The sequence below is a fragment of the Pseudonocardia ammonioxydans genome (assembly GCF_900115005.1).
In the GTDB taxonomy this organism is placed as follows: Bacteria; Actinomycetota; Actinomycetes; order Mycobacteriales; family Pseudonocardiaceae; genus Pseudonocardia; species Pseudonocardia ammonioxydans.
The window spans coordinates 1-55,928 of the sequence record NZ_FOUY01000036.1 but is presented as its reverse complement, the minus strand read 5'-3'; the positions used below and the strand labels follow the sequence as shown (position 1 = coordinate 55,928).

Below are 55,928 nucleotides of genomic sequence, written 5' to 3'. Positions count from 1 at the left end.
GTGAGTGGGTGCAGTCGTGGCCGGTCCGCCGCCAGCTGAGCGGGCGCGACCCGCTCGGGAGGGGGGCGGCGGCACGGTCCGCGGGCACCGACCGGAAGACCGCACGCACCAGCACCGCGGACGGCGTCACGAAGTCGATCTGCCCGTTCTGCGCGGTCGGCTGCGGGCAGAACATCTACACCGAGAACGGCCGGGTCACCCACGTCGAGGGCGATCCGGACTCGCCCATCAGCCGCGGACGACTCTGCCCCAAGGGCTCGTCCACGCTGTCGCTCGTCACCTCCCCGCTGCGCCCGACCACGGTGCGCTACCGGCGCCCGCACGGCACCGAGTGGGAGGACCTCGACCTCGACACCGCCCTGGACATGATCACCGACCGGGTACTGGAGACGCGCCGGCGCACCTGGGAGGACGTCGACGACCAGGGCCGGCACCTGCACCGCACTCTCGGCATCGCGAGCCTCGGAGGAGCGACCCTCGACAACGAGGAGAACTACCTCATGAAGAAGCTCTACACCGCGATGGGCGCGGTACAGGTGGAGAACCAGGCCCGCATTTGACACTCCTCCACGGTTCCCGGTCTGGGAGCCTCCTTCGGTCGCGGCGGCGCGACGAACTACCAGCAGGACCTGGTGAACTCCGACTGCATCGTCATCCAGGGCTCGAACATGGCCGAGGCCCATCCGGTGGGCTTCCAGTGGGTGATGGAGGCGAAGCGGCGTGGCGCGACGGTGATCCACGTCGACCCGCGGTTCACCCGCACCTCGGCGGTGGCGGACCTGCACGTACCGATCCGTGCGGGTACCGACATCGCGCTGCTCGGCGGGCTGATCCGGCACGTCATCGAGACGGGGACGTACTTCGAGGACTACATGCGGTCCTACACCAACGCCCCGATGCTCGTCGGTGAGGACTTCCGCGACACCGAGGACCTCGACGGCGTGTTCTCCGGCTACGACCCGGAGACCGGCAGCTACGACGTGCTCAGCTGGCAGTACGAGGGCGCCGAGGTCGAGGCGTCGGCCGGGTTCCGCGACGAGCGCACCATGGTCCAGGAGCACGAGCACGCCGAGATCGCCGGCTCCGGCGGCGCCCCGTTCTCCGGTACCCCGAGCCGCGACGACACGCTGCAGCACCCGCGCTGCGTGTTCCAGGTGTTGCGCCGCCACTACGCGCGCTACACCCCGGAGACGGTCGAGCAGGTCTGCGGGATCGACCAGGACACGTTCCACCGGCTGGCCGAGGCCCTGACGTCGAACTCGGGCCGGGAGCGGACCGCGGCGTTCTGCTACGCCGTCGGCTGGACCCACCACACCGTCGGTGTGCAGTACATCCGGGCGGCGTCGATCCTGCAGAGCCTGCTGGGCAACATCGGCCGGCCCGGCGGCGGCATCCTCGCGTTGCGCGGGCACGCGTCGATCCAGGGCTCCACCGACATCCCGACGCTGTTCGACCTGCTGCCCGGCTACATCCCGATGCCGCACGCCCACCAGGACCAGGACCTCGACACGTTCATCGAGTTCAACGCGGGCAACAAGGGCTTCTGGGGACACATGGACACCTACCTGGTGAGCCTGCTCAAGGCCTGGTTCGGGGACGCGGCCACCGCGGACAACGACTTCTGCTTCGACCACCTGCCGAGGCTGACCGGCAACCACTCGTCGTTCCCGACGGTGATGGCCCAGGCCCGCGGCGAGGTCCCCGGCTACTTCGTGATCGGGGAGAACCCGGCCGTCGGGACCGCGAACTCCAAGCAGCAGCGGCTGGGGCTGGCCAACCTGGAGTGGCTGGTCGTCCGCGACCTCAACATGATCGAGACGGCGACGTTCTGGAAGGACGGGCCGGAGATCGAGACCGGTGAGCTGCGCACCGAGGACATCGGTACCGAGGTGTTCTTCCTGCCGGCGGCCAACCACACGGAGAAGGACGGCACGTTCACCAACACCCAGCGGCTGCTGCAGTGGCACCACAAGGCCGTCGAGCCGCCGGGGGACTGCCGCAGCGACCTCTGGTTCTACTACGAGCTGGGCAAGCGGCTGAAGGCCCGGCTCGCGGACTCCACCGATCCGAGCGACCGGCCGTTGCAGGACCTGACCTGGGACTATCCGGTCGAGATCGGTCCGACCGGGATCGCCGAACCGAGCGCGGAGGCGGTGCTGCGGGAGATCAACGGGACCGACGCCGACGGTGACGCGCTGTCGTCCTACCTGGAGATGAAGGCCGACGGGACGACCTCCGGCGGCTGCTGGATCTACACCGGGGTCTACGCCGACGAGGTCAACCAGTCGGCGCGGCGCAGGCCCGGCGGCGAGCAGGATCTGCTCGCGCTGGAGTGGGGCTGGGCGTGGCCGATGAACCGCCGGGTGCTCTACAACCGCGCCTCCGCGGATCCCGAGGGCCGGCCGTGGAGCGAGCGCAAGAAGCTGATCTGGTGGGACGGCGAGCGATGGACCGGTCCGGACGTCCCCGACTTCCCGGTGAACCTCTCGCCCGACCACCGACCGGAACGCGAGGACGCCGGTGCCGAGTCGATCGCCGGGGACGAGCCGTTCGTGATGCAGAGCGACGGCCGGGCCTGGCTCTACGCACCGGCCGGGCTGCTCGACGGGCCCATGCCGGCGCACTACGAGCCGCAGGAGTCGCCGGTGCCCAACGTGCTCTACCCGAAGCACCGGGCGAACCCGGCGCGCGAGGAGTTCGCCCGTCCGGAGAACCCCTACAACCCGCCCGGCGACCACTTCCCGTACGTGTTCACCACGTTCCGGGTGACCGAGCACCACACCGCGGGCGGGATGAGCCGCTGGACCCCGCACCTGAACGAGCTGTTCCCGGAGATGTTCCTGGAGGTCTCGCCCGAGCTCGCCGCCGAGCGGGGCCTGGTGAACAACGACTGGGCGCACGTCGTCACCACCCGGTCCGCGGTCGAGGGACGGGTCGTGGTCACCGAGCGGGCGAAGCCGCTGCGGGTGGCCGACGGCAGCGGGGGCACCCGCGTCATCCACCAGATCGGGGTGCCCTGGCACTGGGGGCCGAACGGGCTGGCCACCGGGGACGCGGCCAACGAGCTGCTCTCGGTGGCGCTCGACCCGAACGTGCACATCATGGAGACCAAGGCCGCGACCTGCGACATCCGCCCCGGGCGGCGTCCGCGCGGGCCGGACCTGGTCGCGTTCCTCGCCGATCGCCGGCGCGCCGCCGGCCTGGAGGAGTGAATGGGAGCGAACTCGTGGTACGGGCCGCTGGCGGACCCGAGCGCCGACGCCGGTTACGGCGCCGACCATCCGGAACGGGTCGGGTTCTTCACCGACACCAGCGTGTGCATCGGGTGCAAGGCCTGCGAGGTGGCCTGCAAGGAGTGGAACGCGCTGCCCGCCGACGGCGTCGCCGAGCAGGGCGCCGGCGGTGACGTCCTGGGTATGGCCGGGATGGGCTACGACAACACCGGCGGGCTCGGTGCCTCCACCTACCGCCACGTGGCGTTCGTCGAGCAGCGCGTGCCGGCCACCCGCTCGGCGCAGACCGACCTGGACATGCCGTCGATGGACCTGCCGGGGGCGGTGACCTCCGGCGAGGACCGGGGCGACGCCACCGAGGTGCGCTGGCTGATGTCGTCGGACGTGTGCAAGCACTGCACCCACGCCGCCTGCCTCGACGTCTGCCCGACCGGGTCGCTGATCCGCACCGAGCACGGCACCGTGCTGGTGCAGGAGGACATCTGCAACGGCTGCGGCTACTGCATCCCCGCCTGCCCGTACGGCGTGATCGACCAGCGCAAGGGCGACGGCCGCGCGTTCAAGTGCACGATGTGCCAGGACCGCCTGGGCGCGGGGCTGCAGCCCGCGTGCGCGACCGCCTGCCCGACCGAGTCGATCCAGTTCGGACCGCTCGACGAGCTGCGGGCCCGCGCCGACGAGCGCCTCGCATCGCTGCAGGAGCAGGGGGTGACCGAGGCCCGGCTCTACGGCCACGACCAGGACGACGGTGTCGGCGGCGACGGTGCGTTCTTCCTGCTGCTCGACGAACCCGAGGTGTACGGGCTGCCGCCGGACCCGGTGGTGACGACCCGGGACCTGCCGTCGATGTGGCGCCACGCGGCGGCGGCCGCGCTGACCGTGGCCGCGACCGTGGGTGCGGCGTTCCTGGGAGGCCGGCGATGACCGCGCAGGTACCTGCCGAGCGCCGCCGCCGCAGCCGGGGCGGTCGCGGCGAGCAGCTGATGGTGCCCGACGCCGACTTCCGCAGCTATCACGACCGCCCGATCATCAAACCGCCGGTGTGGAAGGTGCCCGACGTCCCCGCCTACCTCTACCTCGGCGGGACGGCCGGGGTCGCGGCGTCGCTGGCGGCACTGGCCGACCTCACCGGGCGGGCCGGGCTGCGCCGCAGCGGGCGGCTCGTCGCCGCCGGCGGCGCGGTCACGTCGGTGGCGTTCCTGATCCACGACCTGGGGCGCCCGGAACGCTTCCTCAACATGATGCGGGTGATCAAGCCGACCTCGCCGCTGTCGGTCGGCTCGTGGATCCTCGCCCCGTTCGGCACCGCCACCGGCGCGGCCGCGGCCTCCGAGGTGACCGGGCTGCTGCCCGGGGCCGGGCGGGTCGCCGGGCTCGCCGGTGGCGTCCTCGGCCCGGCGATGACCACCTACACCGCGGTCCTGCTGGCCGACACCGCGGTGCCCGGCTGGCACGAGGCGTACCGGGAGCTGCCGTTCGTGTTCGCGGGCTCGGCGCTCGCCGCGGGCGGCGGGTCGGCGCTGGTCGCCGGGCACGGTGACGGCCCGCCCCGCCGGGTCGCGGTCGCGGGGGCGGCGCTGGAGCTGGCCGCGACCCACCGGCTGGAGACGGCGATCGGGATGAGTGCGCACGCCTACCGCACCGGGCGGGCCGGGCGGGTGCTGCGGGCCGCGCGGGCGGCGACCGTGGCCGGGGTGGCGGCGGCGCTGGCCGGGCCGGTCGTCGACCGGGTCGGCCGCCGCTCGCCGCGCCGGCGGCGCCTGCTCGACGCCGCCGCGGGGCTGCTGCTCAACGCGGGATCGGCCGCGACCCGCTGGGGGGTGTTCGACGCCGGGATGGCCACCGCCTGGGACCCGGCCTACACCGTCGTCCCGCAGCGGGAGCGGCTCGCCGCCCGCGAGGCCGGTGACGGGAGCGCGCCGGGCGCTACCGTGGACCGATGACCGGCGGTGATTCCAGGAACGCTGCTTCCGATGCCGCCATCGGGCCGCTCGATCTCGGTGCGCTCGCCACCGCGATGCGCTCGTACCGGATGGCCTACCTGCTCACCCACGGGCCGTCGCCGTATCCGCACGCGGTCGCGGTGACGGTGACCGCGGCCGGCGACACGCTGGAGATCGCCGACGCCGGCCGCCGCAGTCGCTCCCACATCGAGGCCGGGAGCACCGAGGCCGGGAGCACCGGGGCCGGGACACCGGTCACCCTGCTGTGGCCGCCCACCGACCCGGACGGGCACAGCCTCATCGTCGATGCCGACGCCGAGCTCGACGGCGAGCGGGTGCGGGCCCGGCCGCGCCGGGCCGTCCTGCACCGCGCCCTTCTCGGCCCGGCGCCGGAGCACGGCTGCACGGCCGACTGCGTCGAGCTCCTGCCGACCGACGCGCAGCCGGCCCCAGCACAGTCCACCGCAGCGCAGCCGGCCGCAGCACAGTCCACCGGCGAGCCGGCCCACCGGTCCTGAGCGCCGGAGCTAGTCGGCCTGCTCGGTGAACGCCCCGGCCAGCGGCCCCAGCGGCGGCGCCCACTCGTGCACCTGCGACTTCGTGACCACCCCGGCCAGCACGTACGGGTCGTCGGCCACCAGGCCGTGGACGGCGTCCTTGTCGGCGGCCCGGAAGATCAGCAGGCCGCCGGCGGGCTCGCCGGGCACCCAGGCACCGGCGACGAGCAGGTGGCCGGAGTCGGCCAGACCCCGCAGGTACTCGCGGTGCGCGGGCCGGGTCTCGTTGAGCAGATCGGCGTTGTCGCCGTAGGTGTAGACGACCGCGACGGTGACGGACATGGGCGGGTCCTTCCTCGAGAAGATCACGACGGACCGGCCCAGTATCCGCGCCGTCGCTCAGCCCTCGGGTGCGGCCACCACGTAGTCCTCCGGGACCGGGGCCCCGTCCAGGTGGGCGTCGAGGATCTCGGCCACGCCGTCGGCGATCCGGCGCTGAGCCTCCACCGTCATCCCGGAGTAGTGGATGGTCATCGCCTGCCGTGGCATGTCCCGCCACGGGTGGTCGGCCGGGGCGGGCTGCGGGTACCAGGTGTCGCCGGCGTACCCGCCGAGCCGGCCGGACGCGCACGCCTCGCGGACGGCCCCGGCATCGGCGATCGCCCCGCGGGCGGTGTTCACCAGCCAGGAACCGGGCCGCATCGCGGCCAGCCGGTCGGCGTCGAACAGCGCGGTGCTGCCGGACATCAGCGGCAGCGCCGCGCAGATCACGTCCGATCCGGCGATGAGGTCGTCCAGCCGCGCGTACCGCACGCCCAGCGTGGCCTCCTCGGCCGGGCTGCGGCGGTGCCGGGCGTGGTAGAGCGTCGTCACGTCGAACGGCTTGAGCCGCAGCGCGGTGCGGGCGCCGATCGCACCGAGCCCGATCATGCCGACGGTCTTGCCCTCCAGGTCGTGCGCCTCCTGCGCGACCTCGGCGACGTCCCAGCGTCCCTCGCCGACCTGCCGGTGCGCGGGCACGAAGTTGCGCACCAGCGCCAGGATCTGCAGCACGTTGTGCTCGGCGACGCTGACCACGTTGGAGCCGGTGACCTCGGCGACGGTGATCCCGCGCTCGGTGGCGGCGTCGGCGTCGACGTGGTCCGAGCCGACCCCGGCGGTGATCACCAGCTTCAGCTCCCTCGCCGCCTCGATCCGGTCGCGGCCCAGGTAGACCGGCCAGAACGGGGTGGTGATCAGCACCTCGGCGTCGGTGAGCAGCGCGTCGAGCTCATCACCGGTCGCGTCGGTGCTGACGAGCTCGTGTCCGGCCTGGACGAGCCGGTCGCCCAGGTCGAGACCGCGGGCGGCGCTGGCGACGACGTCGGGGTGCCGGTCGGGATGGTCGTCCGGGTACAGCACGGCGACGACCTTCACGCGCGTCCTCCCTGCTCGTCGGCGTCGTCCGGGGTGCGGGCCTCGGCGCCGGTCTCACCGGCGAAGCCCTCGTCGTGACCGGTGACCCGGCCGACGTACTCACCGGTCGCCCCGGTCCCGGTGGTGGCTGCGGCGTCGCCGGCCTCCGAGTCGCCGGTACCGGTGGGCCGCGCGGTGGCCACGTTCGGGTCCGGTTCGACGTCCTCGGCCGGCCCGTGGCCGCGCAGGCGGTCCACCATGCGCTTGAGCTTGGACGGTTCGGAAGCCATGCCCCCGCCTACCAGCGAACGGCGCCCGCCAAACCCCCGTCGTGCCCGGCGACGGCCCCGGGGCCGTCGTGGAACCGGGCGGCGACGAACCCGGCGAACCGCTGCGCCACCGGCGGCAGCGGGCGCTCCCGCAACCGGGCCAGCCCGATCATGCGGTGCGCGGAGTCGTCGGTGAGCGGCAGGTAGCGGACCCCCGGCTCGGCCCGGTGCGGCCGCGGCTGCGGCACGATCGCGACGCCCAGAGCGGCGGCGACGAAGCCCTCCAGCGTCCCGATCTCGGTGCTCTCGAACGCGAACCGCGGGGTGAACCCGGCCCGCGCACACAGCTCGTCGGTGAGCCTGCGCAGCCCGATCGGCGCCCGCAGCGTGACGAACGGTTCGTCGCCCGCCTCGGCCAGCCCGACCCGCTCGCGGTCCGCGAGCCGGTGCTCGTCGGGCACGGCCAGACACAGCTGCTGGCGGTACAGCCCGGTCCAGGCGAGCTCCGGGTCCTCCGGGCGCGGTGCGGTCAGCCCGATGTCGGCGCGTCCGGCGAGGACGTGCCCGACGATCTCGTGCCCGGCCGCCTGGGTGAGCTCGAACCGCACGCCGGGGGCCTGCGCCCGGTAGGCGCGCAGGATCTCCGGCAGCAGGCCCGCGGCGATCGAGTGCAGGAACGCGAGCCGGATCGTGCCGCGGTCCGGGTCGCGCAGCGTCGCGATGCGCTCCTCGGCGGCGGCGAGCTCGGCCAGGCCGCGGCGGGCGTGCTCCAGCATGATCACGCCGAACGGGTTGAGCCGCAGCCGCCGGTTGACCCGGTCGAACAACGGCGCGCCGACCCGGCGTTCGAGCCGGGCCAGCGCGCGCGACAGGGTGGGCTGGGCGAGCGAGAGCCGCTCGGCGGCCCGCGTCATGTGCTCGGTCTCGGCGAGCACGACGAACCACTCCAGCTCGTCCACCGTCGTCACCCGGTCATCATGTCACCACGTCCGATGCGTGCGGGTCATCGGCGCCGGCCTGGCGCAGCACCTCGCGGGCGTGCGCGAGGACCGGTGCGTCGATCATGCGTCCCTGCCAGCGGAACACCCCGCCGCCGTACTCCTCGGCGGCGGTGAGCACCGCGCGGGCGTCGGCGACCTCGTCCTCGGTGGGCAGGAACGCCTCGCGGACCACCTCGACCTGCTTGGGGTGGATGCAGGCCTTCGCGGCGTACCCGGCGGCCACGGCGGCCGTGCTGTCGGCGCGCAGGGTGTCCAGGTCGTCGATGGCGACCAGCACGGTGTCGATCGGGACGGCACCACCGGCGCGGGCGGCGTAGAGGATCCGGGTGCGGGCCTCCTCCACCGCGGGCCGGTACCCGCCGCCGGGGGCGCGGCCGGGCCGCCCGCCCAGGTCGGCGACGAGGTCCTCGCTGCCCCACATCAGCGCGGTGCAGTTCTCCGCCTGCGCGATCTCGGGGGCGGCCAGGACGCCGCGGGCGGTCTCGCACAGCGCGACCACCGGCCGCGGCGCCAGCGCGGTCACGTCGGCGGCGCTCGCGGCCATCGGCAGCATCACCGCGACGTCCGGGTGGGCGGCCAGCGCGGCGACGTCGTCGTCGTGCCACGGGGTGCCGGGCGCGTTGACCCGCACCAGCGTCGCGGCCGGGTCCAGCTCGGCCAGGGCGGCGACGACGGCCTCGCGGGCGGCGTCCTTGCCGTCCGGGCCGACCGCGTCCTCCAGGTCCAGGATGACGGTGTCGGCCGCGGCGGCGGCCTTGGCGAACCGTTCGGGGCGGTTGCCGGGGCAGAACAGCAGGGCCGGGCCCCGGAGCCGGTGCGCGCTCACGTCCGGTCCAGCCCGCCGCGCTTGACCAGCTGCGCGGCGATGACGTTGCGCTGGATCTCGTTGGTGCCCTCGCCGACGATCATCAGCGGGGCGTCGCGGAAGTAGCGTTCGACGTCGAACTCGGTCGAGTAGCCGTAGCCGCCGTGGATCCGCACGGCGTTGAGCGCGACCTCCATCGCGATCTCGGAGGTGAACAGCTTGGCCATGCCCGCCTCCATGTCGCAGCGCTCACCGGCGTCGTACTTCCCCGCGGCGTAGAGGATGAGCTGGCGGGCGGCGGTGATCTTGGTGGCCATGTCGGCGAGGTAGTTGCCCACCGACTGGTGCTGCCAGATCGGCTTGCCGAAGCTCTCGCGTTCCTGGGAGTAGCGCAGGGCGTCGGTCAGTGCGGCGTCGGCGACGCCCAGCGCGCGCGAGGCGACCTGGATCCGCCCGGTCTCGAGGCCCTTCATCATCTGGCCGAAGCCCTTGCCGGGCGTGGTGCCGAGGACGGCGTCGGCGGGCACCCGCATGTCCTCGAAGACCAGCTCGCAGGTCTCGACGCCCTTGTAGCCGAGCTTGTGCAGGTCCTTGGAGACGGTCAGCCCGGGGCCGTGCTCGACGAGCAGGACCGAGATGCCGCGGTGCTTCGGCTCCGCGGCCGGGTCGGTCTTGCACAGCAGGGCGATCAACCCGGAGCGGCGCGCGTTGGAGATCCACGTCTTGGACCCGTTGACCACGTAGTGGTCGCCGTCGGGGGACGACTCGAGGCGGGCGTGGGTGGCCATGTTCTGCAGGTCCGAGCCGCCGCCGGGCTCGGTGAGCGCCATCGTGGCGCGCAGCTCGCCGGTGGCCATCCGGGGCAGGTAGCGGTCCTGCTGCTCCCGGGTCCCGAACTCGACGAGCAGCTTGGCGACCACGGTGTGCCCGCCCATGGCGCCGGCCAGGCTCATCCAGCCGCGCGCGAGCTCGGCGGTGACCAGGGCGTAGCACGGCATCGACACCGGGGCCTCGCCCCAGGGCTCGGGGATCGCGAGCCCGTAGATGCCGAGCTCCTTCATCTGCTCGATCCACTTCTCGGGGTACTCGTCGCGCTGCTCGACCTCGTTGACCGCGGGCTTCACCTCCCGGTCGACGAAGTCGCGCACGGTGTCGACGACGGCCTGCTCCTCGGTGCTCAGCACACCCATCTCGGTTCTCTCTCCTGCTGCTGTGCGGTCGGGGGAAGTCGGGGGTCAGCGGAACTCGGCGGTGGCGGTCAGCGAGGGCAGCACGTGCTCGGCGGCCACGGCGAGCGTGGCCCGGTCCGTCCCGCCGTCGCCGTCACCGCTGCCGTGCTCGCGGTCGCCGGACGCGACGATCGTCGACGGCAGGAACGCCGGCCGGGTGAGCCGGTACTCGAACCGGGACACGGTGTCGCCGGGGGCGTACCGGCGGGGCAGCTCCAGCGCGAGCAGCGCCAGCAGCGGACCGTGGATCACCAGGTCCGGGTAGCCCTCGACGGTCGTCGTGTACGGGTGGTCGTGGTGGATGCGGTGCCCGTTGTAGGTCAGCGCGCTGAACCGCGACAGCAGCACCGAGTCGGTCGGGCGCCGCAGCTGCCAGGCGCCGCCGGGGGCGGGCTGGTCGGCGTCCGGGCGTGGGATCGTCCGGCGCTCGGCGCCCTCCGGCTCGGAGCGGTAGACGATGTCCTGCTCCTCGACGGCGGCGACGTCGCCGCCCGCCCCGGGACCCACGCCCAGCTCGGTGCGGACGGTGACGAACAGCATCTCGCCGGACCGGCCGGACTTCGGGGTGATCGAGGTGACCTCGGAGCGGCTGTGCAGCTCGGAACCGACCGGGATCGGCGCGTGCCACTGCAGCCGGCCGCCGGCGAACATCCGGCGCCGGCCCGGGATCGGCGGCAGGAGCGGACCGTCGGCCGGGTGGCCGTCCTCGCCGATCTCGGCCGTGCGCGGGTGGGGGAGCAGATAGAACCAGTGCCACATCGGGGGGAGCGGGTCGCCGTCGTCGAGCGCCGGGGGGTCGGCGTCGATCAGGTCCGCGAACGCGGCGGCGGGCCAGGGATCCACCCGGCGGCTGCTCGTCACGACCGGGGGGTGCCAGTCCTGCACCAGGTCGGCGAGGCGTGCTGCGGGGCTCTCGGGCATGCCCTGCAGTCTGACCGGTCGCGGGCCGATGAGGGAAATGACGATCGAGTGGCGTACCCATGTGTCCGGCGCATGGCCCGGCTACCGGGGCGCGCGGCCGTAGAGCGCCAGGACCCGTTCCAGCGCCGTGGCCCCGGCCGGGGGCTCGCGCCGCGGCCCGAACGGTGCGCCGGGGGCGTCGCGTCCGGTGTCGGGGATCTGCTCGCCGATCCGGGTCGCGAGCGTGACCAGTTCGGCGGACGGGTCGATGCCGGCACCGAGGGCCGAGGCGACGTCCCAGGCGTGGAGCAGGGAGTCGATCGTGTGCATCGTGGTCGCCTGGGCCGCCGTGAACGTCTGCTCCCGGGAGAGCTCCGGCAGGCACAGTGCCCGGTCGGTGACGCCCGGGGCGGCGAGCGCGCGGACGACGAGGTCCGACGAGGCCTGGTGGTCGGCGACCGGGTCGGCGCGGTACGCCCCGGTGGTCCACACCCGCTCGTCGGCACCGTCGCCGTCCGCGGCGGCGGCGAAGCCCCGGTTCTGGACGGTCATGTGGTCGAGCAGGGTCGCCAGGTCCCAGCCGTCGCACGGGGTGGGCAGCTCCAGGTGCGCACGAGTGACGTGGCGGACGGCGTCGACGGTGAGCCCGACGGCTTCGGCGTGCAGCGCGGGCAGGGCGGCGGCATCTGAATCAGTAAGCATGAGCCTATGATGCGCGATCGCATATCATAGGTGCAACGCGATTACTGTGGCCCCATGAGCGCGGAGCGACGTCCGGACCTGGCCGCGATGCTGTTCCCGCTGGGCCGGGCCCTGGTCGCGCTGGAGGAGCCGATCCTCGCCGAGCACGACCTGGGGATGTGGGCCTACGCGGTGCTGGCCGGGCTGGGTGACGGCCCGGTCCGGACGCAGGCCGCGCTCGCCGAGGCGATCGGTGCCGACAAGTCCCGGGTGATCGCCGTCCTCGACGACCTGCAGGCCCGCGAGCTGATCGAGCGGCGCCCCGACCCGGCGGACCGGCGGGTCCGCCTGGTCTCCCTGACCCCGGCCGGTCGGCGGCTGCGCGACCGCGTGCAGGACGCGATCCAGCACGCCGAGCAGCGCTACCTCGAGGTGCTGCCGGCGGGGGACCGGGAGGCGTTCCTGCGGTCCCTGCGGACCCTCGCGCGGGCGGTGCGCGCGGGCCGACGCACGAGCTGAGCGGTCACAGCGGCAGCCCGCGGTCCTCGACGACGCTCTTCATCACCAGCGTCGAGGACAGCCGCTGCACCCCGGGGAGGGTGGTCAGGCGCTCGTCGTAGAGCTGCTGGAACGCCGGCAGGTCGCGGGTGATGACCCGCAGCAGGTAGTCGGGGTCGCCGAAGAGCCGTTGCGCCTGCACGACGTGCTCGATGTCGGCGACCGCCCGCTCGAACGCCGCGACCGTGTCCCGGACGGCCTCGTGCATCGTGACGAACACCAGCGCGTCGAAGCCGAGGCCGAGCGCCCGGGCGTCGAGCTGGGCGCGGTAGCCGGAGATCGCGCCCGAGCCCTCCAGCGCCCGCAACCGGCGGTGGCACGGGGACACGCTCAGCTGCACCCGCTCGGCGAGGTCGGTGACGGTCAGCCGCCCGTCGGCCTGCAGTTCGGCAAGAATCTTCCGGTCGATGGCGTCCACGGCGCAGAAGTTTGCCCGGACCACGGCCTGTTGCGGTAGGAACGGGAACACCTCGCGGCCGGTTCTTCCTACGCTCGACGGTGTGGCGATCGGCAGCATGTTCGGGTTCTGGGGACTGTCCTTCCTCCTCGTGCTGACCCCCGGGGCGGACTGGGCGTACATGATCCGCGCCGGGCTGCGCGGGCGGGCGGTGCTGCCGTCGCTGGCCGGGCTGCTCGCGGGCCACCTCGCACTCGTTGCCCTCGTCGCGGCCGGTGTCGCCGCGCTCGTGGCCCGCCGTCCGGAGGTGCTCGCCGTGCTGACCGTCCTCGGGGCCGCCTACCTGGTGTGGCTCGGGGTCGGCGCGCTGCTGCGCCCGGCCGGGCCGGTGGCGGTCACGGTGGACGGCAGCGGCTCCCGGATCGGCTCCCGGGTCGGCTCTGGGATCGGCGAGGCGGTGCGCGGGGCCGGGGTCAGCGGGCTCAACCCCAAGGTGCTGCTGCTGTTCCTGGCGGTGCTGCCGCAGTTCACCGACCCGGGCGGCGGGTGGTCGCTCGGGCTCCAGATCCTGCTGCTCGGCCTGGTGCACGTCGTCGGGTGCGCCGCGGTCTACGCCGGTGTCGGAGTCGGTGCCCGGGCCGTGCTGGCGGCCCGGCCCGCCGCGGCCCGGGTGCTCTCCCGCTGCTCCGGCGCCCTGATGGCGCTGCTCGGCGTCGCGCTGCTGGCCGGGCAGCTCGTGGGCTGACCGGGCGTCCCACGCCCCGCCGAGATGCAGCTCAGCGCTCCGCAGAGATCGACAATTCGCGCTGAGCCGCACCTCGGCGCGGGTGGTCCGGGTACGGACGGACCGACGCCCGTCCCGGAGGTCCCGTAGTGCTACGCAGGCCCGTGCGCGGTACGGGTCGTAGCGTCCCGGTATGTCCGCCGACCCGCCTTCGAACCGGCCCACGGTGCGCGGCGCCCGCCGCGCGATGATCGTCGCGGTGGTCGTCTCGCTCGTCCTGGCGGCGGTGCTGGGGATCGCCGCGCTCCTGACCGGGGAGTTCGGCGAGCTCGAGGGCCGGATCCTGCTCAGCACCCTGGTCGTGGCCGCGTTCGGGACGACCGCGCTGTGCCACCTGGCCGTCGTCACCCGCCGGGTGCGGGTGGTCGGCTACGCCGGGCTGGCGGCCAGCGCGGTCGCCGCGGCGGTCGCGCTGGTCCTGGTCTGGGCGGACGAGGCGTTCCGGTCGTCGGACCTGACGACCGACGTGCTCCTGCTGTGCACGATCGCCGCCGTCGCCCTCGCCCACACGAACCTGGTCCTGCTGCTCGCCGGTCGCGCGCACCCGGCGATCCGGGCAGGGCTGGTCGGCACCCTGGCCGCGATCGCGCTGGTGGCCGTGCTGCTCGCGACCCTCGTGCTGACCGACGGCGAGATCGGCGACGGCAGCTGGTTCTGGCGCCTGCTGGGCGTCGCCGGGATCGTCGACGCGCTCGGGACGATCGCCCTGCCGGTGCTCGCACTGCTGGTGCGGCCCCCGGCCCCGGCCCCGGTCTCGGCCCCGTCCCCGGATTCGGTCCGGGTCGTTCTCGACCTGCCGCCCGACCTCGCCGCGCGGCTGGACGCCCACGCGGGCGACCGCTCGCGGGAGGAGGCCGCCCGCGACGTCCTGCACCGGGGCCTGCCGTGATCAGGGCAGGCCGGGTGCCTCGAGGATCATCCGGCCGAGCGCGTGGGCGGCGTCGTCCAGCCGCTCCGTCTCGGTGGCGAGCGCCTGCCGGTAGGCCTCGTCGTCGCCGCGGTGCTCCCACACCCGCTCGGCGGCCTCCCACGCCTGGCCGCGGGTCTGGCGCACCAGCAGGTCGGACATCGCGTTGCCGAGCCGGTCGAGCAGCCCGCCGTCGCGGGTCCCGGCCAGGAACGCCTGGAAGTCCTCCCGCAGGTCGTCCATCTCCTCGGCGAAGATGTCGTTGACCCGGTCGTAGTCCGCGCGCCGGCCGACCGTGGGCGGGAAGTCCTCCCAGGTCGCGAGCAGCGCGAACGTCAGGTCGAAGTTGACGTGGGCGTTGACCCCGCACGCCGCGAAGTTGACGTGCCGGACGCCCTGGTCGCGCCGGCGGTCGAAGAGCACCTTCCAGCACCCGGGGACGGAGTCGTCGTCGCGTTCGTGGGCCACGATCGCGTCCAGGTAGCGGCGCGCGAACTCGACGTCGAGCCGGGCCAGGAACGCGTTGTCGTCGAACGAGCGGGTGGGGTGCGAGCCGTTCAGCGTGCCGAGGATGTTCTCGGTGATGGTGGTGTAGAGCCGGGTGAAGCAGGAGATCCCGTCGATCTCCGGGGCCCGGAGGTCCTCGGCGGCCTGGTCGCGGATCGCACCGAGCGCCGCGACCACATCCTCGACCGTCCGTACGGCTCCACAGTGGACGGAGAGGTTGTTCGGGGACATCGGGCGTCACTCCTGCGGGCGGCCGGGTGCCGGCCGGTCCGGCCGGGAGGGTCGGCGTGACCGTATCGGGCGTACGGCGGCGCAGGACGTCCGGCCCGTGGCCGGGACCGCCCGGCGCAGCCCCGGCGCGGACCGGCCCGGATGTGCCAGGGTCGGGACCTCGACGACCGAGGAGGCTGGATGAGCGACGGCGCCGGGACGACCGAGGGCGGTGGCGGGGCCGAGATCGCGGTGGCGGTGGACGCCTCACCGGGCGCGGCACAGGCCGCCCGGTGGGCCGCCGAGCTCGCCGAGGTGTGGTGCGCGACGGTCCGGCTGCTGCACGTCACCTCCACCGGGGCGGCACCGCCGGAGGTGGAGGAGCTGGCCGGGCACACCGGCGCGGGGCTGCAGCTGTTGCCCGGCGCGGACGGCGCCGCCACCGACGCGATCGCCGACACGGTGCTCGCCGCGACCGGGCCCGCCCGGATGCTCGTGGCCGGCAGCCACGGGACCGACGCCACCGGCGCGATGTTGGCCGGGCGGTTCGCCGACCGGGTGGCCTGCCACACCCGGGTCCCGGTGGCGATCGTGCGCGACTTCGGGCCGGGTGCGGAGGGCGTGGTCGCCGGTGTCGGCGGCGGCCCCGGTGACCGGGACACCGCGATCGTCGGGGAGGCGGCCTCGCTGGCCGCCGCGTGGGCGTCGCCGCTGACGCTGGTGCACGCGTGGTCCGACGTCGCCGCCCGGCCCGGCACCCGCCTGCACCGGCTCGACGAGGACCGCGACGCCCTCGTCGGGCGGGCGAACGCGGCGCTGGAGTCGGCGGCCGCGACCGCCCGCGACCTGGTGCCCGACGTGCACACCCGGGTGGTCGAGGGCACCGCCCTGCGGGCCCTGCTCGACGTCGCGTCCTCCGCCCGCGCCGTCGTGGTCGGGCCGTACGGCGAGCGGCGGCCGGTCGGGATGCAGCTGGGCTCGACGAGCCGGTCGCTGGTCGCGTTCGCGCCGTGCCCGGTGATCGTCCTGCCCGGGGGCTGACCCCGGCTCGGGCTCACGGCTACCGGAGCGACGGGGCTACCGGAGGGACGGTGTTCTCGTGTCGTACCACCCGCGGGTGCGCACCGGACGCGGCCGGCCGCGCAGGACCTCGCGCAGCGTCGCGGTGGAGCCGACGACGGCGACGGCGGCGAGCAGGATCTGACCCCACATGGGAACCTCCGGGATGAGTGCGGTGCTGTGTGAGCTGCGGTGCTGTGCACCTGCCTCACCAGGATCCGCCCGTTCCGGTGCCGCGGACAGGGGCGGATACGACAGTGGACGGGTAATTCCTGCCACGTCCGTGCCGGTGTCGCCCGCGGGCGCCGGAGCCCCGGCGCCGATAGTGTTCCGCCGCAGCACGGTTCGGACGAGAGGGGGACCATGGAGTCGCGGTCGCAACCGGTGGTCCGGCGGAACGAGCACGTCGTGCCCCGCCGTGATCCCGCCGGTGGGTCGGTACTGAGCCCGGCGCCGACGCCGTCGGTCGCCCCGCGGGGCACGGTGATCGGGAACGGGCTGACCTGGCTGGCCGCCTGGTCCCTGCGGGTCGCGCTGATCGCGGTCGGCCTGGTGATCGCCGGATACGTGATCGGCATGTTCTGGGTGGTGCTGTGGCCGGTGGTCCTCGCCATCCTGTTCACCACGGTGCTGCGCCCGCCGGCCGCCTGGCTGATCCGGCGCAAGGTGCCGCCCGCGCTGGCCGCACTGGTCGTGATCCTGGTGGCGCTCGGGGCGATCACCGGACTGTTCGTCGCGATCGCGCCGTCGGTCGTCGGCCAGACCCAGCAGATCGTGAACGGCGTGGTGGCCGGGATCGGCCAGATCCAGCAGTGGGCGTTCGGGCCACCGCTGAACCTCGGTGAGGGCCAGATCGGCACCATCATCGACCAGGCCACGCGGCAGCTGCAGCAGAGCGCCACGGCCATCGCGGGCGGGGTGCTGACCGGGGTCTCCACGGTCGCGTCCGGCCTGCTCGCGGTGGTCCTCGCGCTGGTCCTGACGTTCTTCTTCGTCAAGGACGGCCCGCGTTTCCTGCCGTGGCTCACCGGGATCGCCGGGCGCACCGCGGGCGGGCACCTGGCCGAGGTGCTGTCCCGGATGTGGGCGGTGCTCGGTGGGTTCATCCGGGTCCAGGCCCTGGTCAGCCTGATCGACGCGGTGCTCATCGGGATCGGGCTGGTGCTGCTCAGCGTCCCGCTGGCGCTGCCGCTGGCGATCCTGACGTTCCTCGGCGGGTTCATCCCGATCGTCGGTGCGTTCGTCGCCGGGGCGCTGGCGGTGCTGATCGCGCTGGTCACCCAGGGCTTCGGGACCGCGGTCGCGGTGCTGGTGCTGGTCGTGGGGGTGCAGCAGGTCGAGGGCAACGTGCTGCAGCCGATCCTGCAGGGGCAGAGCCTGAAGCTGCACGGCGCCGTGGTGCTGCTCGCGGTGACCGCGGGCGGGTCGCTGGCCGGGATCGCCGGGGCGTTCCTGGCCGTGCCGGTCGCCGCCGTGTTCGCCGTGCTGCTGCGCTACCTGGGCGAGCAGATCGACACCCGGGACCAGCGGTTCGCCGAGGTGGCCGGGCCGGACGGGAGCGCCCCGCCCGGCGGCAGCACGGCCGACGGCGCGGCCGCCGGCGACACTGTGACCGGTGATGCTGTGACCGGTGATGCCGTGGCAGGCGGCGCTGTGGCCGACGACGATGCGGCCGAGCCGGCCCGGATCGAGGGCGGTGACCCCGCTACGGGCGCCGCGACACCGGCCGACGGTGGGCCGCCCGACGGTGGGCCGGCCGATGGCGGATCGACGGACGGCCGGGTCACCACCGGCGGGTCGTCCGGCAGCGGTTCCACCGGTACCGGGCCCACCGGCGCAAGGCAGTCCGGTGCGGGGCCAACCGGTGCCGGGCCGACCGGCGCGGAGCCGGGCGGGAGCGGGGCCACCGGAAGCGGGCACACGAACGGCGGGCCGTCCGGCAGCGGGCCGTCGGATGCCGATGCCGTCACCCGGCCGTCCCGGCACGACGGCGGCTGAGTCCGCCGGACGGGCCGGCCCGCCCGGACGCCCGGTCGGGGGCGGTGGCCTGGCGGGGACGGGCCGGACCGGGCGTCCGTCCCGCGAGGGTCCGGCCGCCTGCGCCATGCTGCGCCCGCGCCACCGGCACGTCCCAGGGGCGAAGGTCCCGTGCGGATCCGGTTGCGCACCACGGAACATCCGTCCCGTGCCAGCCGTTGCACGGACGGGTACACGACACAGGAGGTTCGTCCGATGACCGAGACCGCCATCCTCGCCGGCGGCTGCTTCTGGGGTGTGCAGGAGCTGCTGCGCAAGCGCCCCGGCGTCGTCTCCACCCGGGTCGGCTACTCCGGCGACCCGAACACCCCGAACGCGACCTACCGCAGCCACGGCGACCACGCCGAGGCCGTCGAGATCGTGTTCGAGCCGGAGCAGATCTCCTACCGCGAGATCCTGGAGTTCCTCTTCCAGATCCACGACCCGACGACGAAGGACCGCCAGGGCAACGACATCGGCCGCAGCTACCGCTCCGCGATCTTCTACACGACCGAGGAGCAGAAGCGGGTCGCCCTGGACACCATCGCCGACGTCGACGCGTCCGGGCTCTGGCCGGGCCGGGTGAGCACCGACGTCGAACCGGCCGGTGACTTCTGGGAGGCCGAGCCGGAGCACCAGGACTACCTGCAGAAGTTCCCCTACGGCTACAACTGCCACTTCCCGCGGCCGGACTGGGTGCTGCCGAAGCGGACCGCGGGCACCGGCTGAGCCGACCCGGCGGGCCCGGGCATCACGCCTGCCGGAGCGCGTCGGCGAGTCGCGGGGTGGCGGCCACCAGCTCCGCGGTGAACGGGTGCCGGGGCCGGTCGTAGACGTCACCGACCGGGCCGCCCTCGACGATCCGGCCGTCGGCGAGCACCAGCACCCGGTCGCACACCTGCGCGACGACGCCGAGGTCGTGCGCGATGAACAGCAGCGTCAGGTCGTGGCTGCCGGCCAGGTCGGTGATCAGGTCGAGCACCTGCCCGCGCACCGACACGTCCAGGGCGCTGACGGGCTCGTCGGCGACCAGGATCCGGGGCCGGGTGACGAGCGCGCGGGCGATCGAGATCCGCTGCCGCTGCCCGCCGGAGAAGCGGTGCGGGTGCCGCTCGAGCGCGTCCGGCGGCAACCCGACGCTCGCGACGACCTCCCGGACCCGGTCGGCGGTCTCGGCACGGGGGAGCCCGTGCAGGGGTTCGGCGACGATCTGCGCGACCGTCATCCGCGGGTCCAGCGACCCGGCCGGGTCCTGGAAGACGACCGAGACGTCGCCGCGCAGCCGGCGCAGGGCGGCCCGGTCCGCGGTCGCGGGGTCGCAGCCGGCGACCTCCACCGACCCCGCGGTGGCGGTGTCCAGGCCGGCGATCAGCCGCAGCAGCGTCGACTTGCCCGACCCCGACTCGCCGACCAGCCCGACCGCGGCGCCCTCGGCGATGTCGAACGAGACCCCGCGCAGCCCGGCGACCGGGGCGGAGCGACCGAGCAGGCCGGTGCGCCGCCCGGGGTAGTCGCGGCGCAGGTCCCGGGCACGGATCAGCGGTGTCGTGCCGTCCTCGGCGAGGAAGACCGGGCGGGCGTCCGGGGCCGCCGGCTCGAGGGCCGAGTGCCCGACGCCGGCGGCCGGACGGGTCCGCGGCCCGCCCGTCCCGGAAGCGGCCAGCAGCGCGCGGGTGTGCTCGTGCCGGGGTGCGCCGAGCACCTCACGCACCGGCCCGGTCTCGACCACCCGCCCGTCGTGCATCACCGCGACCCGGTCGGCCATCGCGCCGACGACGGCGAGGTCGTGGCTGATGAACAGCAGCGCGGTGTCGCGGGCCCGGACCAGCTCGGCGACGAGCTCGAGCACGCGGGCCTGCACGGTGACGTCCAGCGCGGTCGTCGGCTCGTCGCAGATCAGCAGTGCCGGGTCGTTGGCCAGCGCGATCGCGATCACCACGCGCTGCCGCTGCCCGCCGGAGAGCTGGTGCGGGAAGCTGCGGGCGGCACCGGCCGGGTCGGGCAGCCGGACCAGGTCGAGCAGCTCCACGGCACGGCGCCGCGCGGCCGCCCGGGAGCCGCCGCCGTGCCACAGCACCGCCTCCGCGACCTGCGCCCCGACCGTCATCAGCGGGTTCAGGGCCGTCATCGGTTCCTGGAACACCACCGAGGCGACGCGGCCGCGGGTGCGGCTCATCGTGCGCTCGCCGGCACGCAGCACGTCGACCCCGCCGACGGTGACCGACCCGGTGGCGTGCAGCTCGTCGTCGAGCAGGCCCATCAGGGCGTACGCGGTCAGCGACTTGCCGCTGCCGGAGCCGCCGATCAGCCCCACCCGCTCGCCGGGGGCGATCGTCAGGTCCACCCCGCGCACGAGCTCCCGGGCACCCGCGTGCACCCGCAGGTCGCGCACCTCGACGGTGCTCGCCGCAGTGGTGTTCGCCGCGCCGCTGCTCGCCGCGCCGCTGCTCGCCCCGCCGGTGCTCGCCCCGAAAGTTCTCACAGCGCCGCCGTCCCCTCCGGGGCCCGCGACCGGGGGTCGAACCGGTCCCGCAGCCCGTCGCCGAGCAGGTTCAGCCCCAGCACCGTCACCGCGATCGCGCACCCGGGCCAGAGCACGAGCAGCGGGTGGTCGTAGATGTGGCTCTGGCCCTCCTGCAGCATCCGGCCCCACGACGGCGTCGGCGGGCGGGTACCGAAACCCAGGTAGGACAGCGCGGCCTCGGCGAGCACGGCGATCGAGAACGCCACCGAGGACTGCACGACCAGCAGCCCGCCGATGTTGGGCAGCACGTGCCGGCGTGCGATCCAGAGCGGGCCGCGGTTGGCTGCGCGGGCCGCCGTCACGTACTCGCGCGCCATCACCTGCAGCGTCCCCGAGCGGGCCACCCGGGCGAACGACGGTGCGGCCGCGATACCCAGCGCCAGCACCGCCGTCGTCGCACCGGCCCCGAACGCCGCCCCGAACACGATCACCAGCAGCAGTGCCGGGAACGCCAGCGCCACGTCGGTGGCCCGCATGACGACCTGGTCGACCCAGCCGCCCGCCATGCCGGCCCCGATCCCCGCCGGCACCCCGACGACCAGCGCGATCGCCACCGCGGCCAGCCCGACGAGCAGGGTGATCCGGGAGCCGTACATCAGCAGCGAGACGACGTCGCGGCCGTAGGGGTCGGTGCCGAGCAGGTGGCCGTCGGTCAACGGCCCGAGCAGCCGCGCGGCCGCGTCGGTGGGGAGGGGGTCGAACGGCGTCCACAGCAGCGACAGCAGCGCGCAGGCCAGGACCAGCCCGACGATCACCGCTCCGGAGCGGACCATCACGGCGCCTCCCGCAGCCGGGGGTCGATGACGGTGTAGAGCAGGTCGACCACCAGGTTGATCACCAGTACCGCGAGCACCAGCACCGTCACGATGCCCTGCACGGCGACCATGTCCCGGTTCCCGACCTTCTCCAGCAGCATCGACCCCAGCCCGTTGATCACGAACACCTTCTCGACGACGACCGCGCCCACCAGCATCACGCCCAGCTGCACGCCCCCGACGGTCAGCACCGGGATCGCCGCGTTGCGCAGGCCGTGGCGCAGCAGCGCCCGCAGCGGGGGCAGCCCCTTGGCCCGGGCGGTGCGCAGGTAGTCCTCGCGCAGCACGTCGAGCACCGCGGAGCGGACGTAGCGGGCCAGCACCGCACCCTGCACGACCCCGAGCGAGATCGCGGGCAGCACCAGGTAGGACAGCAGGTCGGCGAGCCCGTCGCCGTCCCGGGTCCAACCGCCGGAGGGGAACCACTGCAGCCGCACCGCGAACACGGTGATCAGCAGCAGCCCGGCCAGGAACGCCGGCACCGCGATGCCGACCTGGGACAGCCCCGAGAGCAGCATCCCGTCCGGCCGGCGACGGCGCACCGCGGCCACGACGCCCATCGGCACCGCCACCAGCACCGCCACCGCCATCCCGGCGGCGACGAGCACGGCCGTGACCCACGCCCGCGACGCCAGCTCCGGCCCGACCGGGCGCCCGGTCACCGCGGACGTACCGAGGTCCCCGCCGAGCAGCCCGGTGGCCCAGTCCAGGTACTGCACCGGCAGCGGCCGGTCGAGCCCCATCTCCGCGCGCGCGGCGGCCAGCTTCTCCGGGGTCGCGGTGAGGCCGAGCGCCACCTGCGCCGGGTCGCCCGGGACGACCGCGAGCAGCGCGAACACCACCATCGACGCCAGTACCGCGGTGAGGGCGAAGATCCCGAGCCGGCGCAGCACCGCGGCCGCGGCCCTCACCGGCCCGCCCGCCGGATCGCGGTCAGGTCGATCGACTCCGAGGCGTTGCCGGTCGGCTCGCCGGTCACGTCGGCGTGCACCACGTTGAGCCACGGCGTGAGGTACAGGAAGCCGGCCGCGGCCTCGTCGGTGACGATCCGGGCGTACTCCCGCATCCGGTCGACATACTGCTCGGGCGGGCCGGAGCGGGCCGCGGCGAGCACCGCGGCCGCCCGGGGATCGTCGAACCCGAAGTACGACGTCGGCGAGGAGAACGTGCCGATGTCACGCGGCTCGGCGTGGATCACCATCGACAGCTGGTAGTCGTGCCCGGTGAAGACCTCGCCGAGCCACACCGCGGGGAACTCCAGCAGCTGCAGGTCGACGACGAACCCGGCGGCCTGCAGGTCGGACTGCACGGCCTGGGCCGCGCGGACGTACTGCGGCAGGTTCGGGACCTTGAACGAGATCTCCGGATGCTCCCCGGCCAGCAGCTCCCGGGCCCGCGCCGGGTCGTGCGGGTAGGGGTCCGGCCGGTCGTCGAACCACGGGTCGGTGGGCGGGACCATCGAGGTGATCGGCGTGCCGCGGCCCTCCATCGCGATCTCGCGGACGGCGTCGTCGTCGACCGCGTGCCGCACGGCCCGGCGCAGCCGCACGTCGTCGAACGGCGGCGCGGCGTTGTTCATGGCCAGCACCATCTCGCCGTTGGTGGTGCCCTCGGTGACCCGGAAGGCGGGGTCGTCGGCGAACCGGGGGAGCAGCTGCGGCGAGCCGACCCCGAGCGCGGCGTCGGGGCCGCCGGTGAGCAGCGCGTTGGTCTGCGCGGTCGGGTCGGTGTAGTAGGCCAGGGTGATCGCCCGCATCGGCGGCCGGCCGCCCCACCAGCCGTCGTGGGCCACCAGTCGCATCGTCGCCCCGGTGTCGTAGGAGGCGACGTCGTAGGGGCCGGTGCCGACCGGGTCGGTGGCGAGCGTGCCGGCCCCGCTCGGGGTGAAGATCGTCCCGGCCGGCCCGGCCAGCGACGCGAGCAGCGCGTTGTCCGGCTCGGACAGCCGTAGCTGAACGACGTGCGGGGACGGGGCCCGGGTCTCGGCGATGCGGGACAGCTGCCCGGCGCTCGCGGTCGTCCAGGTGTCGAGGCGGTCGAAGCTGAAGACCACGTCGTCGGCGGTGAACGGGGTGCCGTCGGTGAAGGTGACGCCGCGACGCAGCGTGAACGTGTACTCCAGACGGTCGGGGCTCACGGTCCAGCTCTCGGCGAGCAGCGGCTGCAACCGCCCGTCCGGGGCGATCTTGACCAGCGTCTCGTAGACGTTGTAGAGCAGGGCCTGCGGGATCGCGACGCCGGAGTTGCGGGTGTAGTTCAGACCGGACGGCGGAGTGCTCAGCGCGACCGTGACCTCCCCGGGCGCCGACCGCGAGACCGGCGGCCCGCCGGCACACCCGGCCAGGGCCAGGCCCAGGACGAGCAGCGGCACCAGCGCCCGCGCCGCACGCAGCCGCGCTGCGGGCATCGCTCCTCCTCGTCGTGCTCGTGCTCGATCCCGGCCTCGTGCTCGGCCTCGTGCTCGGTCTCGTGCTCGTGATCAGTGCCGACCGGTCCGCCGGGCCCGGCCAGTAAACGGATCGTGCCGGGGGCGCACAAGCGTCGCCCGCGGCGGGTCGCCGTGACCCTCCCGACGGGCCCGGACCGGTCGCACGACGGGGCGACGTGCACCGTTTCACGGGGTGATCCTCGTCCCGGGAGGATGTATCGAACCGATAACGGGGGTAATGGTCGGTAATGGGGCCCGCACTGTCGGTCGTCGGGCCGCTTCCGTCCGAATTCTTCCGAGGAGGAACGATGCGCACTGCCGATGGTCCCGGCCGCACGGGCCCGCGCCCGGCACCGGGAGCAGCGGACCGGCTCCGCCGCACGGCGGCCAGGTGGGAGGACGCCCTGTCCGTCGGGCTGGGCCTGCTCGTCGCGATCGGGTTGCTGCTGACGTGGCTGGCCGGTTCCGCCGCGCACGGCACCGTGCTCGAGCGCGGCGCCACCGAGGCGACCGAGCGGACCCCGGTCCCGGCGGTGGTGACCGAGCGTGCCACCGCGGTCGGCGACCTCCAGTCCGGGCAGCAGGCCCTCACCGTCGCCTGGACCGCGCCCGACGGGTCGGAGCGCACCGCGGGCACCTCGGTGCCCGGCCTGTACGACGTCGGCGACCGGATCACCGTCTGGACCGGCCCGGACGGGGCGCTGACCACCCCGCCGGCGACCGCGGCCGACGCGCTCACCGTCGGCTTCGCGGCCGGGTTCATGACCGTCGTGCTGTGGGGGCTGCTGGTGCTGGCCGCGGGCTGGCTGGGCTTCCGGTGGACGGCGCGCCGGTTCGCCCACGCCTGGGAGCTGGACTGGGCGGCCGTCGAGCCGCACTGGTCGGGGCGCCGGCGGGCCTGAGGGGCCGGCCCGGCGCTCAGCTCCGGGTGACCGTCCGCGCCCAGCCGGCCAGGGCCGGGACCACCGATCCGGGCTCGCGGGCCCACCCGAAGTGCGGCCGCGCCGCATCGATCCGGAGATGCTCGCGGGTCACCTCGGCGGAACGGAACATCCCCAGCAGGGCCTCCGCCGACCCGGGCGGGGCCAGCCGGTCGTGCTCGAAGCTCATCCCGAGCACCGGCAGGTGCACGGCCGCGATCGACGGCCCGTGGTCGACCCGCGGCCGCCCGAACTCCAGCCGCCCGGTGCGTGCCCAGCGGCCCCAGTCGGCCATCTGGCCGCGGGCCTCCCGCCCGGCGAACCCGAGCCGGTGGCCGGGGAAGTGCCCCAGCACCGCCGCCGCGGCCACCACCGCCTGGGTCTGCAGCAGGTGGCGCAGGCCCCAGGCCCGCCAGTGCACGCTCCCGGACGCGACCAGCGCGAGCCCGTCGATCCGGTCCGGGTGCCGGGCCGCGTAGGCGGCGGCGACGTGCCCGCCGAGGCTGTGCCCGAGCGGGAGCACCGGCGCGCCGGGCAGCCGGTCGCGGACCGCCTCGACCGCGGCACCCAGGTCGCCGACGAGCTCGTCGTAGCCGTGGTCGTGGCGCCGTGACGGCGGGGGAGCGGGCCGCGCCTGGTGCCCGCGCAGCTCGACGACCCCGGCCGAGATGCCGGCCTCGCACAGCGCCTCCAGCAGCGGCCGGTAGAACGAGGCCCGCACGCCCATCGCGGGCACCACCAGCAGCGCCGGGGCGGCCGCCTTGTCGATGGTTCGGGTGTCGCCGGCGGGGTACAGGGTCAGCTCCAGCGGCGCCGGTGCCGGCCGGTCGAGGATCGTGACGGTCACGCGGCGAGTCTCTCCGGTGGTGCGGGTGTCCTACACCGGGACCCCGGTCGCGGCGGGCAGCCCGGCCTCGAACACCGCCATCGCCTCGTCGACCAGCTGGGTCAGCTCCGGTTCCCGCGGGTCGGTGCCGTGGTCACCGAGCCAGTGCTGCACGGCGACGCGCAGCGCGGTGACGGTGGCGGCCGCCGCCAGCGTCGGGAACATGTCGCTCGCCGGGTCGGTCCCGGTCCGGGCGACGACGGCGGCGGCCAGCTCCCGCTCCTGCGCGCCGTAGGCGGCCATGTGGTGGGCGACGACGGCCGGGTGCGTGCGCAGCGCCCGCAACCGCATGAAGCGGTCCAGGTAGCCCGGGTCGGTGACGACCGCGTGCAGGGCGTGGCGCAGCGACTCGGTCACCGGCTCGTCGGCGGGCCGCCCGGTGAACGCGTCCACCAGGATCTCCGCGGTCACCGCGTTGCCGGCGACGACCGCCTCCTCCTTGGAGGTGAAGTAGTTGAAGAAGGTGCGCGGTGCGACGTCGGCGGCGTCGGCGATCTGCTCGACGGTCACCTGGTCGACGCCGTGCTCGCTGCACAGGCGCAGCGCCGCCGAGGCCAGCGCCGCCCGCGTCGCGGCCTTCTTCCGTTCCCGCCGCCCCTGCGGCGCCTGCTCAGCCACGGTCGGCTCCGGTGTTCGTGCGGCCCGCCGTTCCCGGGAGCACCGTTCCCGGGGCGACCGCCTCCGGGAATGCCACTCCGCGGGTCGCGGGCTCGCCCACCGAGACGATCTCGGGCCGAGCCGGTCCGGGCAGCGGCTCCAGGTCGACGTCGAGGCGCATGCCCTCCTGCGGCACCGTCACCCGGTGCGCGGCGGGCCTGCCCTCCCAGCGGTACACCGTGGAGACGGTGCCGGTCGCGACGCAGATCCGGTAGTGACCGTCGTCGTCGGCGCGGGTGCGGGCCAGCTCGGTCCCGTCCCGGTCGAGGACGGTGAGCACGGCCCCCGCGGCCGGGGCCCCGTCGGCCCGCACGATGCCGTGCAGGACCGGCGCGGTGCCGGCGGCCGCCGCGGTGCGGTCGGCTCCGGTGCGGCCGTGGGCCCCGGTGCTGTGGGTCCCGGTGCCGGGGCTCGCCCCGGCCGGGGTGCCCGGCCCGGTGCCCGGCTCGATGTCGCCCGGCTCGATGTCGATCGTGTCGCGCAGCGGCCGCTCACGCAGGAACACGATCGCGATCAGTGCCAGCGCCGCCAGCGGCGCGGCGACCAGGAAGATGTCGGCGATCGCGTGGCCGTAGGAGTCCATGACGATCGACCGGACGGGCTCGGGCAGCTCGGCCAGGTTCGGCACCTGCCCGCCCGCGGTGGCGCCACCGCCGTCGATCCCGGCGGCGGCCAGCCCGGACGAGGTCCGCGACGCGACCACCGAGGCCAGCAGCGCGCCCAGCCCGGCGACACCCGCCGAGCCGCCCAGCGAGCGGAAGAAAGTGACCGTCGAGCTCGCGGCGCCCATGTTGCGCAGCGCCACCGTGTTCTGCACGGCGAGCACGAGGTTCTGCTGGGTCATGCCCACGCCCGTGCCGACGAGCAGCATCGCGATCGCGACCTGCCAGTACGGCACGGTCGAGGAGACGATCACCGCGGCGAGCGTCAGGCCGGCGACCAGGGACGCGCCGCCGGTCACGAGGTAGCGCTTCCAGCGGCCGTAGCGGCTGATCAGCTGCCCGGCCACGTTGGAGGCCACGAACATCCCGACGATCATCGGGAGGGTCATCACCCCGGCCTCGGTGGCGGTCGCGCCCCGGGCGAGCTGGAAGTACTGCGAGAGGAAGATCGTCGAGCCGAACATCGCGACACCGACGAACAGGCTCGCCACCGTGGCCAGCACGAACGTCCGGTCCCGGAACAGGAACGGCGGCACGACCGGCTCCTTCGCGCGGCGCTCGACGACCACGGCCAGCCCCAGCAGCAGCACACCGGCGACGACCAGGCCGATCGAGGTCGGCGAGCCCCAGGCGAACTCCTTGCCGGCCAGCGAGGTCCACAGCAGCAGGGCCGAGACTCCGGCCGCGATCACCAGGGCGCCGAGGTAGTCGATCGAGACGTCGTCGCGCGGTGCCGTCGGGAGGTTCAGCGTGCGCTGCAGCACGACCAGCGCGATCGCGGCGAGCGGGACGCCGACGAAGAAGCACCAGCGCCAGCCCAGCGGGGAGTCGACGATGACCCCGCCGAGCAGCGGGCCGCCGACGACCGCCAGCGACATGATCGCGCTCAGGTAGCCCATGTAGCGGCCGCGCTCGCGCGGGGTGATGATCGCGGCGATCACGACCTGGGCGAGCGACTGCAGGCCACCCATGCCGAGCCCCTGCAGCACCCGGAAACCGATCAGCTGTGACGTCGAGACGGCCAGGCCGCAGAGCAGCGAGCCGATCAGGAAGATCCCGATCGCCGCCTGGACCAGCACCTTCTTGGAGTAGAGGTCCGCGAGCTTGCCCCAGATCGGGGTCGAGGCCGTCATCGCCAGCAGCGACGCCGAGACCACCCAGGTGTACTCGGCCTGGGTGCCGCCGAGGTCGCCGAGGATGCGGGGCAGCGCGTTGGACACGATCGTGCTGGAGAGCACGCCGACGAACAGGGCCATCAGCAGGCCGGTCAGCGGAATGAGCACGTCGCGCCGGTGGGCGGCGGCCTCCTCCGGAGCGCGGGTCGCGCGGGTAGTTGACGTCACGCAACGATAATGCGCGCGAACGTGCACTGCGTGCAAGTTTGCCGGGAGTGCGCTTCCGCACAGTGCCGTCCGGAACGCTGCGGTCCGGCACGCTGCCGTCGGGCACGCTGCCGTCCGTCCGGGACCACTGCCGTCCGGGAGCGCTGGTCACGTCGCGGCCGGCAGCTCCACCGTGACCACCGTCCCCGCTCCGGGATCGCTGCGGACATCGATCCGGCCACCGGCATCGGCCGCGGCGCGGCGGACGAGCAGCAGGCCGATGTGGCCGGGCTGCGGCCCGGTGCCCGGGTCGAAACCGGTGCCGTCGTCGGCCACGTCCAGCCGGGCGGTGCCGCCGGTGACGGCCAGCGTGACCGTGATCCGGCTCGCCGCCGCGTGCGCCCGGGCGTTGCGCAGCAGCTCCCCGGTGATGCGGTGCAGCAGGACGGCGGTCCGGTCCGTCAGCCCGGCCGCCCCACCGATCTCGACCCGGGCCGGTGGGATCCCGTCCCGGGCCTGGGCGCGCAGCGCCGCAGCCAGCCCGGCCGCGCCGACGTCGTCGGGCACCAGGTCGTCGAGGACGGACCGGATCCGGGTGACCCCGTCGCCGACGGACTCCCGGGCGCGGCCCAGCAGCTCCGGGCGGGCCGCGGCCAGATCGAGCATCAGCCCTGCCGAGGCCAGGCCGGGCAGCACGTCGTCGTGCAGCCGGCGGGCGAGGTCGCGCCGGGCGAGCTCGCCGGCTGCCAGGCCGTACAGGGCCGCGTCGCGCCGCTCGGCCCGGTCCCGCTCGCGCCGGCGGGCCAGCGCCACCGACAGCGGCAGCACGGCCAGCGCGACCGCGCCCATCCCGGCGATCGCCGGCGGCAGCAGGAGTCCCACGGCCCGGGCGGTGGCCCCCTCGACGTCGACCGGGACGTAGACCTCCAGGCGGGCCGCGCGGCCGGCGACGTCGGAGAAGCCCAGGAACACCTCGCGCAGGTCGCCGGCCTGCTCGTAGCGGTGCTCCGGGTCGTCGGGCACGGTCAGCACCACCGCCTCCCCGGCGTCCAGGCGGGCGGCGAGGACCGGGTCGAAGCGGCGGGTCACGCCCTCGATCCGCGGCTCGTCGGAGAACACCACCCGCGCCGAGTCCCGCTCGACCAGCCAGACCTTGACCCGCGACACCATGCCGACCGTGCGGAAGGGCTCCAGGTCGTCGAGCAGCCGCGCCCGGTCCCGTGCCCCCGCGGCACCGAGGTCGCGCTCGGCCAGCGGCACCACGACGGCCGCCGCGACCCGCCGGGACACCTGCTCGGCGCGGCGCTCGGCCTCGGCGTGCGCGAGCCACCACACCCCGCCCGCGACCAGCCCGCACAGCACGAGCAGCGCGGTGACGGTGAGCAGGCCGTGCCGGAGCAGGGTCCGGCCGAGCAGGCTTCGGGTCCGCAGCGCCCGCAAGATCTTCATCGGAGGAGGTCGGCGACGGGCTCGCCCTCCGGGTCGAAGGCCACCAGGCCCAGCCGCTCCGCGACGACGACGGCCTCCAGCTGGGACCGGGCGTCCAGCTTGCCCAGCACGGCGCGGACGTGGTCGCGCACGGTATGCGGCGACAGGGCGAGGCCCGATGCGATGCGGGCGACGTCCCGCCCGCGGGCCAGCCCGCCCAGCACCTCCAGCTCGCGCGGGGTCAGGTGCGGCAGGCCCGGGTCGGCGGCCGGCCCGGCCGCGGCAGGGACCGTGCCACCCGCCCCGAGGTCCCGGCCGGCCCCGACGGCCCGGACTGCACGAAGGATCTCCGTCAGCGGGGCCTCCTTGCCCAGGAACCCGGCCGCGCCGGCCGCGCGGGCCAGCCGGGCGGGTCCGGGCCGGGGGTGCGCGGTGAGCACGAGCGCGCGGGCGCCGGCCGCGTGCACCGCCGGGAGCAGGGACAGCCCGCCGCCGGGCAGCCGGACGTCCAGCACGACCACGTCGCACCGGGCGGTCCCGGCGAGCGCCGTGCGGGCGTCGTCGGCGGTGTGGGCGACACCGACGACGGCGAGGTCGGGCTCGGCGCCCAGGCCGAGCGCGAGCAGGTCGGTGAACGAGCGGTGGTCGTCGACCAGCAGGACCCGCAGCACGACGCCGCACCCCCTCAATTCTCGGGAGATCGCCCCTCCGGCGACCGAGGTTAGCCTGCCCTCGCCCTGAACGGGAGCGACCGGATGGTCCTCACATACCGGACAGGCCCACGAGACACGGAGGATCACGTGACCCGCTCCACCAGGACCGGCGTGCTCGCCGGCGCGTTCCTGGCCACGACCCTGCTCGTCGCCGCGTGCGGCGGTGGGTCCGGCCCGGCCCCCGCCGAGCCGGCCGCCGAACCGGTCGCCGCCGGGCAGCGCACCCTGACCCTGTACTCGGGCCGCGACGAGGAGCTCGTCGGACCGCTGATCCAGCAGTTCCAGGAGCAGTCCGGCATCACGGTGGAGACCCGGTACGGCTCCACGACCGAGATGGCGGCCCAGCTCGCCGAGGAGGGCGACGCGACCCCCGCCCAGGTGTTCCTCTCCCAGGACGCCGGCGCGCTCGGGGCGCTGCAGGGCTCGTTCGCCCCGCTGCCCGAGGACGTGCGCACCGCCGTCCCGGCCGGGTACACCTCGACCGACGGCGGCTGGGTCGGCCTGACCGGGCGGGCCCGGGTCGCCGCGTACAACACGCGGGTCTCCGAGGCCGAGGTGCCCGCGGACGTCACCGAGCTCACCGACCCGACGTGGAAGGGCCGGGTCGGGATCGCCCCGACCAACGCCTCGTTCCAGGCGTTCGTGACCGCGCTGCGGGTGCAGGAGGGTGAGGACGAGGCCCGCCGGTTCCTCGAGGGGCTGCAGGCCAACGACGTCCAGACCTTCCCCCGCAACACCGCCATCCTGGAGGCGGTCGACGCCGGAGCCGTCGACGTCGGCCTGATCAACCACTACTACTACGTGGCCGCCGAGACCCCGCCGGCGAACACGCGGCTGAAGTTCGGGGCGCCGGGCACCGCGAGCGCGCTGGTCAACGTCACCGGCGCCGGCATCCTCGCCGGCGCCGCGCAGTCCGCCGAGGCCCAGGAGCTGGTCCGGTTCCTGGTCTCCCCCGGGGCCCAGGAGTACTTCGCCACCGAGACCGGCGAGTACCCGCTGGTCGCGGGCGTCGGGTCCCCGCAGGGGGTGCCGCCGCTGGCCGAGCTCGACGCACCGGAGCTCGACCTGGCAGACCTGCGCAGTCTCGACGAGACCACGCAGCTCATGACCCAGGTGGGCCTGCTCTGACGGTGCTGCGCCGGACCGGCCCCGCACCCGCCGCGGTGGCGCCCCCGGACCCGCCGGGACACTCCGTCCCGGCGGGCCCGGCCGGCCGCCGGGCCCCGCGGCTGCTGCTGGCCGCGTCCGTCGGGGTCGCGGCGGCGGCCGCGCTGCCGCTGGTGTGGCTGCTCGTGCGGGTCGCCGGTGCCGACCCGGGCCGGGTGGCCGGGCTGCTGGCCCGCGGGCGCACGCTGACCCTGCTGGTGAACTCGGTGCTGCTCGTCGCCTGCGTGTCCGCCGGCTGTCTGGTGCTGGGCCTGGCGACCGCGACGCTGCTCGCCCGGGTCCGGCTGCCCCGGCCGGGGCTGTGGTGGGTGCTGGCGGCGCTGCCGCTGGCGGTGCCGTCCTACCTCCTGGCGTTCGCGGTGCTGGCGGTGCGGCCCGACGCCCGTGGCCTGGCCCCGCTGGTCCTGGTGCTCGTGCCGGCGTGCACGCCCTACGTGACGCTGCCCGCCGCCGCGGCGCTGCGCGCGGCCGACACCGGCCCGGAGGACGCCGCCCGGACCCTCGGCCGGGGCCCGCTCGCCGCGTTCTGCCGGGTCACGCTGCCGCAGGCGGTGCCGGCCGCGCTGGCCGGCACGCTGCTCGCCGCGCTGTACACGCTGTCCGACTTCGGTGCGCCGGCGCTGCTGCGCTACGAGTCGTTCACCTGGGCGGTGCAGGCCGCCTACGAGGGGACCGTCGACCGCACCGGCGCCGCGGTGACGGCACTGGTGCTGGCCGCGCTGACGCTGCTGCTGGTGGTGGCCGAGCGGGCGGCGCGGCGGCGGTTCACCCGCGGCCGGGCCACGTCGGCGGTGCACCGGACCCCACCGGCCCACCCGGGCCGGGCCGGCACCGCGGCGGCCGTGGGTGGGCTCTCCGCGGTCGCCGCGCTCACCCTGGTCGGGCCGCCCGCGGTGCTGGTGGGGCGGATCGTCGCCGCCGGCGGCATCGACGTGGACTGGGCCCGGCTCGCGTCGGCCGCGTGGTCGACGCTGCTGCTGGCCGGCGCGGCGGGGCTGCTCGCGGTGCTGCTGGCCCTGCCGGTCGGCGTGCTCGCGGCCCGCCACCGGAGCCGGGGCGCGGCCGCCGTCGAGTCGATCGCCTACCTGGGGCAGGGGCTGCCGGGCGTCGTCGTCGGGCTCGCGCTGGTGTTCTTCTCGCTGGCCGTGCTGCCCGGGCTGTACCAGACGGCCGCGGTACTGGTGTTCGCCTACGCGGTGCTGCTCCTGCCCAAGGCGCTCGGCGCGACCCGCTCCGCGGTCGAGCGGGTGCCGGTCGAGGCGGAGGAGGTCGCCCGCACGCTCGGCCGGTCGGCGGCGGGGACCTGGTGGGCGGTGACCGCGCGGCAGGCCTGGCCGGGGGTCGCCGCCGGCGGGCTGCTGGTCACGGTGACCGCGATGAAGGAGCTCCCGGCGACCCTGATGCTGCGCCCGACCGGGGTCGACACCCTCGCCACCCGGTTGTGGGCCGAGACCGCGCTCGGGGCCTACGGCGCGGCGGCTCCGGCCGCGCTCGCGCTGCTGCTCATCGCGTGCGTCCCCGCGGCGCTGCTGGTCCGGGCCGGCCCGGCGCGGGAGCAGGAGCGGTGACCGGCGGGAGCGGTGACGTAGGGGAGCGGTGGGACGGAGCGGCGATGGCACCGACCCCGATGGGACCGACGGCGATGGCACTGACGGTGCGCGGGATCGTCGCCGGCTACGGGCACGAGCCGGTGCTGCACGGCGTCGACCTGGAGGCCGGCCCGGGCGAGCTCGTGTCGGTGCTCGGCGCGTCCGGCAGTGGCAAGACCACGCTGCTCCGGGTGGTCGCCGGCCTGCACCGGCCCCGCGCCGGGAGCGTGCACCTGGGTGCCGACGACGTCACCGCGGTCGCGCCGGAGCAGCGCGGGGTGGGCCTGGTGCCGCAGGAGGGTGCGCTGTTCGCGCACCTGTCCGTGGCCCGCAACGTCGGCTTCGGGCTGGCCCCGACCGGCCGGGCCCGGCTCCGCCGCACGGCCGCGGCGACGGCGGCGGCCCGGGCACGGGTCGGTGAGCTGCTCGACCTGGTCGGCCTGGCCGGCACGGCGGACCGGATGCCGCACCAGCTCTCCGGCGGGGAGCGGCGCCGGGTCGCGCTGGCCCGGGCCCTCGCCCCGCGCCCGCGTGTCGTGCTGCTCGACGAGCCGTTCTCCGCGCTCGACGCCGGGCTGCGCGAGCAGGTGCGCGGCGAGGTCGTCGCGGCGCTGCGGGCCGCCGGGAGCACCGCGGTGCTCATCACGCACGACCGCCGGGAGGCGCTGTCGGTGAGCGACCGGGTCGCCGTCCTGCACGACGGGCGGGTGGAGCAGACCGCCGCGCCCCGCGAGCTGTACGCGACCCCGGCCACCGCCCGGGTCGCCCGGTTCGTCGGCGACGCCGCACTACTGCCCGGCCGGGTGCGCGGCGGGGAGGTCGAGACGGTGCTGGGCCGCAGCCCGGTGCGTGCCGGGGCCGCCACCGGTGCGGTGCTCGCGGTGCTGCGGCCCGAGCAGCTGCGGATCGCCGCGCCCACCGGCACCGGGGTCGCGGCCGAGATCGTGGACGTCGAGTTCCTCGGCGACGCGCTGCTGGTCACCGCCCGGCCGGACGGCGGGCCCGCCGTCCGGGTCCGGGCGCCCGCCGGGGAGCCCTGGCGCCCGGGGGAGCGCTGCCGGGTGGCCGCGGCGGGCCCGGTGCACGTCGTGCCGGACCGGTGACGGGTCAGGCGCCCGCGGCCGGCTCCGTGCGCGCGGCGAGCCGGGCCAGCCGCTTCGCCGTCGGCCACCGCACGTCGTGGGCCCAGCCGGCCTTCTCGAACAGCCGGATCACCGCGGCCGAGATGTCGATCTCACCGCGGCCGACGCCGTGCCGGGCCGAGGTCGGGTCGGCGTGGTGCAGGTTGTGCCAGGACTCGCCCATGCTCGGGACGGCCAGCAGCCAGACGTTGGTCGAGCGGTCCCGTGCCCGCCACGGCCGCTCGCCGACCAGGTGGCAGATCGAGTTCGTCGACCAGGCCACGTGGTGCGAGACCGCGACCCGCACCAGGCCGGCCCAGAAGAACGCGGTGAACGCGCCCCACCAGGACCAGGTGACCAGCCCGCCGATCACCGCCGGGCCGAGCACCGACAGCACCGTGAGCACCGTGAAGCCGCGGTGCACCCGGTCGATGTCGGGGTCGGCGAGCAGGTCCGGGGTGAACCGGCGCTGGTCGGTCAGCGACCGGTCGAAGATCCAGCCCATGTGGGCGTGCCAGAACCCGCGCACCAGCGCGGCGGGGGAGGTGCCGTAGCGCCAGGGCGAGTGCGGGTCGCCCTCGGCGTCGGCGTAGGCGTGGTGGCGCCGGTGGTCGGCCACCCAGTGCCGCACCGGCCCCTGCACCGCCAGGCTGCCCGCGACGGCCAGGGCGATCCGCAGCGGCCGCGTCGCCTTGAACGATCCGTGGGTGAAGTAGCGGTGGAACCCGACCGTGACCCCGAGCATGGACACCACGTACATGCCGAGCGCCAGACCGGCGTCCAGCCAGGTCAGCCCCCAGCCCCAGGCGAGCGGGACGGCGGCGACCAGGGCGAGCGCCGGAATGATCGCGAAGGCGTAGACGAACAGGTGCGGTACGGGGTGGCGGAGCCGGTCGGAGAGATCACGGGGAGCGGCGGGCCGGGTGTCGGTCACGGTGTCCGATCGTTCCGGGTGTCCCCACCCCGGGGCAGTGGGGAGAACCCCCGTCCCGGCCGCTCCGTCACGCCGTCGGGGCCGGCTGGGCGGCCTCGCGGAGCAGCGGCGTGACGCGCTCCCCGAACTTGGTGACGCCGTCGACGAAGTCCGGCCAGGTGAGCAGCGCACCGTCGATCCCGGTCGTCACCGCGATCTCGTCGAGCTGGGCGGCCACCCGCTCGTAGGAACCCTTCAGCACCGGCAGCGACAGGAACGCCATGTTGCCTTCCTCGGCCGGGCGTTCCAGCGACGCGAGCAGCTGCGCCGACGTCCCGTCCGGGTTGGTGTCCAGCGAGGCCCCGGTCGTCATGTAGCTGATCGCCTCGAGGTCGGCGTTCTCGATGATGTGCCGGCACAGCTTGTCGGCCTCGGCGTCGGTCTCCTCGGCGATGACGCAGTAGAGGGCGTAGGTCCCCACGTCCCGCCCCTTCGCGTCCCCGATCCGCTTGACCCCCGACGCGATCTCACCGACCTTCGACCGCTCGGCCATGATGAAGTTGCGGTCGCCGTGGGTCGCGGTGAACTCCTGGCCGGCGGGCGACTGGCCCGCGCACACGACCGTCGGGGTGTGCAGCGGCTTGGGCCGCATGTCGGCCTCGGTGAAGGTGAAGAACTCGCCCTCGAAGGTCGTCGGGCCCTCGCTCCACAGTGCCCGCAGCGCCTGCACGTACTCGGCGGCGTACTCGTAGCGCTTGGCGAAGTACTCGTCGCCGGGCCACAGACCCATCTGCGTGTACTCCGGCTTGCTCCAGCCGGTCACGATGTTGAGGCCGCAGCGGCCGCCGGAGATCTCGTCGAGGGTCGCGACCATCCGCGCGGCCATGATCGGGTGCGTGGCCAGGGTGGTCACCGACGGGAACAGCCCGATCCGTTCGGTCACCGCGGCGAGCCCGCCGAACAGGGTGAACGACTCCAGGCACGCGCCCCAGAAGTCGCTCGGGCCGCCGCTGCCGCGGTGCTTCATCATCGACAGCACGAAGTCGAGGCCCTGCTTCTCGGCCTCCTGCGTGATCGCGACGTTGTGCGCGAAGCTGGGCCGGTACTGCGGGCTGCCGGTGGACAGGATGTAGCCGTTGGTGGCGTTGGGGATGAAGACGCCGTACTGCACGGGGGACCTCCTACGGGGACAGCTGGGGAAGGGCGTGGGCCAGGTCGACGACGTCGGCGTACTTCGCGTCGAGATCGGCGAGGTTCTGCTCGTGCACGGCCGGGGCGCGGTCGCCGCAGGCCTCGCCGACGACGATCGGGCGGAACCCGGCGGCGAGGGCCTCGGTCGCCGTCGCCCGGACGCAACCGGACGTCGACACCCCGGTCACGACGACGGTGTCGACGCCGTGCGCGCGCAGGGTCGCGGCCAGCGAGGTGCCGGCGAACGCCGAGGCGTGCTGCTTGGCGACGACGGGTTCACCCGGGCCGGGACTCAGCGTCGGCTCGCCCCAGCCGCCCGGTGCGCCCTCGGCGAAGCAGGCCAGCGACGGGACCTTCGCCGCGAACCAGCCCGCGTCGGCCATGTCGGGCGCGTAGCGCACCACCGTCCAGAACACCGGGCGGCCGCCGGCCCGGGCGGCGGCGACCACGTCGCGGCACCCGGTGACCACCCGCTCGACGGTGGCCGCGTCACCGAGGTGGAACGGCCCGTCCGGGTCGGTGTAGGCGCGCACCAGGTCCACGACGACGACCGCGGGGGCGGCACCCCAGCCGACGCGGCCGGCGAACGGTGCCCCGTGCGGGTTCGGCCGGTTCACCGGCGGTCCCCGGTCATGACGGCGCGGGCGTTCGCGATGTGGCTGACCATCACCGCCGCCGCCCAGGCGCCGTCCCCGGCGCGCAGCGCGGCGACGATCTCGGCGTGGTGGGCCAGGCTGCGGGCCAGCGAACCGGCGTCGTAGCTGTGGAAGGTGCGCAGGACCACCGGTGTGTGCACCACCCCGGCCAGCGCGGCAGCGAGTGCCGGGGTGTCGGCGATCTCGATCAGGCGGGCGTGGAACCGGCGGTTGAGCTCCACCAGGGCGTCGAGGTCCTGGCCGGGGCCGGGTGCGCCGGTGGCGAGCATCGTCGCGGCCAGGTCGTCGAGCTCGTCGAGGTCCGCGGCGGTGGCGCGGGCGGCGGCCCGTTCGGTGGCGCGCGGCTCGAGGGCCCGGCGGACGTCGAACGTGTCGTCCAGATCGGCCTCGGTGAACCGGGTGACCCGGGCACCGCGGTGCGGGTGCAGCTCGACGAGGCCCTCGGCCGCGAGCCGCGTCAGCGCCTCCCGGACCGGGGTGCGGGACAGGCCGAGGCGCTCGGCGAGCTCGACCTCGCCCAGGTGGGCGCCCCCGGGGAGCGCGCCGGACAGGATCTGCTCGCGCAGCTCGACCTGGGCCCGCTCGGACGCCCTGCGACGTGCCGTCTCCACCACGTGTTCACCCGTCCCTTCGCTCGGATGTATGCAACTTACGAGTGAGCTGCTCCACGCACAAGCCTTCCGGGGCTGTTCACAGCGCCGTAACCGAGGCAGGCTGGAGGTCTGTTGTACACAACGATGGAAGGACGACCGTGGGAGACCTGCTCAGCCAGCCCGGCAACCGGCGTGCCCGGTTGCGTGCCCTGCTCGACGCCGGCGAGCCCGTGCTCGCGCCCGGTGCCTACGACGCCCTGTCGGCCCGGCTCGTCGAGCAGGCCGGCTTCGACGTCGTCTACATGACCGGCTTCGGCACGACGGCCGGCCTGCTCGGCCGGCCCGACGTCGGCCTGCTCGGCGGTGCCGAGATGGCCGCGCACGCCGGTCGGCTGGCCGATGCCGTCGACCTCCCGCTGATCGCCGACGCCGACACCGGCTACGGCAACCCGATCAACGTGATCCGCACGATCCGGGACTACGAGCGCGCCGGGGTGGCGGCCCTGCACCTGGAGGACCAGGTGATGCCGAAGCGTTGCGGGCACCTGGCCGGCAAGCAGGTCGTCCCGGCGGGGGAGATGACGGCGAAGATCCGGGCCGCCGTCGACGCCCGGACCGACCCGGACATGCTGATCATCGCCCGTACCGACGCGGCGGCCGTCGACGGGCTCGACGCGGCCATCGACCGGGCCCGCCGGTTCGCCGACGCCGGGGCCGACCTGCTGTTCGTCGAGGCGCCGACGTCGGAGGCGCACATCGAGCGGGTCGCCTCGGAGCTGAGCGGGCACCGCCTGGTGTTCAACTGGGCCGAGGGCGGGCGCACCCCCGCGCTGTCCCGGGAGCGGCTCGCCGAGCTGGGTTTCGCGCTGGTGCTGTTCCCCGTCGGCACCCTGCTCGCGGCGACCGCCGGGATGACCGAGCTGCTCGCGCGACTGCGCGCCGACGGCAGCCCGGCGGCGATGCTGGAGCGGCTCGGCGGGCTCGACGCGTTCGCCGAGCTCGCCGGAATCGGCGAGATCCGGCAACTGGAAGACGCCTATCGCAACGACGAAAAGGGGTGACGGTTACCCGGGTGACAATGGGGCCAAACGCACCTGTCCGGAAGGTGTGCGCCATTGTCCGTAGGGCGATCACGAATTCGCGTCCCGAGTGGCGCCACGCTGTGTGATCACTCACACTCGTCCGCACGTGGTTCGCTGACCTGCGATGTCGCCCGAGACAGCAGGCGGTGGACGGCGAAGCGACGCGTTTCATGGCGGTGAAGATCGTGCAGCAGAACACCCCGCGGCTCCGAATTTGTGAGCGGTGCTGGACAACGGTGGCAGAGGGATCGGTGTGCCGGATCTTCCGGCACACCGATCCGGGCGCCCCGACGGATGCCCCCGTGTTCAGCTACCGGCACCTCGACGGTGATCCGGCGTGTACCGGGGCGCAGGTGCCCGAGGACGAGAACGAGCAGGGGCGGGCGGCGTGAGCGCGCCCGTCCCCCGGCCGCCGCAGGCGCAGCCTCCGCGACCCGGGCTGGTCGCGGTGCCGACGCCGCCTGCAGCGCAGCGCGCGCCGGCCCCCGCGCCGTCCGGTGAGCACGATCGGCTCCGGGAGAACCTGGGCCGGGTGCTGGCCGACCTGCGCTGGCCCGCGTTCCGGTGGCAGGTCCTCGCCGAGGCCGAGGCGTGGGGGGTGAGCGGGGTCGTGCGCAACCAGCTCGTCCCGCTGCCGGACGGCCGGTACGCCTCGGTCGAGGCGGTGGTGGAGATCCTGACCGCGGCGGCGCGCGGGCGGCTGCGGGCCGCTCCGCCGGCACCGGCCGTGCGGCCGGACCGGTTGCACCCCGCGGAGCGGGCCGCCGCCGCGCGGCGGCGCCCCGTGCTGGCCCGGCGGGGTGGACGGCGCGGTTGAGCCGGTCCCCCTGCACCGTGCCTCTGCTCGGTGTCACTGACCCCGGGGCACTCACTCCCGGGCCACTTACTCCCGGGTCACTGACTCCGGGCCACTGAACCGGCCGCGATGGCCGGAGCCGGCGGTCCCGAACGCGCCGGCTCCGGCCAGTGGCGACCACCCGCCCGCTCCCCAGCGGCAGGTGGTGAGGTCGGTGTCGTGCCCGCGGGGCGGCCTCGGCGTCCCGCGGGTTCTCGGTGTTCATGAGCCCGGGTGTTCCGTGCAGCTCCGGTGTTCGTGCCGCCCGGGTGTTCGTGCGGATCAGGTTGTCGTGCGGCCTGGCGTTCGTGTGGGTCAGGTGTTCGTGCGGCTCAGGTGTTCGTGCGGCTCAGGTGTTCGTGCGGCCGGGTGTCTCGTGCAGGCTCGAGCGTGCCGCGCCGGCCGGGCGGCGGGCAGGGCCGAAGGTCCCCGCACACCGGTGGACACCCTGCCGTCCACCCCGTCGGTGATGTATATCACGCCACCACGACAGCATGCTCGTGCCCGTCGAACGGCGTGCCCGTCGAACGGCGTACCCGGGTCGAGCGTCGTACCCGGTCAGGCGTCCGGCCGGGCCGCGGCGTCGGTGTCGCGGGCGGCGGCCAGGGCGGCGGCGTCGAGCTCCCCGGGCAGCCGCAGCCGGGAGAGCCCGCCGTCCGGGTACACGTCGAGGCGCAGGTGGGTGGCGGCCGGGGCGCCGGGCAGCGGGAACCGGTGCCGGGTGTCGGGCTGTACCGGCTCGCGGTCCAGCAGCACCTGCCAGTCCCCGCCGGTGCGGTCGTCGCGGGTGCGGACCGAGACCCGGCCCGGCGCGTTCCCGACGAACCAGGTGGTGTCGACCTCGACGTAGCGCGGGACCCCGCCGCCGGCCAGGGCGAACTCGGCCCAGTCGTTGCCGTCGTCGCGCCGGCGGGCGTTCTCCCAGCCCTCGCCCATGTGCCGGGCCTTCCCGGGCAGGATCAGGTTGCCGGGGGAGGAGTAGAACTCGTCCGAGCAGCCGGTGACGTGACCACCGTTCTCGGCGGCGAGCAGGTCGACGGTGCCCTCGAGGAAGCGCGGGTCGGGCAGCACCCGGCCCTGCACCCGGAACCGGGCGACACCGCCGTCCGGGTGCATGATCAACCGGACGTGGGTGAACCGGTGCGCGGCGTGCGCGCCGGAGACCGGGTAGACGTTCGCGGTGTCCCCGGCGCACGCCGACCGCGGGACGATCTCGTACCACTGGGCCTTCGCCAGCTCGTCGGGCGACGGATAGCCGTCCACCGACGCCGCCTCGACCGCGATCTCCGGCGGGTAGTTGCCCCGGAAGAACGCCGTGTCGACGACGACGTGGTCGATCCGCCCCGGTACCCCGAGCCGGACCAGCGCCCAGTCGTGGCCGGGCTCGCGCCGGCGGCGGGTCTCCCAGCCGTCGTACACCTTGCCCTTGAGCCCGAACTCGTCCGGATCGAACCGGGGCGGGGCCGCGGTGATCAGGTTCTCGCGCTGGGCGAAGAACTCGTCGTTGGCGGCGACGACGGAGCCGCCGAGGGCGCGGGAGGCGAGGTCGATGAGGGACGGGTCGACGAGGGCCGGGTCGGACATGGGTCCTCCTTGCCGTGCGAGCGGGTGGTGGACGCCCCGGTGCTGCCGGGCGGGGGATGGTCGGCGGCGATCCGGGCCCCGACCCGGCGCAGCAGCCGGGCGGCGTCGGTGATCGCCCGGGTCCGGTCCTCGGCGAGATCGGTCAGCGCATGGGCGGCGGCGAACCCGGCGGCCCGGACCGCGGCCGCGTCGAGTACCACCTCACCGGCCACGGCGACGACAGGTGTCCCGGCTGCGCGGGCCGCCGCGGCTACCCCGGCCGGGGCCTTGCCGTGCAGGGTCTGGGTGTCGAGCCGGCCCTCCCCGGTGACGACGAGGGCGGCACCGGCGAGCGCGGCGTGGAACCCGGTCAGCTCCAGCACGGTGCCGACCCCCGGACGCAGTGTGGCGCCGCAGAGGGCGGTGAGTCCGAGGCCGGCCCCGCCGGCGGCACCGGCCCCGGGGGCGTCCGCCAGGGCGGCCGGGTCGTGCCCGGACGCTGCGGCCAACACCGTCGCCCACCGCGCGAGCGCCGCGTCGAGCACCGCCACCTGGTCGGGGCCGGCGCCCTTCTGCGGCCCGTACACGGCCGCGGCGCCGGTCGGGCCCAGCAGCGGGTTGTCGACGTCGGCGGCGAGGACGATGCGCACACCCGGCCGGTCCGCCGTACCCGATACCGGACGCAGACGCGGGTGCAGCCCGGTCAGGTCGAGCCGGTCGGCCCGGGCGAGGGCGGCGCCGCCCGGCGGGAGGTCCCGGCCGTCGGCGTCGAGGATCCGGGCACCGAGCCCGCGCAGCACCCCGGCGCCGCCGTCGGTCGTCGCGCTGCCGCCGAGACCGAGCACGATCTCGCCCACCCCGGCGTCGAGGGCGTGCGCGAGCACCGTGCCGAGCCCCTCGGTACCCGCACCGAGCGGGTCCGGGACGCCGCCGGGCAGCGCCGCCAACCCCGAGGTCGCGGCCAGCTCGACGAGCGCCACCGTGCCGGACCGGGCACAGGTGACGGTGCGCGGCGCACCGGTGGGCCCGGTCGCGGACACCGGCACCGGTGTCCAGCCCGCTGCGAGCGCCGCGGCGACCGTGCCCTCGCCGCCGTCGGCGACCGGGCAGCACCGGACCTCCCGGTCCGGCGCGACCTCGGCGATGCCGGCGGCGAGCGCGGACGCCACCCCGGCGGCGTCGAGCGAGCCCTTGAACTTGTCCGGAGCCAGCAGGATCGCCGTACCCGTACCCGTACCCGTACCCGTACCCGTACCCGTACCCGAACCCGTTGCCGGTCCGGCCGGTCGGGTCACGGCGTGTCCCCGTTCAGCCGGGTGACGGTGCGGTGCAGCGCCGAGTGGTCGAGCCCGCCGTCCCCGGCGGCCCGGGTCGCGGCGACGAGCTGGGCCACCAGCGCCGCCACCGGCGTGACCACACCCGCACTGCGCGCGGCCTCGGAGACGATGCCCATGTCCTTGTGGTGCAGGTCGATCCGGAAGCCGGGCGCGAAGTCGCCGTCGAGCATCCGCTGCGCCTTCTGGTTCAGTACCGCCGACCCGGCCAGGCCGCCGCCGAGGACCTCCACCGCGGCCGGAAGATCGGCGCCGTGTGCCTCGAGGAACACCAGCGCCTCGGCGAGCAGGGCGATGTTCCCGGCGACGATGAGCTGGTTGGCGGCCTTCACGGTCTGCCCGGCACCCGGCGGCCCGACGTGCACGACGGTCGTGCCGACCGCGTCGAGCAGCGGACGCGCGTCGGCGACGTCGGCCTCCGCGCCACCGACCATGATGGACAGTGCGGCGTTCTCGGCGCCGGCCTGGCCGCCGGAGACCGGGGCGTCGATCATCCGCAGCCCGCGCGCCTGCGCCTGCTCGGCGAGGTCACGGGCCACGTCCGGCCGGATGGTGGAGAAGTCGACGATCAGGGTGCCGGGCGCCGCGACGTCGAACACCTGACCGGTCAGCACCTCGGTCACGTCGGGGGAGTCGGGCAGCATCAGCGCGACGACGTCGGCGCCGTCGACGGCCTCGGCGACCGACCCGGCGGCCCGACCGCCCGCGTCGACCAGCGGGCGGGTCTTCTCCGGGCTGCGGTTGTGCCCGACGACGTCATGGCCGGCCGCCACGAGGTGGCGCGCCATCGGGTCCCCCATGATCCCGAGGCCGACGAAGGCGACGGTGCTCATGTGCGTGCTCCTTCCGGGTGGGCGAGCCAGGCGAACGGATCGGCGGTGACCGGCGCGTACTCCAGCGAGATCCGGCCGCGGTACCCCGCGGCGTGGACCTGGCCGAGCAGCGCCGCGATCGGCAGCTCCCCGGTGCCGGGCTCGCCACGGCCGGGGGCGTCGGCGATCTGGACGTGCCCGATCCGGCCGGCGTGGGCCGCGATCGCGGCCGCCGGGTCGTCGCCGTTGACGGCCAGGTGGTAGACGTCGAGCAGCAGCCGCACGTCGTCGGACCCGACCCGGTCCAGCACCGCGACGGCGTCGGTCGCGGTCCGGATCGGGTAGGCGTCGACCCCGCTGACCGGTTCGAGCAGCGCGACCGCACCGATCCGGGCGGCGGCGCGCCCGGCGAGCGCGAGGTTCTCCGCGGCGAGCTCGTCCTGGACCTCGGTCGCGACCCCCGGGATCCGGTTGCCGTACAGCGCGTTGAACCCGCTGGTGCCCAGTCGTGCGCCGATCCCGACGGCGACCTCGACGTTGTCGGCGAACGCGCTCGCCCGGTCCGGGTCGGAGGGGATGCCGCGCTCACCGGCCGGCATGTCCCCGGCGGCGAAGTTGAGCCCGGACAGCACGAGACCGGCGTCGGACACCGCGGACACGAACGCGTCGACGTCGCGGTCGGCGGGCACCGGCCGGTCGAACGGCCACCAGAACTCGACGGCGTCGAACCCGGCGGCGGCCGCCGCGGCGGGTCGATCGAGCAGCGGCAGCCCACCGAAGACGATCGAGCAGTTGACGGTCGTCGGGAGGGGGACGGGCTGCGGGGCGGTCGGCACTGCTGCCTCCTGCGGGGTGGGCGGCGGGTGGATCAGGCGGGCTCGGGCAGGCCGCGGTAGGCGCGCCAGCCGCCGTGCGCGGTGATGTCGGTGAGCTCGCCGGCCTGGCGGTCCAGGACGCCGGGCCGCAGCCCGACGGCGAGGACGTCGCGGCCGTCGTCGAGCTCGATCACGGTCAGCTCCAGCTCCGGTGGCTCGTCGGGCAGGAAGTCGGTGCGGATCGCCGCGAGCGGCACGTCGTAGATCTCCCCGTCCAGCGGGACACCGCCGGTGGGGTCGTCTACCAGCGCGGGGAACGCGTCGCGCACGGAGTACATCCGGTAGTGCGGTGCGGTGCGCACGGCCCCGAGGAACGGGTGGGCGGACACGTTGTGGTGCAGCCGTCCGCCGCGCATCGCATCGCCGGAGCAGAACAGAGCGGTCACCGGAGCCTCCCGAACTGATTTCGCCATATGGAAACTTCATTCCGCAAGTGCGGTGAATCGCAACACGGTCCCCCGAGGCTGTCAAGGTTCCCACCGGTCACGGCGCCCCCTTGACGGGCGTGTGACCGCCGCCATAGCGTGATTCCACCAGACAAGAGAACGGTTCCGTATCGCGAAACTGGTGAAGAGGTGTGGCTCGATGGCGCGCCCCGGTCCGACCCGCACCGTCCCCGAGCAGGCGGCCGGCCTGAGCTCGCGGCTCTACAACCACGACCTCGCTCCCACCCGCGTCGAGGGGCGGTCCTGGAAGGCCTACAACATCTTCACGCTGTGGGCCGTCGACGTGCACAGCCTCGGCAACTACGGCTTCGCGCTCGGCCTGTTCGCCCTCGGCCTCGGCGCCTGGCAGATCCTGGTGTCGCTGGGCATCGGGGCGCTGCTGCTGTTCGTCCTGCTGACGATCGCCGGGTACATGGGGTACCGGACCGGTCTGCCGTTCCCGGTGATGAGCCGGATCGCGTTCGGCGTCCGCGGGGCGCAGCTGCCCGCGATGGTCCGCGGCGTGGTGGCGATCGCCTGGTTCGGTATCCAGACCTACCTGGTCACCCAGGTGCTGACCGTGATGGTGCTCGCCGTCGCGCCGGCTGCGCAGGCCCTCGAGGCCGTCTCGTTCCTCGGCCTGTCGGTGCTCGGCTGGATCTGCTTCGTCGCGCTGTGGGTGGTCCAGGTCGTCATCCTGCTCTACGGGATGGACGGGATCCGCCGCTACGAGGCGTTCGCCGGCCCGGTGGTGCTCGTGACCCTGGCCGCGCTCGCCGGCTGGATGCTGTGGCAGACCGGCGGCGACATCGCGGTGTCGACGCCGTTGCCGCTGACCGGCGGGGCGATGTGGGTGCAGATCCTGGCCGGCGCCTCGCTGTGGACGGCGATCTACGGCACCTTCGTCCTGAACTTCTGCGACTTCACCCGGAGCTCGGCGAGCACCACCGCGATCCGCCGGGGCAGCTTCTGGGGGATCCTGCCGAACACGGTGTTCTTCGGCTGCGTCGTGGTGGTGCTCGCGGGCGGCCAGTTCCGGATCGACGGGCAGGTGATCTCCAGCCCCAGCGACGTCGTCAACACCATCCCGAACACCCCGCTGCTGCTGCTCGCCTCGGCCGCGCTGCTGGTGCTGACGGTCGCGGTCAACCTCATGGCCAACTTCGTGGCCCCCTGCTACGCGCTGTCGAACCTGATGCCGCGGGTGCTCGACTTCCGGCGTGCGGGGGTCGTGAGCGCCGTGCTCGGCCTGGTGATCCTGCCGTGGAACCTCTACGACAACCCGACCGTGATCGTCTACTTCCTCGGCGTGCTCGGTGCCCTGCTCGGGCCGCTGTTCGGCATCGTCATGGCGGACTACTGGCTGGTGCGGCGTGGCCGGATCGACGTCCCGGCGCTCTACACCGAGGCGTCCGACGGTGCCTATCACTACCGGCGCGGGGTCAACGTCCGTGCGGTGGCGGTGTTCGTGCCGTCCGCCGTGGTCGCGGTCGCCGCCGGCTTCGTGCCCGCCCTCGAGGCGGTCGCGCCGTTCTCCTGGTTCCTCGGGGCAGCCATGGGGGCGGTGCTCACGGTGCTGGTGGCGCCCCGGGGCACGGAGTACCGGGCGGTCTCCGGCGAGCGCATCGCCGTGGACCCGTCGGAGCACTGAAGGGGCCGCAACCGTGAAGATCCTCGTCGTCAATGTCAACACCACCGCGTCGGTGACCGAGGCGATCGCCGCCTCGGCCCGCGCCGTCGCCGCACCGGGCACGGAGATCGTCGGGCTCACGCCGTCGTTCGGTGCCGAGTCGGTGGAGGGCAACCTGGAGAGCTACCTGGCCGCGGTCGGGGTGGCCGACGCCGTGGCCCGGTATCCGGACCCGTTCGACGCGGTGATCCAGGCCGGCTACGGCGAGCACGGCCGGGAGGGCCTGCAGGAGATGCTCGACGTCCCGGTCGTCGACATCACCGAGGCGGCCGCGACCACCGCGTTGTACCTGGGTCACCGGTACTCGGTGGTGACCACACTGGACCGCACGGTGCCGTTGATCTCCGACCGGTTGCTGCTGGCCGGGCTCGACCGGCGCTGCGCGTCGGTGCGGGCGTCCGGGCTGGCGGTGCTGGAGCTGGAGCAGGACCCGGCCCGGGCGGTCGCGGCGATCGTCGAGCAGGCACAGCGGGCCGTCGCCGACGACCACGCCGAGGTGATCTGCCTCGGCTGCGGCGGGATGGCGGGCCTGCAGGAGCAGGTCCGCGCGGCCACCGGTGTGCCGGTGGTCGACGGCGTGCCGGCCGCGGTCACGATCGCCGAGTCGCTGGTGCGGCTGGGCCTGACGACGTCGAAGGTGCGGACCTACGCCGCGCCCCGCAGCAAGCGGATCAGCGGATTCCCCGTGGGCGGATGACGGGATCGGAACATGGAGGGCACGTGAGCTACGACCTGGTGATCCGCGGCCGGCGGATCATGACGACGGCCGGGGAGCAGCCCCGGGAGATCGGTGTCACCGGCGGGACGATCGTCGCGATCGAGCCGCTGGGCAACGGCCTCGACGGCGCCCGGGTGCTCGAGCTCGGTGACGACGAGGTGCTGCTGCCCGGCCTGGTGGACACCCACGTGCACGTCAACGAGCCGGGCCGCACCGAGTGGGAGGGGTTCGCCTCGGCCACCCGGGCGGCGGCCGCGGGCGGTGTCACGACCGTCGTGGACATGCCGCTGAACTCCATCCCGCCGACCGTCGACGTCGGTGCGCTGGAGGTGAAGCGCAAGGTCGCCGCGGACCAGGCGTTCGTCGACGTCGGGTTCTGGGGCGGGGCCGTCCCGGGCAACATCGGCGACCTGCGGGGCCTGCACGACGAGGGCGTGTTCGGCTTCAAGTGCTTCCTGCTGCACTCCGGTGTCGAGGAGTTCCCGCCGCTGGACGCCGACGAGATGGAACGCGACATGGCCGAGCTGGCCACGTTCGACGCCGTCATGATCGTCCACGCGGAGGACTCGCGGGCCATCGAGAAGGCACCGACCCCGCACGGGGCGGAGTACGCGTCGTTCCTGGCCTCGCGTCCCCGCGGCGCGGAGAACCTGGCGATCGCCGAGGTGATCGAGCGGGCCCGCTGGACCGGGGCGCGGGCACACGTGCTGCACGTGTCGTCGTCGGACGCGCTGCCGATGCTCGCGAGCGCGCGCCGCGACGGGGTACGGATCACCGCGGAGACCTGCCCGCACTACCTGACCCTGTTCGCGGAGGAGATCGCCGACGGCGCGACGACGCACAAGTGCTGCCCGCCGATCCGGGAGGCGTCGAACCGCGAGCTGCTCTGGGAGGGGCTGCTGGACGGGACGATCGACTGCATCGTCTCCGACCACTCGCCGTCCACTGTGGAGCTGAAGCTGCTCGACTCGGGGGACTTCAACCTGGCCTGGGGCGGGGTGTCGTCGCTGCAGCTCGGGCTGTCGCTGGTGTGGAGCGAGGCGCGCCGGCGGGGGATCGGGCTGCAGCAGGTCGTGCGGTGGATGGCGGCCCGGCCCGCCGAGCTGGTCGGGCTCACCACGAAGGGGAAGGTCGCGCTGGGGTACGACGCCGACCTGGCCGTCTTCGCGCCCGACGCCGCGTTCGTCGTCGACCCGCAGCGGCTGCACCACAAGAACAAGGTCTCCGCCTACGCCGGGCGGGCGCTCGCGGGCGTCGTCCGCCGGACGATCCTGGCCGGTCGGGACGTCGACACGGCGCCCGGTGCGGTGGCGCAGGGCAGGCTGTTGCGCCGCGGGTCGGTGGAGCGGGTGAGCGGTCCCGGGCCGGACGTCCCTGACCCCGCCCCGGAAGAGGGCTAGACTTTCGTCATGCGGAATAGCGACTCCGATATCGACGCTCCCGGCGCCACCGCCGATGTCGGCGGCGCGCCCGCTCGCTCCGGCACCGTCCAGGCCGTCGAGCGGGCCGTCGACCTGCTCGAGGCCATGGCCGACGCCGGCGGCACCGTGAGCCTGTCGCACCTGGCCGCGAGCTCCGGGCTGCCGCTGCCGACGATCCACCGGCTCGTCCGGACCCTCGCCGGGCGAGGCTACGTGCGGCAGCAGTCGTCGCGGGAGTACGCGCTGGGGCCCCGCCTGGTCCGGCTCGGAGACACCGCCGGACGCCTGGTCGGGGTCTGGGCCCAGTCACGGCTGGCCGAGCTGGTCGACGCGCTGGGGGAGAGCGCCAACCTGGCGCTGCTGGAGGGCAACCAGATCGTCTACGTGGCCCAGGAGCCCGGACGGCACTCGATGCGGATGTTCACCGAGGTCGGACGCCGGGTCTCGCCGCACTGCACCGCCGTCGGCAAGGCCCTGCTCGCCAGGATGCCGGCCGAGAAGGCACGGGAGATCCTGCGGCACAACGACTTCACCCGCCACACCGACAACACGATCACCTCGCTCGCGGCCTTCGACGCCGAGCTCGAGAAGGTGCGCTCGGCGGGCTACGCCGTCGACGAGGGGGAGCAGGAGCTCGGCGTCCGGTGCGTCGCCGTGGCGCTGGACGGGCCGCTGCCCGCCGCGGTCTCGATCTCGGGACCGACGACCCGGATGACCGACGCCCTGCTCGACTCCGCCGTGCCGAAGCTGCAGGCCGCCGCGGACGCGCTCGTCGACGAGCTGGCCCGGCAGGACGCCGCCACGGCCTGACCCTGCTCGTCCGCCGGCCCCCGGCCGCCGGCTCCCATGATCGGGGAGTTGCGGAGGTTCGGTGCCGGATCCGGCACCGATGTTGCACGACTCCCTGATGATGGGCCCGGCCGAGCACGTGTCCGGCGTGCTCGCGCCGGTGTGCCCGTCCCCTCCCTGACTCTCATGATCGGGGAGTGGCGCAGGTTCGGTGCCGGATCCGGCACCGATCCTGCACGACTCGCAGATCATGTCCGGCGCCTCCCGGCATCACCGCGCTGCCGCGGCATGTGCGACTGCGAACCGTTCCGGGGAACGGCCGGTGACGCCGCGTCGGTCGGCGGATCCTCCGCGCCGTGCATCTCAGTGAGCTCCTCGCGTGGCAGGCGGGCGTCGTGTCGCGGGCCCAGGCGCTGGCGTGCGGGATGTCCGCACGGACGATCGCCCGCCGCCGCGCGTCGGGGGACTGGATCGAGCTCCTGCCCGGGATCTACCTGGTCGCCGGCCACCGGCGCTCCCACGAGATGTGGGTCCGTGCCGCCTCGCTCTGGGCGGGTGGGCGCGCAACGGTGCACGGCCCGTCGGCCGCGTTCTGGCACGGGATGCGCGAGACCGCCCCGCTACCGGTGCTGGTCACCGTTCCGCGGAACGTGCGCCGGGTCCGGCGGGCCGAGATCCGGGTGCGCACCAAGGATCTCGCGGCGGTGGACCGGGTCGAGCTCCGCGGGATCGGGGTGACCGGCCGGGGCCTGACCGTCCTGGAGACGGCCGCCGTCCACGACGACGGCCCGGCGTTCCTCGACCGCGCCCTGCAGCGGTACGTGGAACCGGCCGACCTGCAGGCGGCGTACGCCCGCGGGCTCGGCGGTCACGGGATGGACAGGGCCGGCCGGCTGCTGGTCGCGGCAATGGACCGGGCGGACTCGGCCCTCGAGCGGCGGTTGCTGCAGCTGGTGCGGGGCGCGGGCGTCACCGGCGTCGTCCGGGGTCTGCCGTTCCAGGGCTGGCACATCGATATCGCGTTCCCGGACGTCCGGGTCGCCGTCGAGGTCGACGGCTGGGCGTGGCACGTCGACCGGGACGGTTCCGCAGTGACCGGGCCAAGCAGAACGCCCTGGTCGGTGCCGGCTGGGTGGTGCTGCGGTTCACCTGGTCCGACATCCACGAGCACCCGGGCCGGACGGTGGCCGCGATCCGGGCAGCCGTGCGGCGGTGATCGGGGAGTGGCCGACGATCGGTGCCGGATCCGGCACGCATCTTTCACCACTTCCCGATCATGGCGGCGCGATCAGTCCCGGTCCTGCACCACGGGTGCGGGTGCCTCCGCGGCGATCGGACCCTCCCGGTCGCGCACGCCGTGGAACAGCAGGTTCAGCAGCACTGCGGCGACGGCGGCGGCACTGATCCCCGAGTCGAACACGGTCCGGAACCACTCCGGGAAATCGTGGTAGAAGTCCGGCGCGGCGATCGGCAGGATGCCGAGCCCCAGCGCCACCGCGACGATCACGAGGTTGGCCTGGCCGTCGAAGTCGACCCTCGCCAGCGACCGGATGCCGGACGCGGCGACCGTGGCGAACAGCGCCAGTCCCGCCCCGCCGAGCACCGGCTGCGGCACCGAGGCGATCACGGCCCCGAGTTTCGGGAACAGCCCCAGCACCACCAGGATCACGCCGCCCATCGCGACGACGAACCGGCTGCGGATCCCGGTGATCGCGACCAGCCCGACGTTCTGGGCGAATGCCGAGGCCGGGAAGCTGTTGAGCAGGCCGCCGGAGACCGCGGTCGCGAGGGTGTCGGCCCGCAGGCCGGCGACCACGTCCGGCCCGGCCGCCCGGCGGCCGACGATCTCCCCGACGGCGAGCAGGTCCGCGGTCGTCTCCGTCATGATCACCAGCATCACGACGGTCATCGAGATGATCGCGGCGATCGAGAACTGCGGTGTCCCGAAGTGGAACGGGGTCGACACCGCGAACCACGACGCCTCACCGACCCGGGAGAAGTCGGCCATCCCGATCGTGGCGGCCAGCACGGTCCCGGCGACCAGCGAGAGCAGGATCGCGATCCGCGACCAGAACCCGGGCAGGAACCGGTACACGAGCACGATCACCAGGAGCGTGAACGCGGCGAGCCCGATCGAGGCCGGGTCGCCCGGCCGGTCGTCGCCGGCACCGGAGGCCCAGCGGATCGCGACCGGGAGCAGCGAGACGCCGATGACGGTGATGACCGTGCCCGTGACCACCGGCGGGAACAGCCGGATCAGCCGGTGGAACAGCGGTGCCAGCAGCACCCCGATCAACCCGGCGACCAGCGTCGCGCCGAAGATCATGGTCAGTCCGTGCCGTCCGCCGCCGGCGCCGGTCCCGATCGTGATCATCGAGGCGACGGCCGCGAACGAGACTCCCTGCACCAGCGGCAGCCGGGCACCGACCCGCCACACCCCGATCGTCTGCAGGACCGTGGCCAGCCCGGCCACGAACAGGGTGGCCGCGAGCAGGTAGGAGATGTCGGCGAACGGCAGGCCCAGCGCCTGTCCGACGATGAGGGGCACCGCGACCAGGCCCGCGTACATCGTCATGACGTGCTGCAGGCCGTAGAGCACCAGCGTGCCGGTGGGCAGCACCTCGTCGACCGGGTGCACCTCGCCGGACGGGCGGGCGCGGGGCCGGGGCAGGCGGGGGCGTCCCACCCGGCTCACCAGGCCTGGCCGGGGTCGAACGCCGGTCCCGGGGCCGGGGCGTCGTCGCGGCGGACGGTGCCCTCGATCAGCCCGTACGGCCGGTCGTCGGCGTGGAAGACCTCGCCCGGGTTCTTCAGCCCGAACGGTGCGAGATCGACCAGGAAGTGGTGCTTGTTCGGCAGCGAGAACCGGATCTCCCCGATGCCGGGCCCGGTGGCGAGCACCTGGGTGCCCATCTCGTAGAGCGTCTGCTGCAGCGCGAGGCTGTGGTGCCCGGCGAACGCCGAGGTCATCGCCGTGATCGCGGTCGCGTGCGCGGTGTCCCAGTCGGCGGGGTGCTCGGCGTGCCACCACTGTGCGGTGACCTCGGTGGCCATCACGCGGTTGGTCGTCTCGGCGAGCGTGGTGTAGCGGTCGGTGTAGAAGCTGTGGAACTCCGAGTCGGTCGTCTTCAGCACGACCAGGCCGGCCACCCCGGACGTCACCCACTCCGCACCGTCACCGGCCCGGGTGACGGTCGTGGTGCGGACGTGCCCGCCGTCGCGGGCGAACGCGTGCGGGTGCGGCGCGCCGGCGTGCTCGAGTCGGCGCCAGGGGAAGGTCTCGATGCCGACCCGGACCCGCGACACCTGCGGCACCCCGGTGAAGTGCCGGGCCAGCGCGAGACCGAAGGCCTCCGGGGTGCGGGCCGCGTCACCGGCCTCCTTCGCGAACGCGTTGATCGTGTTCTTGACCGCGTCGGTGGTGAGGACGCGGGTGTTGTCCCCGGTCAGATGGGTGTCGGCGTAGTCGCCGGAGAGGGCGACCGAGACGTTGTGGTCGGAGATCACGTGGGGATCGGTATCGCGGTGGATCCGCACCACGCGGACCTCCGCCTTGCCGTACTGGGTGTGGCCGAGGATCGGCATCTGAGGATCAGCTCCCGAGATAGGTGGAGTAGGAGTACGGCGACAGCAGGAGCGGGACGTGGTGATGGCGGTCCGTGCGCTCCGGCCGGAAGGCGATCGTCGCCTCCGGGAAGAAGGGGCCCGGCGTCTCGAAGGTGACGCGGTGGACGACGCCGGCGGTGAGCGCGGCGGAGTCCGGGGCGCGCCAGCGACCGTCGTCGTCGGTGACGCCGGAGGCGAGGACCGAGCCGTCGGCCCGGGACAGGGTGACCGGGACGCCCGCGGCGGGCAGGCCCCGTGCGGTGTCGAGGACGTGGGTGGAGAAGCTGCTCATCGGGCCAGCACCTCCCGCAGGCGCAGCGCGGTGATCTCGGCCAGCTGCCCGGCGGCCTCGGTGCGCTCGGCCGCGGGGTCGTTGCCGAGCCGCCGTTCCAGCTCGGCGAGGATCCCCTCGGCGTCCCGGCCGGCGGCACGGATCAGGAACACGTGCCCGAACCGCTGCTCGTAGGCGGCGTTGCCCGCAGCCAGGCGCGCGGTGGTGCCGGCGTCGGAGCCGACCCCGGACTGCTCCCGGCGGGAGAACGCGGCGCCGTCGCCGTGGGCGCCGCCCGGTCGCTCGCCGATCCGGGGATGGCCGGCCAGGGCGGTGTCGATCTCGTCGGCGTCGAGCCCGCGGACGGCCGTGTCGGCGGCGGCGACGGCGTCGTCGACGTCCGCGTACGGGCGTCCGGCCAGCAGCCGCCCGGCCCACGTGGGCGAGGTGTTGCACGCACGCAGGACGGTGGAGAGCTCGTCCGGCGGAGCGGTGTTGAGTCGGTCGAGGGTGAGAGCAACGTCCGGCATGACCCAGCTTCCGTGCGAGATTCCGTAGTGCGGAATTGAGATTCCGTAACTGGAGTCAGTCTTCGTCCGCGGAACGGACGTGTCAAGGGTCACTCCGGCGAGCGTTCTCGTGGCCGCACGGCGCCCCGGTCGCTCGTGTCGCTGTCGCTCGTGTCGCTGTCGGTCGCCTCGCTGTCGGTCGCGTCGTGGCCGTCGCTGCGACGGGGAGGCCTTGTCAACGCAAGACTCCATACCGTATACAGTCTGCACACTTCGGCCCTCGGGAGGTCCATGTGAAGGTTGCTGTGCTCGGCGCCGGCGCCATCGGCGCCTATGTGGGAGCTGCCCTCTGTCGCGCCGGTGTCGAGGTCCACCTCGTCGCCCGCGGCCCGCACCTCGCCGCGCTCCGCGAGAACGGTGTGCAGGTGATCAGTCCACGCGGGGACTTCGTCGCCCGTCCGCACGCCACCGACGACCCGGCCGCGGTCGGACCCGTCGACCACGTCGTGCTGGGGTTCAAGGCCAACTCCTACGCCTCGGCCGGCCCGCTCGTCGAACCGTTGCTGCACACCGGCACCAGCATCATCGCCGCCCAGAACGGCATCCCGTGGTGGTACTTCCACGGGCTGCCCGGACCGTACGAGGACAGGCGTCTCGAGAGCGTCGACCCGGACGGCACCGTGAGCAAGGCGCTGCCGGTGGAGCGGGCGATCGGGTGCGTGGTCTACGCCGCCACCGAGATCCGGTCCCCCGGGGTGGTGCAGCACCTCGAGGGCACCCGGTTCTCGATCGGCGAGCCCGACGGGACCGTGTCGCAACGCTGCACCGAGTTCGCCGAGGCGATGGTCGCCGGCGGGCTCAAGTGCCCGGTCGAGCCGGCGCTGCGTGACGACATCTGGATCAAGCTGATGGGCAACATCGCGTTCAACCCGCTCAGCGCACTGACCCGGGCGACCATGTCCGGGATCTGCCGTCACCCCGGCACCCGCACGCTCGTCGAGTCCATGATGGAGGAGACCCTCGAGGTGGCCCACCGGGTCGGGTCGCACCCGCAGATCTCCGTCGAGCGCCGCATCGCGGGAGCCGAACGGACCGGCGAGCACAAGACGTCGACCCTGCAGGACCTCGAGCGCGGCCGCCCGATGGAGCTCGACGTGCTGCTCTCGGCCGTCATCGAGATCGCCGACCTGACCGGGGCCGAGGTGCCGACGCTGCGCACCGTCGGCGCCCTGGCCGACCTGCTCGACCGGGAGGTGTCGGGCCGGTAGCCGCACGTCCCACCCAGCACGCTGCACCGAGAGGAACCACGGTGGACCTTTTCGAGTACCAGGCACGAGATCTCTTCGCCGCGCACGGGGTCCCGGTGCTGCCGGGCAGGACCGTGGACAACGCCGCCGACGCGGCGGCCGCGGCCTCCGGCATCGGCACCCCGGTCGTGGTGAAGGCCCAGGTCAAGACCGGTGGCCGGGGCAAGGCCGGCGGCGTGAAGCCGGCGGCGAACCCGGACGAGGCACGCGAGCGGGCCGAGGCGATCCTCGGTCTGGACATCAAGGGCCACACGGTCCACCAGGTGCTGGTGACCGAGGCCAGTGACATCTCCGAGGAGTATTACTTCTCGTTCCTGCTGGACCGGTCGAACCGCACGTTCCTGGCCATGTGCTCGGCCGAGGGCGGTATGGAGATCGAGGAGCTGGCCGTCGAGCGCCCGGAGGCGCTGGCGCGCATCGCGATCGACCCGATCGCCGGTGTCGACAAGGCCAAGGCCGACGAGATCGTCGCCGCGGGCAAGATCCCGGCCGCGGTCGCGGACGAGGCCGCGAACGTGATCGTGAAGCTGTGGGAGACCTTCGTCGCCGAGGACGCGACGCTGGTCGAGGTCAACCCGCTGGTGCGTGACCCGCAGGACAAGGTGATCGCCCTCGACGGCAAGGTCACCCTGGACGAGAACGCCGCGTTCCGCCACGAGGCGCACGCCCAGCTGGTCGACGAGCGGACCGAGAACCCGCTCGAGGCGAAGGCGAA

The 55,928-nt window shown here is 74.5% G+C and carries 58 protein-coding genes and 1 pseudogene (1 of these 59 running past the window's edge); 25 read left to right on the top strand and 34 right to left on the bottom strand.

Annotated elements, in window-relative coordinates; translation table 11 throughout:
• The 4 genes in view from fdh to BM093_RS26310 are tightly spaced (each overlapping or abutting the next) and all read left to right on the top strand, a layout consistent with a single transcriptional unit that may run on beyond the window.
• Positions 1–3,212, top strand: the 3' portion of a protein-coding gene (fdh, locus tag BM093_RS26325; RefSeq protein WP_093351554.1) for a formate dehydrogenase. The gene continues 10 nt to the left of window position 1, outside the view; the window shows 3,212 of its 3,222 coding nt (coding positions 11–3,222); the start codon falls outside the window, past its left edge; its stop codon occupies positions 3,210–3,212.
• A complete protein-coding gene (locus BM093_RS26320; RefSeq protein WP_093351551.1) occupies positions 3,213–4,157 on the top strand; it encodes a 4Fe-4S dicluster domain-containing protein in 945 nt (314 codons plus the stop codon).
• The gene (nrfD, locus tag BM093_RS26315; RefSeq protein ID WP_093351547.1) at positions 4,154–5,176 is read left to right on the top strand and encodes an NrfD/PsrC family molybdoenzyme membrane anchor subunit; all 1,023 of its coding nucleotides are present in this window, start codon (positions 4,154–4,156) and stop codon (positions 5,174–5,176) included. The genes BM093_RS26320 and nrfD overlap by 4 nt, the downstream gene beginning before the upstream one ends.
• Positions 5,173–5,694, top strand: a complete 522-nt coding sequence (locus BM093_RS26310) for a hypothetical protein (protein WP_093351538.1) — start codon at positions 5,173–5,175, stop codon at positions 5,692–5,694. The genes nrfD and BM093_RS26310 overlap by 4 nt, the downstream gene beginning before the upstream one ends.
• Before the next feature lie 9 nt (positions 5,695–5,703).
• Here BM093_RS26310 and BM093_RS26305 read toward each other — a convergent pair whose 3' ends face one another.
• The 8 genes from BM093_RS26305 to BM093_RS26270 form a co-directional block, all read right to left on the bottom strand.
• Positions 5,704–6,015 carry a YciI family protein gene (locus BM093_RS26305; protein ID WP_093351533.1) on the bottom strand — a complete coding sequence of 104 codons (312 nt, stop codon included), beginning with the start codon at positions 6,013–6,015 and terminating at the stop codon, positions 5,704–5,706.
• Between the two features lie 57 nt (positions 6,016–6,072).
• A complete protein-coding gene (locus BM093_RS26300; protein WP_093351529.1) occupies positions 6,073–7,089 on the bottom strand; it encodes an NAD-dependent formate dehydrogenase in 1,017 nt (338 codons plus the stop codon).
• Positions 7,086–7,358, bottom strand: coding sequence for a hypothetical protein (locus BM093_RS26295; protein WP_093351526.1), 273 nt, complete (start codon positions 7,356–7,358; stop codon positions 7,086–7,088). The genes BM093_RS26300 and BM093_RS26295 overlap by 4 nt, the downstream gene beginning before the upstream one ends.
• 8 nt (positions 7,359–7,366) lie before the next feature.
• Entirely contained in the window at positions 7,367–8,305 is a 939-nt protein-coding gene (locus BM093_RS26290) for a LysR family transcriptional regulator (RefSeq protein ID WP_093351521.1), read from the bottom strand.
• 7 nt (positions 8,306–8,312) lie between these two features.
• A complete protein-coding gene (locus BM093_RS26285) occupies positions 8,313–9,164 on the bottom strand; it encodes an HpcH/HpaI aldolase/citrate lyase family protein (protein ID WP_093351517.1) in 852 nt (283 codons plus the stop codon).
• Positions 9,161–10,333 carry an acyl-CoA dehydrogenase family protein gene (locus tag BM093_RS26280; protein ID WP_093351514.1) on the bottom strand — a complete coding sequence of 391 codons (1,173 nt, stop codon included), beginning with the start codon at positions 10,331–10,333 and terminating at the stop codon, positions 9,161–9,163. The genes BM093_RS26285 and BM093_RS26280 overlap by 4 nt, the downstream gene beginning before the upstream one ends.
• Before the next feature lie 45 nt (positions 10,334–10,378).
• The gene (locus BM093_RS26275) at positions 10,379–11,293 is read right to left on the bottom strand and encodes an HTD2 family dehydratase (RefSeq protein ID WP_093351510.1); all 915 of its coding nucleotides are present in this window, start codon (positions 11,291–11,293) and stop codon (positions 10,379–10,381) included.
• Between the two features lie 81 nt (positions 11,294–11,374).
• On the bottom strand, positions 11,375–11,974 hold the full coding sequence (locus BM093_RS26270; RefSeq protein WP_093351506.1) for a TIGR03086 family metal-binding protein: 600 nt from the start codon (positions 11,972–11,974) through the stop codon (positions 11,375–11,377).
• A 54-nt stretch (positions 11,975–12,028) separates the two neighbouring features.
• On the opposite strand from BM093_RS26270, the gene BM093_RS26265 reads away from it, so the two are divergent.
• A complete protein-coding gene (locus tag BM093_RS26265) occupies positions 12,029–12,472 on the top strand; it encodes a MarR family winged helix-turn-helix transcriptional regulator (RefSeq protein WP_093351502.1) in 444 nt (147 codons plus the stop codon).
• 4 nt (positions 12,473–12,476) lie between these two features.
• On the opposite strand, the gene BM093_RS26260 is transcribed toward BM093_RS26265, so the two are convergent.
• Complete coding sequence (locus tag BM093_RS26260; protein ID WP_093351498.1) at positions 12,477–12,929, bottom strand: Lrp/AsnC family transcriptional regulator; 453 nt, start codon at positions 12,927–12,929, stop codon at positions 12,477–12,479.
• An 82-nt stretch (positions 12,930–13,011) separates the two neighbouring features.
• On the opposite strand from BM093_RS26260, the gene BM093_RS26255 reads away from it, so the two are divergent.
• Positions 13,012–13,653 carry a LysE family translocator gene (locus tag BM093_RS26255; protein ID WP_093351493.1) on the top strand — a complete coding sequence of 214 codons (642 nt, stop codon included), beginning with the start codon at positions 13,012–13,014 and terminating at the stop codon, positions 13,651–13,653.
• A 172-nt stretch (positions 13,654–13,825) separates the two neighbouring features.
• Complete coding sequence (locus tag BM093_RS26250) at positions 13,826–14,581, top strand: hypothetical protein (RefSeq protein WP_143105529.1); 756 nt, start codon at positions 13,826–13,828, stop codon at positions 14,579–14,581.
• Here the strand turns inward: BM093_RS26250 and BM093_RS26245 are convergent, their stop codons facing one another.
• Positions 14,582–15,337: a DUF5995 family protein gene (locus BM093_RS26245; RefSeq protein ID WP_093351485.1), complete on the bottom strand. Its 756-nt coding sequence runs from the start codon at positions 15,335–15,337 to the stop codon at positions 14,582–14,584.
• Between the two features lie 180 nt (positions 15,338–15,517).
• Between BM093_RS26245 and BM093_RS26240 the strand changes: the two genes are divergently transcribed.
• Positions 15,518–16,357: a universal stress protein gene (locus tag BM093_RS26240; RefSeq protein ID WP_177238718.1), complete on the top strand. Its 840-nt coding sequence runs from the start codon at positions 15,518–15,520 to the stop codon at positions 16,355–16,357.
• A gap of 36 nt (positions 16,358–16,393) precedes the next feature.
• Here BM093_RS26240 and BM093_RS38020 read toward each other — a convergent pair whose 3' ends face one another.
• The gene (locus BM093_RS38020; RefSeq protein WP_281248736.1) at positions 16,394–16,528 is read right to left on the bottom strand and encodes a hypothetical protein; all 135 of its coding nucleotides are present in this window, start codon (positions 16,526–16,528) and stop codon (positions 16,394–16,396) included.
• A 255-nt stretch (positions 16,529–16,783) separates the two neighbouring features.
• Here BM093_RS38020 and BM093_RS38015 point away from each other — a divergent pair, with 255 nt between their 5' ends.
• The gene (locus BM093_RS38015) at positions 16,784–18,373 is read left to right on the top strand and encodes an AI-2E family transporter (protein WP_281248735.1); all 1,590 of its coding nucleotides are present in this window, start codon (positions 16,784–16,786) and stop codon (positions 18,371–18,373) included.
• 234 nt (positions 18,374–18,607) lie between these two features.
• Positions 18,608–19,120, top strand: coding sequence for a peptide-methionine (S)-S-oxide reductase MsrA (gene msrA / locus BM093_RS26230; RefSeq protein WP_093351478.1), 513 nt, complete (start codon positions 18,608–18,610; stop codon positions 19,118–19,120).
• A 22-nt stretch (positions 19,121–19,142) separates the two neighbouring features.
• Here msrA and BM093_RS26225 read toward each other — a convergent pair whose 3' ends face one another.
• Genes BM093_RS26225 through BM093_RS26210 form a run of 4 tightly spaced genes read right to left on the bottom strand, consistent with a single transcriptional unit; the run spans position 19,143 to position 24,137 of the window.
• Positions 19,143–20,873 (bottom strand): dipeptide ABC transporter ATP-binding protein, encoded by a 1,731-nt coding sequence (locus BM093_RS26225; RefSeq protein WP_093351474.1) that lies wholly within the window; start codon positions 20,871–20,873, stop codon positions 19,143–19,145.
• A complete protein-coding gene (locus tag BM093_RS26220) occupies positions 20,870–21,688 on the bottom strand; it encodes an ABC transporter permease (protein WP_093351469.1) in 819 nt (272 codons plus the stop codon). The genes BM093_RS26225 and BM093_RS26220 overlap by 4 nt, the downstream gene beginning before the upstream one ends.
• Positions 21,688–22,641, bottom strand: coding sequence for an ABC transporter permease (locus BM093_RS26215; RefSeq protein WP_281248734.1), 954 nt, complete (start codon positions 22,639–22,641; stop codon positions 21,688–21,690). The genes BM093_RS26220 and BM093_RS26215 overlap by 1 nt, the downstream gene beginning before the upstream one ends.
• Entirely contained in the window at positions 22,638–24,137 is a 1,500-nt protein-coding gene (locus tag BM093_RS26210; protein WP_093351466.1) for an ABC transporter substrate-binding protein, read from the bottom strand. Before BM093_RS26210 ends, BM093_RS26215 begins: the two co-directional genes overlap by 4 nt.
• A 329-nt stretch (positions 24,138–24,466) precedes the next feature.
• Here BM093_RS26210 and BM093_RS26205 point away from each other — a divergent pair, with 329 nt between their 5' ends.
• Complete coding sequence (locus tag BM093_RS26205; RefSeq protein WP_093351462.1) at positions 24,467–25,060, top strand: Rv1733c family protein; 594 nt, start codon at positions 24,467–24,469, stop codon at positions 25,058–25,060.
• Positions 25,061–25,076: 16 nt separating this feature from the next.
• Here BM093_RS26205 and BM093_RS26200 read toward each other — a convergent pair whose 3' ends face one another.
• The 5 genes from BM093_RS26200 to BM093_RS36190 form a co-directional block, all read right to left on the bottom strand.
• Positions 25,077–25,925 carry an alpha/beta hydrolase family protein gene (locus tag BM093_RS26200; protein ID WP_093351459.1) on the bottom strand — a complete coding sequence of 283 codons (849 nt, stop codon included), beginning with the start codon at positions 25,923–25,925 and terminating at the stop codon, positions 25,077–25,079.
• 30 nt (positions 25,926–25,955) lie between these two features.
• A complete protein-coding gene (locus BM093_RS26195; protein WP_093351456.1) occupies positions 25,956–26,582 on the bottom strand; it encodes an acyl-CoA-like ligand-binding transcription factor in 627 nt (208 codons plus the stop codon).
• Entirely contained in the window at positions 26,575–28,626 is a 2,052-nt protein-coding gene (locus BM093_RS26190) for an MFS transporter (RefSeq protein ID WP_245773815.1), read from the bottom strand. Before BM093_RS26190 ends, BM093_RS26195 begins: the two co-directional genes overlap by 8 nt.
• 147 nt (positions 28,627–28,773) lie before the next feature.
• Complete coding sequence (locus BM093_RS26185; protein WP_093351450.1) at positions 28,774–30,054, bottom strand: sensor histidine kinase; 1,281 nt, start codon at positions 30,052–30,054, stop codon at positions 28,774–28,776.
• A complete protein-coding gene (locus BM093_RS36190) occupies positions 30,051–30,704 on the bottom strand; it encodes a response regulator transcription factor (protein WP_177238717.1) in 654 nt (217 codons plus the stop codon). The genes BM093_RS26185 and BM093_RS36190 overlap by 4 nt, the downstream gene beginning before the upstream one ends.
• A 129-nt stretch (positions 30,705–30,833) precedes the next feature.
• Here BM093_RS36190 and BM093_RS26175 point away from each other — a divergent pair, with 129 nt between their 5' ends.
• Genes BM093_RS26175 through BM093_RS26165 form a run of 3 tightly spaced genes read left to right on the top strand, consistent with a single transcriptional unit; the run spans position 30,834 to position 34,605 of the window.
• The gene (locus BM093_RS26175) at positions 30,834–31,874 is read left to right on the top strand and encodes an iron ABC transporter substrate-binding protein (RefSeq protein WP_245773814.1); all 1,041 of its coding nucleotides are present in this window, start codon (positions 30,834–30,836) and stop codon (positions 31,872–31,874) included.
• A 2-nt stretch (positions 31,875–31,876) separates the two neighbouring features.
• Positions 31,877–33,481 (top strand): ABC transporter permease, encoded by a 1,605-nt coding sequence (locus BM093_RS26170; RefSeq protein ID WP_245773813.1) that lies wholly within the window; start codon positions 31,877–31,879, stop codon positions 33,479–33,481.
• Positions 33,482–33,525: 44 nt separating this feature from the next.
• On the top strand, positions 33,526–34,605 hold the full coding sequence (locus BM093_RS26165; protein WP_218162933.1) for an ABC transporter ATP-binding protein: 1,080 nt from the start codon (positions 33,526–33,528) through the stop codon (positions 34,603–34,605).
• Between the two features lie 4 nt (positions 34,606–34,609).
• Here BM093_RS26165 and BM093_RS26160 read toward each other — a convergent pair whose 3' ends face one another.
• The 4 genes from BM093_RS26160 to BM093_RS26145 all read right to left on the bottom strand — a co-directional run bounded on the left by BM093_RS26160 (position 34,610) and on the right by BM093_RS26145 (position 37,997).
• Positions 34,610–35,557: an acyl-CoA desaturase gene (locus BM093_RS26160; protein ID WP_093351444.1), complete on the bottom strand. Its 948-nt coding sequence runs from the start codon at positions 35,555–35,557 to the stop codon at positions 34,610–34,612.
• A gap of 67 nt (positions 35,558–35,624) precedes the next feature.
• The gene (locus tag BM093_RS26155; RefSeq protein WP_093351434.1) at positions 35,625–36,707 is read right to left on the bottom strand and encodes an LLM class flavin-dependent oxidoreductase; all 1,083 of its coding nucleotides are present in this window, start codon (positions 36,705–36,707) and stop codon (positions 35,625–35,627) included.
• A gap of 10 nt (positions 36,708–36,717) precedes the next feature.
• A complete protein-coding gene (locus BM093_RS26150) occupies positions 36,718–37,344 on the bottom strand; it encodes an isochorismatase family protein (protein ID WP_093351429.1) in 627 nt (208 codons plus the stop codon).
• Entirely contained in the window at positions 37,341–37,997 is a 657-nt protein-coding gene (locus BM093_RS26145; protein ID WP_218162932.1) for a GntR family transcriptional regulator, read from the bottom strand. The genes BM093_RS26150 and BM093_RS26145 overlap by 4 nt, the downstream gene beginning before the upstream one ends.
• A gap of 137 nt (positions 37,998–38,134) precedes the next feature.
• On the opposite strand from BM093_RS26145, the gene BM093_RS26140 reads away from it, so the two are divergent.
• The 3 genes from BM093_RS26140 (at position 38,135) to BM093_RS26135 (ending at position 39,875) form a co-directional block, all read left to right on the top strand.
• A complete protein-coding gene (locus tag BM093_RS26140) occupies positions 38,135–39,037 on the top strand; it encodes an isocitrate lyase/PEP mutase family protein (RefSeq protein WP_093351426.1) in 903 nt (300 codons plus the stop codon).
• A 191-nt stretch (positions 39,038–39,228) separates the two neighbouring features.
• Complete coding sequence (locus tag BM093_RS35340; RefSeq protein ID WP_143105528.1) at positions 39,229–39,450, top strand: hypothetical protein; 222 nt, start codon at positions 39,229–39,231, stop codon at positions 39,448–39,450.
• The gene (locus BM093_RS26135; protein ID WP_093351423.1) at positions 39,447–39,875 is read left to right on the top strand and encodes an acylphosphatase; all 429 of its coding nucleotides are present in this window, start codon (positions 39,447–39,449) and stop codon (positions 39,873–39,875) included. Before BM093_RS35340 ends, BM093_RS26135 begins: the two co-directional genes overlap by 4 nt.
• 576 nt (positions 39,876–40,451) lie before the next feature.
• Here the strand turns inward: BM093_RS26135 and alc are convergent.
• The 5 genes from alc to BM093_RS26110 all read right to left on the bottom strand — a co-directional run bounded on the left by alc (position 40,452) and on the right by BM093_RS26110 (position 44,863).
• Entirely contained in the window at positions 40,452–41,477 is a 1,026-nt protein-coding gene (alc, locus tag BM093_RS26130) for an allantoicase (RefSeq protein ID WP_093351419.1), read from the bottom strand.
• A complete protein-coding gene (locus BM093_RS26125) occupies positions 41,366–42,670 on the bottom strand; it encodes a glycerate kinase family protein (protein WP_093351575.1) in 1,305 nt (434 codons plus the stop codon). Before BM093_RS26125 ends, alc begins: the two co-directional genes overlap by 112 nt.
• Before the next feature lie 77 nt (positions 42,671–42,747).
• The gene (locus BM093_RS26120; RefSeq protein WP_093351410.1) at positions 42,748–43,623 is read right to left on the bottom strand and encodes an NAD(P)-dependent oxidoreductase; all 876 of its coding nucleotides are present in this window, start codon (positions 43,621–43,623) and stop codon (positions 42,748–42,750) included.
• Entirely contained in the window at positions 43,620–44,438 is an 819-nt protein-coding gene (locus tag BM093_RS26115) for a hydroxypyruvate isomerase family protein (RefSeq protein WP_093351405.1), read from the bottom strand. The genes BM093_RS26120 and BM093_RS26115 overlap by 4 nt, the downstream gene beginning before the upstream one ends.
• Before the next feature lie 32 nt (positions 44,439–44,470).
• On the bottom strand, positions 44,471–44,863 hold the full coding sequence (locus tag BM093_RS26110; protein ID WP_093351400.1) for an allophanate hydrolase-related protein: 393 nt from the start codon (positions 44,861–44,863) through the stop codon (positions 44,471–44,473).
• Between the two features lie 199 nt (positions 44,864–45,062).
• On the opposite strand from BM093_RS26110, the gene BM093_RS26105 reads away from it, so the two are divergent.
• The 5 genes and pseudogenes from BM093_RS26105 to BM093_RS38395 form a co-directional block, all read left to right on the top strand.
• The gene (locus tag BM093_RS26105; RefSeq protein WP_093351396.1) at positions 45,063–46,553 is read left to right on the top strand and encodes an NCS1 family nucleobase:cation symporter-1; all 1,491 of its coding nucleotides are present in this window, start codon (positions 45,063–45,065) and stop codon (positions 46,551–46,553) included.
• Between the two features lie 13 nt (positions 46,554–46,566).
• Positions 46,567–47,289 (top strand): aspartate/glutamate racemase family protein, encoded by a 723-nt coding sequence (locus tag BM093_RS26100; RefSeq protein ID WP_093351392.1) that lies wholly within the window; start codon positions 46,567–46,569, stop codon positions 47,287–47,289.
• Positions 47,290–47,312: 23 nt separating this feature from the next.
• Complete coding sequence (gene allB, locus BM093_RS26095) at positions 47,313–48,710, top strand: allantoinase AllB (protein ID WP_281248733.1); 1,398 nt, start codon at positions 47,313–47,315, stop codon at positions 48,708–48,710.
• Positions 48,711–48,719: 9 nt separating this feature from the next.
• The gene (locus tag BM093_RS26090) at positions 48,720–49,541 is read left to right on the top strand and encodes an IclR family transcriptional regulator (protein ID WP_177238716.1); all 822 of its coding nucleotides are present in this window, start codon (positions 48,720–48,722) and stop codon (positions 49,539–49,541) included.
• A 335-nt stretch (positions 49,542–49,876) separates the two neighbouring features.
• A pseudogene (locus BM093_RS38395) lies at positions 49,877–50,011 on the top strand (type IV toxin-antitoxin system AbiEi family antitoxin domain-containing protein); the annotation flags it as partial.
• Positions 50,012–50,140: 129 nt separating this feature from the next.
• On the opposite strand, the gene BM093_RS36185 reads toward BM093_RS38395, so the two are convergent.
• On the bottom strand, positions 50,141–50,590 hold the full coding sequence (locus tag BM093_RS36185) for a hypothetical protein (RefSeq protein WP_177238714.1): 450 nt from the start codon (positions 50,588–50,590) through the stop codon (positions 50,141–50,143).
• Between BM093_RS36185 and BM093_RS36180 the strand changes: the two genes are divergently transcribed.
• The gene (locus BM093_RS36180; protein ID WP_177238713.1) at positions 50,584–50,736 is read left to right on the top strand and encodes a hypothetical protein; all 153 of its coding nucleotides are present in this window, start codon (positions 50,584–50,586) and stop codon (positions 50,734–50,736) included. The genes BM093_RS36185 and BM093_RS36180 overlap by 7 nt on opposite strands.
• A 72-nt stretch (positions 50,737–50,808) precedes the next feature.
• On the opposite strand, the gene BM093_RS26080 is transcribed toward BM093_RS36180, so the two are convergent.
• Genes BM093_RS26080 through uraD form a run of 4 tightly spaced genes read right to left on the bottom strand, consistent with a single transcriptional unit; the run spans position 50,809 to position 53,927 of the window.
• Positions 50,809–52,206, bottom strand: a complete 1,398-nt coding sequence (locus BM093_RS26080) for a nucleobase:cation symporter-2 family protein (RefSeq protein ID WP_093351379.1) — start codon at positions 52,204–52,206, stop codon at positions 50,809–50,811.
• Positions 52,207–52,211: 5 nt separating this feature from the next.
• Positions 52,212–53,105: a factor-independent urate hydroxylase gene (pucL, locus tag BM093_RS26075; RefSeq protein WP_093351374.1), complete on the bottom strand. Its 894-nt coding sequence runs from the start codon at positions 53,103–53,105 to the stop codon at positions 52,212–52,214.
• 7 nt (positions 53,106–53,112) lie between these two features.
• On the bottom strand, positions 53,113–53,418 hold the full coding sequence (locus tag BM093_RS26070; RefSeq protein WP_093351370.1) for a hydroxyisourate hydrolase: 306 nt from the start codon (positions 53,416–53,418) through the stop codon (positions 53,113–53,115).
• Positions 53,415–53,927 (bottom strand): 2-oxo-4-hydroxy-4-carboxy-5-ureidoimidazoline decarboxylase, encoded by a 513-nt coding sequence (gene uraD, locus BM093_RS26065; RefSeq protein WP_093351365.1) that lies wholly within the window; start codon positions 53,925–53,927, stop codon positions 53,415–53,417. The genes BM093_RS26070 and uraD overlap by 4 nt, the downstream gene beginning before the upstream one ends.
• 272 nt (positions 53,928–54,199) lie before the next feature.
• Here uraD and BM093_RS26060 point away from each other — a divergent pair, with 272 nt between their 5' ends.
• Both BM093_RS26060 and BM093_RS26055 read left to right on the top strand, forming a co-directional pair.
• Entirely contained in the window at positions 54,200–55,174 is a 975-nt protein-coding gene (locus BM093_RS26060; RefSeq protein WP_093351360.1) for a 2-dehydropantoate 2-reductase, read from the top strand.
• 41 nt (positions 55,175–55,215) lie between these two features.
• The coding region (locus BM093_RS26055) for an ATP-grasp domain-containing protein (protein ID WP_177238715.1) at positions 55,216–55,928 on the top strand (713 nt) is incomplete at its 3' end.

Excerpts from the sequence above, each read along its gene's own strand:
- BM093_RS38020 (WP_281248736.1), bottom strand. The coding sequence starts at position 16,528 with ATGTGGGGTCAGATCCTGCTCGCCGCCGTCGCCGTCGTCGGCTCCACC.
- BM093_RS26250 (WP_143105529.1), top strand. The coding sequence starts at position 13,826 with ATGTCCGCCGACCCGCCTTCGAACCGGCCCACGGTGCGCGGCGCCCGC.
- BM093_RS26090 (WP_177238716.1), top strand. The coding sequence starts at position 48,720 with ATGCGGAATAGCGACTCCGATATCGACGCTCCCGGCGCCACCGCCGAT.
- BM093_RS26295 (WP_093351526.1), bottom strand. The coding sequence starts at position 7,358 with ATGGCTTCCGAACCGTCCAAGCTCAAGCGCATGGTGGACCGCCTGCGC.
- pucL (WP_093351374.1), bottom strand. The coding sequence starts at position 53,105 with ATGCCGATCCTCGGCCACACCCAGTACGGCAAGGCGGAGGTCCGCGTG.
- BM093_RS26070 (WP_093351370.1), bottom strand. The coding sequence starts at position 53,418 with ATGAGCAGCTTCTCCACCCACGTCCTCGACACCGCACGGGGCCTGCCC.
- BM093_RS26210 (WP_093351466.1), bottom strand. The coding sequence starts at position 24,137 with ATGCCCGCAGCGCGGCTGCGTGCGGCGCGGGCGCTGGTGCCGCTGCTC.
- BM093_RS26165 (WP_218162933.1), top strand. The coding sequence starts at position 33,526 with ATGGCACCGACCCCGATGGGACCGACGGCGATGGCACTGACGGTGCGC.
- BM093_RS26305 (WP_093351533.1), bottom strand. The coding sequence starts at position 6,015 with ATGTCCGTCACCGTCGCGGTCGTCTACACCTACGGCGACAACGCCGAT.
- uraD (WP_093351365.1), bottom strand. The coding sequence starts at position 53,927 with ATGCCGGACGTTGCTCTCACCCTCGACCGACTCAACACCGCTCCGCCG.
- BM093_RS26220 (WP_093351469.1), bottom strand. The coding sequence starts at position 21,688 with ATGGTCCGCTCCGGAGCGGTGATCGTCGGGCTGGTCCTGGCCTGCGCG.
- BM093_RS26275 (WP_093351510.1), bottom strand. The coding sequence starts at position 11,293 with ATGCCCGAGAGCCCCGCAGCACGCCTCGCCGACCTGGTGCAGGACTGG.
- BM093_RS26245 (WP_093351485.1), bottom strand. The coding sequence starts at position 15,337 with ATGTCCCCGAACAACCTCTCCGTCCACTGTGGAGCCGTACGGACGGTC.
- BM093_RS35340 (WP_143105528.1), top strand. The coding sequence starts at position 39,229 with ATGGCGGTGAAGATCGTGCAGCAGAACACCCCGCGGCTCCGAATTTGT.
- BM093_RS26265 (WP_093351502.1), top strand. The coding sequence starts at position 12,029 with ATGAGCGCGGAGCGACGTCCGGACCTGGCCGCGATGCTGTTCCCGCTG.
- BM093_RS26185 (WP_093351450.1), bottom strand. The coding sequence starts at position 30,054 with ATGAAGATCTTGCGGGCGCTGCGGACCCGAAGCCTGCTCGGCCGGACC.
- BM093_RS26320 (WP_093351551.1), top strand. The coding sequence starts at position 3,213 with ATGGGAGCGAACTCGTGGTACGGGCCGCTGGCGGACCCGAGCGCCGAC.
- BM093_RS26105 (WP_093351396.1), top strand. The coding sequence starts at position 45,063 with ATGGCGCGCCCCGGTCCGACCCGCACCGTCCCCGAGCAGGCGGCCGGC.
- msrA (WP_093351478.1), top strand. The coding sequence starts at position 18,608 with ATGACCGAGACCGCCATCCTCGCCGGCGGCTGCTTCTGGGGTGTGCAG.
- BM093_RS26270 (WP_093351506.1), bottom strand. The coding sequence starts at position 11,974 with ATGCTTACTGATTCAGATGCCGCCGCCCTGCCCGCGCTGCACGCCGAA.
- BM093_RS26280 (WP_093351514.1), bottom strand. The coding sequence starts at position 10,333 with ATGGGTGTGCTGAGCACCGAGGAGCAGGCCGTCGTCGACACCGTGCGC.
- BM093_RS26120 (WP_093351410.1), bottom strand. The coding sequence starts at position 43,623 with ATGAGCACCGTCGCCTTCGTCGGCCTCGGGATCATGGGGGACCCGATG.
- BM093_RS26240 (WP_177238718.1), top strand. The coding sequence starts at position 15,518 with ATGAGCGACGGCGCCGGGACGACCGAGGGCGGTGGCGGGGCCGAGATC.
- alc (WP_093351419.1), bottom strand. The coding sequence starts at position 41,477 with ATGTCCGACCCGGCCCTCGTCGACCCGTCCCTCATCGACCTCGCCTCC.
- nrfD (WP_093351547.1), top strand. The coding sequence starts at position 4,154 with ATGACCGCGCAGGTACCTGCCGAGCGCCGCCGCCGCAGCCGGGGCGGT.
- BM093_RS26205 (WP_093351462.1), top strand. The coding sequence starts at position 24,467 with ATGCGCACTGCCGATGGTCCCGGCCGCACGGGCCCGCGCCCGGCACCG.
- BM093_RS26310 (WP_093351538.1), top strand. The coding sequence starts at position 5,173 with ATGACCGGCGGTGATTCCAGGAACGCTGCTTCCGATGCCGCCATCGGG.